This window comes from Vibrio sp. Vb1574, assembly GCF_033338675.1.
On record NZ_JAWOTC010000028.1, the window covers coordinates 1 to 56,099 of the forward strand.

Consider the following 56,099-nt stretch of genomic DNA (forward strand, 5'->3'; position numbering starts at 1 on the left):
TCACCGATGATGAGCACACCAGCGCTGTTGTAATCAGGTAGAATTGGTTTCATTGTTGGTCTCCAAAAATTAAATCGAAGTGAGTTTATCACAGCCCTTATCGAGGCTAAATATATGGTCTTAACTGAACCACTGATTCCAAGCCTGTTTTACCCACTCCCTTTCGGCAACAAACTTATCTTCCACCACATCAGCGTCTAAATTAAGTAGATTTCGGCGGTGTATTTCGTTTCGCATTGTCGTGTAAGCACGTATCAACTGCATTGCTTGGTCTTCGTCCATAACATCTTGCGCAATGAGCGTTTCAAAGATGCGCACATTATCACACCAACGCGTCAATTTCGGCTTATCGTGACTATAGTTGAGCACTAGGTACTGAGCGAGAAATTCGATATCGGTAATCCCACCTACATCTTGCTTGAGCATAAAGCGGCCTGGCTTTTTCCCCCCAAGATGACCGCGCATTTTTTCTCTCATTTCGACAACGTCTTTTTTCAGTTCAGCTTGATCGCGTGCTTTGCACAACACATCATGCCGCGTATTGTGAAATGCAATTGCCAGTGGTTCATCACCATAAATCATGCGCGCGCGGACAAGTGCTTGATGTTCCCATGTCCACGCGTCTTGATGTTGGTAGTCGTCGAACGCGTCTGTTGGGCTAACCAACAAACCCGATGCACCGGACGGACGCAATCGGGTATCGACCTCGTATAAAATACCGGAAGCGGTGCGAGTGGAGAAAATATGAATGATACGCTGTGCTAAACGAAGGTAGAACTGACGACCATCAATCTCTTTCTTGCCGTCAGTGTAGACATTGACGGGGCAGTCATGCATGAAGACAATATCCAAATCGGAGTTATAGCCGAGCTCCCACCCTCCGACTTTACCATAACCAATTACAGCAAAGCCTTTACCTTCACGATCTTTCACATGCGTTGGCTCGCCGTACTTTTCAGACACTTGCAACCAAGCCTGACTGATCACCGCATCAACGATAGCTTCCGCTAAATAAGTTAAATGGTCACTCACTTTCATCACTGGCAATGCGCCAGCAATATCTGCCGCTGCAATACGCAAAATACAAATTTGCTTAAACTGACGCAACGCTTCCATTTGCTGTTCCATATCATCTTCAGGAATACGCGCCAAATAATCACGCAGCTCTGTACGGTAACTGTCTAATGGAATGGGATTGTATAGCTGCGCAGGGTCGATCAACTCATCAAGCAAGATAGGATAACGAGACAGCTGCTCTGAAATCATTGGGCTTGCGGTACACAAACGTACGAGCTGCACCAGAGCCGCTGGATGCTCATCCAATAATTCCAAGTAAGTTGTGCGAGTGCAGATGTTGTGTAGCAAGTGAAGTACACGAGATAAACCAAACTGTGCATCAGGATGGGCAAAGACCGCATCAAACACTTTCGGCATCAAACGATTGAGCACTTCGCGTCCACGTGGGCCTAACGTTTTTTTGGCCAGATCGGTTTTAAAGTTGATGATGGTTTTCGCGCATGAAGCAAAGTCTTCAATCTGAATATCCTGCTGCAAGATATGCTCAAGAACGTCTTGTTTGTCGGCCATATCCCATAGCTCATGAAAATGACGAGCAACGGTAGTCCCCTCGTCTTCTTCATCATCACCAATTAGTGATTCAAAAACTTGGTGAACATTTGCCATATGCTGCTGGGTTTGCTCAATTAATTGCTCCCAACAGCTCATTTTCATCGCAGTGGCGAGCTTTAAGCGTTCGGTTTCGCAATCAGGCATTGTCTGGGTTTGCTTATCCGCCATTGCTTGCAACAAGTTTTCTAATTGACGCAAGTACTTGTATGCAGCTTCTAGATCGCTGACTTCTTTTGGAGTAAGCAATGCCAGTTCTTCAATGCCTTGCAGCGTTTCCAACAGCCCTCGATTACGCAAAGAAGGCTCTCGACCACCTCGAATCAATTGAAAAACTTGAGCGATAAATTCAATTTCTCGGATGCCACCCGCACCTAGCTTAATGTTGTTATTCAACCCTCGGCGGCGAACCTCGCTACTGATCATCGACTTCATTCGACGCAAAGATTGAATCGCACTGAAATCAATATAACGACGAAAAACAAAAGGGCGCAGCATTTGGCGTAGCTCTTGATACTGCGGGTACATCTCACATCCCATCACCCGAGCTTTGATCATCGCGTAACGTTCCCAATCTCGTCCCTGTTCTTGGTAATAATCTTCAAGTGCGGCATAGCTCATAACCAAGGGGCCACTTTCTCCAAATGGGCGAAGCCGCATGTCGACGCGGTAGCAAAAACCATCGAAGGTTTGTTGGTCGAGCGCTTTGATGATGCGTTGACCAAGACGAGTAAAGAACTGGGCATTGGCAATGCTTCGGCGTGCGCCTTGGGTTTCACCATTCTCTGGGTACGTGAAAATTAGATCAATATCGGAAGAAAAGTTTAGCTCGCCACCACCCAGTTTCCCCATGCCGATAATTAACATCGGCTGCACTTCACCGTCCTCACTTGTTGGCGTGCCCCACTCCTGACAACACACTTGATATTGCCATTGATAGGTTTCAAAAATCATCGCTTCTGCCAACTCAGATAAGTGGCTTAAAGACGTCTCTAGAGACCATGCATGCGTGAAATCCTTCCACGCAATGTACACCATTTCTCGGTTGCGAAACTGACGCAACACGCGATGACCAGACATCTCATCAGGACATTGTTCCAACAGTTCAGCAAGACGTGAGCGGTAAGACTCCTGACGACTTGGCTGCGCTAACATACTTGGCAACTCACGGCCTAGGACTTCATCGCGATGAATGGCTTCGGTTATAAATTGGCTTAAGCCCGCCACATAACGAAATTGCTGCGCAACCTCATCGGGCCAAAGGGGAAAATAACCTGCGTCTTGGGCGTTTTGTACGGCAGATTCAGCGATAGAAATCAGTGGCGAAGGCAGCTGCATTTTTCTTCCTTGTTTGAAAAGCACGGTAACTCATTCTTTATACCAGACTGAAAGCAAATAAAAACGCCCACAAAAGGTTTGTGGGCGTTTTATCAAAAGTTCGGGATCGAATATTAAACTTGGAAAGATTTGATCTTCTTGTCTAGCTCACCTGCATTATTTTGCATCATTTCAGAGGTTTCTAGCAGCTCGGTAACGACAACAACTGAGGCTTCCACCAACTCACGTACATTGGTGAGGTTTTGGCTCATCTCTTCTGCAACACTGCTTTGCTGACCAGACGCCGTCGCGATCTGGAAGTTCATGTCATTGATTTGCGTCACTTGCCCAACAATACCATCGAGCTCAGATCCAGCATTAGAAACCAGCTCGTTTCCATCTGCCGCTTCTACAACGCTTTTTTCCATGAGTTCTACCGCAGATTCAGCACTGGTTTGCAGCTGTGCGATCATCTCTTGAATTTCTACCGTCGCTTGTTGTGTACGTTGGGCAAGGTTACGAACTTCATCTGCAACCACAGCAAAACCCCGCCCAGCCTCGCCAGCTCGCGCCGCTTCAATCGCCGCATTCAGTGCAAGCAGGTTGGTTTGTTCAGAAATGCCTTGAATCGTCCCCACAACGCTACCAATAGCTTCAACACGTTCTTCAACTTGGTTAACCGCTTGTGCCGATAAAGCGATATCCGACGAAAGTTCACTCATTTTCGCCATTGTACTTTGCAAGAACTGCTGACCAGAAATTGCTTGCGCGGAAGCTTGCTCTGTTAGAGAAGATGCCGTCTGGGCATGTTCCGCAACCGTTTGGACCGTCGACGACATTTCACTCATCGCCGTAGCAAGTTGATCAATTTCGTTAAACTCTTCTTGCGCCGATTCCTTCGTTTCCGACATGCTCAGTGTCATGACTTCGGTGAGCGTTGATAATTCATCAGACGCATTAATTTGCATTTGAATCACATCGTGCAATTGTCGACGTGTCTTTTCTAATTCACGTGCCACGTCTCCGTATTCATCTTTACAATCCATACCAAATGGAACAGAGAGGTTCTTGCTCGCCATCAGTTTGATCGCGTCGCTCAAATACTGTGTTTGACGCAACATCACTCTAGCCGCCGCTAATAAGAGCACGACAAAAACCACTATCAATAAGGCGGTTTGCCAAGCAACTTGCGTTAAGTATGCTTCATAATGCTGTTGGGCAACTTGCGCGTTTTGTGTCGCCGCTAAAAGTGAGTCGTAAAAAGTGTTTGCGTCCCACAGTTGTTTTGCCACGATCAGGACAGTACTGAAGACCATCAACATGACCATTTTAGGCACCAGTCGAATGTCGGATATGACCCTTTCCCATGGCTTAAATGCCAGCTTTTCCATTGTCAGTTCTCCACCGAGTCTTATATAGTCTTTATCTATAATCTTTATATTACTTATAGTTATGTTCGCGCTTTGCGTGGTTACGCGATTTATTTTGAGCTTCGTATGAAAAACAATGATATCAAAGACAGCACACGACCGATGGGCCTGTTGTCACTAATATTGTCTTTTATGGCACTATTTGTGATCTCTGGCTTGTTGTTTTTCCCGATCGATCACGAAACCCGTCAAGTTCTTATCGGTCTGGATTTCATAATCTGTAGTATTTTTCTACTACAGCTCACCATTGATTTGATCCGGTCCACAGATCGCTGGTTATTCCTTAAACGTCATTGGATAGATTTCGTGGCGAGCATCCCATTGATAGAGCCCCTGCGCTTTGCTCGTATTTTTCATATTATGCGAGTGGTATTAGTACTGCGTTCGTCAAAGTTCATTTTGCATCAGCTCAAAGAAAACCGCCGCGAAACCACGGTCGCCTCTATACTGCTATTGATGGTTATCCTCATAACACTCGGTTCTAGTGCAATGCTGTTTATCGAAGCGAAAAACCCAGAAGCGAATATTCGTACTGGCGCCGATGCTTTGTGGTGGGTATTTGTAACAATCTCAACGGTTGGTTACGGCGATCATTATCCAGTGACCTCCATAGGAAAGTTTTTGGCTGTCATCATCATTGTTTGCGGGGTGGGTATCTTTGGTATGATCTCGGGTCTTATCACCTCTATCCTTACTGCCCCAACGAAACAACAGACGCACAGTTCAATCAATAAAGAACGTATGCTCGAGCAGCTCCTAACCCAACAAGCTCAAATACTAGAACGACTCGATTTCATGGAAAAAGAGCTACAACAACGTAAAACAGAGACAAAAAAATAGGACCATGCGGTCCTATTTTTTTGTTCTTATCACCAGAACGATCATTCACGCCAATAAGGCTGAACTTCCACACTGATCGCTCGGGTTTGATCCATTGCATGCAAAATTGAGCGCTCTTGACGGTGCAACCAGCGTTCTAACTGCTCTTTTTCTGCGTCTTCCAGCATATCAACCAACGGGAGCAAGTGGTTCAGCATTAGCAGATCATCGATACCATGCACTAGATCCGCCCATGGTAAACGGAAGCTGTTACGCTCATCCGAGTTATACAAACTCGCGAAACCAATACCAGTATAGAGGTTACGCAATAAGCGATAACGCTGATCAACGTACTCTTGCGCCGTCAAATCGCGCTCTGCTGGGAAAGCTTCCATTAGCTCAGCCCAAGTGCGATCGAGCTGAGTAACTGAAAACGGCATGATGTTACTTGCCATTTTTTCACGTGCTTTTTCATCAAGAAATGGCTGCCAACCGCGCGCTAAGATCCAGCGGCTTAGATCCAGCAGTAACCCTGTGTAACGCGCGGAATTGAGCAACCCTAGCACTTCTTCACGGCTTGGCAACTCTTGTAACTGCTGAGTCAACTCAGATACTAAGAACTTACGTGCATCCAACTTGCGCAGCACATTGCCTTTGTCATCTAAAAGCTCTTCAAGGTGTGCATGCTCATCCAACCAACTCAGTTCTTCTTCCAACCATTTAAGCTCTTGGCGCAGAATCGCGCTCGCGCGACGAGGGACAATCCCGCCAAAAATAGTCAATGTTTGACGAATGAAACGAATGGCATTACTGATTTCACGCAGTGCTTCCACGCTGTCACGCTCAGCATAAATTTGCTCGTGATAATGCCAATGAGACAAAGCGTGCTCTAAAGAGTTGATCAAGCAAAATTCAACGGTATCCGTCGGACTACTGTCCACAAGTGCCAATGATTTTACTTCATCACCCGCATAACCGCTTGCAAGTCGATAACCTTTCGCCGCTTTGCTCAAGTTACCCAAACGCATACCGCCTTGCTCGCAAAAGCTGCGTGCCAGCGTGAATAAAGCTTCGGTTTGGCCTGACTTAAGTTCCAGTTCAACTTCGCAAATCGGCTCTTGCTTCTCTTCTTCGTCTTCACCTTTGGCTACAACTAAGCCTTGGTCAAAGGCAACTTCAATCTGACTGCCATCGGGCATGCCAATCAGCCATTGTTCACGTGTGAAGTTGGTCGAGAATAATGGCATAAGCTCGGATTGCAGCGTTTCTGCATCTTTACCTGGAGGCCAAATATCTAGAGGATGAAGCGACAGATTAGGCTCGTCGCTAGTGTGCTCAGCATTGTATTCTGGTCTTTGATGTAAGCCTGCGACGACGCGTCCTGCTGTCTTTACGGTTTGGACGAATACATCATCAAAACGGCGAATTCTTAAACCAATGTCGTGCTTTCGAAGCCATTTATCGGCAGTATCAAAATAGGTGTTACCCAAGTCACGACAACTATGCTGAAGTACTTTTGTCTCAGAAATTTTTTCTTTTAAAGTTTCTGAAAATTCAGGAGAAACAAAAAACTTCAGTTCTATTTCGGTTTCCATAGCTATACCTTTCAAAGCAGATAGAAACAGGATATTGCGTAATTTCTCACACGGCAAGAGAGAAATATCGCCGGATTGATGATCTAAAACAGTTTTAATGAGCGATTTAATGCGTTACCATGCGCGCCTTTATAGCCATCGTTCAACATTTCGCCAAGCACTCAGAAATGGTGTATGTTTTTTTAAGGTTATAGTTATTAGGTTGAATGACCATGCCAGTAAATACAATTATGGGGTTATTTGCAAAGTCCCCAATTAAGCCTTTGCAACGCCACGTTGTGTGTGTCAACGAATGTTGTTCACACTTGGTGAAATTCTTTGAAGTATCTTCAAAGGGTGATTGGGAAAAAGCAGCAGAAATCCGTGCACAAATTTCTCACCTAGAGAAAGAAGCGGATGTGCTGAAACGTGAAATCCGTCTAAAACTGCCTCGCGGTTTGTTCATGCCAGTCGACCGTACTGACATGCTTGAGCTTTTGACTCAACAGGACAAACTTGCAAACCTGGCAAAAGACATTGCTGGCCGTGTATATGGTCGTCAACTTGTCATCCCTGAGGCTCTCCAACCAAACTTCCTCGCTTACGTTCAACGTTGTCTTGATGCTGCCGATCAGGCGCAAAAGGTAATCAATGAACTTGATGAATTGCTAGAAACCGGCTTCAAAGGCCGTGAAGTGACGCTCGTCGCTGAAATGATTCATCAATTAGACGTTATCGAAGATGATACCGATGCCATGCAGATTGAACTTCGCCAACAGTTGATGGTGATTGAAGCTGACATGAACCCTATCGATGTCATGTTCCTGTACAAGATTCTTGAATGGGTAGGTGGTATTGCCGACCAAGCGCAGCGCGTAGGTGCTCGTTTGGAAGTCATGCTATCTCGATCTTAAAACATAAAGTTAACGACATAACGAAGAGCATAATTAACACGTGTCATAGGGACGATGACTATTTTCATCGTCTTATGGTTTGGCGCGCGTAAAATTTTGTTCCGCTTGTTATAAAACAACTAGGTATTACGATGGATATCCTTGCGAACTACGGCACTGTCCTGATTATTGTTGCAGCGATTTTTGGTTTCATGATGGCGATTGGTATTGGCGCGAACGACGTTGCTAATGCGATGGGTACATCTGTAGGTTCAAAAGCGCTAACTGTAAAACAAGCTATCATCATTGCGATGATCTTCGAATTTGCAGGTGCTTACCTTGCAGGCGGTGAAGTAACCGACACTATCCGTAAAGGTGTAATCGAAACTTCTTTATTTGCTAGTCAACCAGATGTTCTTGTCTACGGCATGATGTCTGCGCTTTTAGCAGCAGGTACATGGCTGCTTCTTGCTTCTTACATGGGCTGGCCAGTATCAACGACTCACTCAATCATCGGTGCAATCATTGGTTTTGCATGCGTATCAGTAGGTACTGAAGCGGTTGACTGGGGCAGCGTTCAAGGCATTGTTGGTAGCTGGATTATTACGCCAGTGATTTCAGGTTTCTTTGCTTACGTTATCTTTGTCAGCGCACAGCGCCTGATTTTTGATACTGAGAACCCTCTGTTTAACGCGAAACGTTTTGTACCTGTTTACATGTTCATCACAACAATGGTGATTGCACTTGTAACCATCAAAAAAGGTCTAAAACACGTTGGTCTTCACCTGACCAATGGTGAAGCCTGGATGTGGGCAGCAGCAGTTTCAGCACTTGTGATGATTGGCGGCTACGTATACATCCAGAAAAAATTCGCTAATCGCGAAGAGGACCGCAGCTTTTCTGGCGTGGAAGGTATCTTCAGCGTTCTGATGGTTATCACCGCTTGTGCGATGGCATTTGCACACGGTTCAAACGACGTTGCAAACGCCATTGGTCCACTGTCTGCTGTCGTATCGACTGTTGAACACATGGGCGAAATCAGCACGAAAAGCGCCATCGCTTGGTGGATTCTACCTCTTGGTGGTATTGGTATCGTGGTCGGTCTTGCAACACTGGGTCACAAAGTAATGGCAACCGTTGGTACAGGCATCACTGAGCTAACGCCTAGCCGCGGTTTTGCAGCACAGCTAGCAACAGCATGTACGGTAGTTCTAGCGTCTGGTACAGGCCTGCCAATTTCAACCACTCAAACATTGGTTGGTGCGGTTCTCGGTGTTGGCTTTGCTCGTGGTATCGCAGCACTGAACCTAGGCGTAGTTCGTAACATCGTGGCATCATGGATCGTTACACTACCAGCGGGTGCGTTATTGGCCGTAGTATTCTTCTACGGACTTCAAGCGATGTTCGCTTAAGACACTCGTCAATAGAATGTAAGCGCTTTGTCATTATTGACTCAAACGCACAGAAAGGGAGGCTTTGCCTCCCTTCTTTGTTGCACCGAGGTTTGAAACTGCATACTATTCGTCTATTTCCGGCTCCAATCATTCGGTGCCAACGCTGTCTCCAAGAAAAATCGTTAAGGGATTTACTGTGAAAAAACTAATCATCACGGTTTTGTTTACTTTGCTAGCAGCGCCAGCGGCCCTAGCAGCAGACCGTTATATTTCTGATGACCTCTTCACTTTTATGCACTCAGGTCCAAATAACACCTACCGTATTATCGGTAGTGTTAACGCCGGTTCTAAAGTACAACTGATTAAAACCAACCGAGATACTGGCTATACGCAAGTTCGTGATGACCGTGGTCGCACTGGTTGGGTACAAAGCAAGTTTGTGACAAACCAAGAGAGCATGGCAATTCGCCTTCCTCGCATTGAGAAAGAGCTAGCCGAAGTAAAAGAGCAGCTTGCTAATGCTCGTCAAACTTCTGATGCAGAGAAAGCCGGTCTTGTTACCTCTCTCGAAACACGTAACCAACAAATTTCAGATCTAGAAAATAAATACTCTGAGATCAGTGATCAGCTTACTTCTGTTGAAACAGAAAACCGCGAGCTACGCGCAAAACTGGATACACAAAAAGATGACATGCTGCTTAAGTACTTCACTTATGGCGGCGGTGTCGCAGGTTTAGGTTTACTATTTGGTTTGATTCTTCCGCATGTCATGCCTCGTAGAAAGCGCTCTCCTGCGGGTTGGGCATAAACCCTTACGCTTTTATCTTTAAAAAGAACGCAAAAGCCAGTCGATATTGACTGGCTTTTTAGTTTGCTTCGTTTGATAGAAGTGAGTACTACTCCCCCATTGAACTAGAGGCTCGACGACGATCCGTTGCGCCATAAAGCTTGCCATCTTTTAGCTCAATTGCATTCAAACCGCTTACCACTGGAATAACGTGCACTGGGTAGCCAAGCTCCATAAACTCAGGCACCAACATTTCTGCGAACGTTTTCTTTTCCACCAGCAAACCAGTCGGGTCATAAGACTTGGTGCGGTCTATCTTAGTGCCATACTGGATGTTTGGTAAGTCAATAGCCTCTTGCGCTGATAAGTTCCAATCCAGCACCCCAACCACGGTTTTGAGTACATACCCCGGGATTTGTGAACTACCTGGTGACCCAACCACCAAACGCAAATTATCATCACTGTCCATCACCATTAATGGCGTAATAGCCGAACGTGGACGCTTGCCCGCTTCAATTGAGTTTTGCGTAGGTTTGCCGTTAACCGTTGGCAGAGGTGAGAAGTTAGCCATCTGCGCGTTCAAGATAACGCCATCGACCATGACACCCGAGCCCATACCCGTTCCTACCGTACTAGTCATCGCTATTGCATTTCCGTCTCTATCGACGATAGAAATATGCCCTGTATCTTTGCTCTCGAAGCCTTGATATTGCGCATACTGAGTTTGCGTCATCTGTCCTGCTTTTGGATCCTCTTTTGAAGTGCCATTGTCAGGGATTAAATCACGTCTCTGATCTAGATAGGCTTTAGACAACAACTGTTCAACTGGCGCTTCCACATAATCCGGATCTCCGGCATACGCAATACGATCGGCTTTTGCAATTCGCATCGCTTCAGTCATGAGACGCCAAGGTTCCACATCCGTTTTCGCCATATGGGCAATGTCATAGGGTGCAAGCAGTTCAAGACTCTGAGCGACCATCACACCGCCCGAAGCTGGGTAACCAAAAGAGACGATTTTATTCCCACGGTAGTCGCTCTCAATGATGTCACGCTGCTTCACTTGGTAATGTTTAAAATCTTCTAAAGACAACTTCTCGTGTTGGTCGTCAATACGACTATTAACCGTCTCTACGATGTGCTGACCAAGCTCACCACCATAAAGGTAACGATCGCCTTGTTGCGCGATCTTCCTCAGCGTCTCAGCCATCTTAGGGTTCTTCATCAAGGTTCCCGTCGGCTTAATATCGTCCCCTTGCCAATACAAGGCTTTCACTTCCGGATCTTGCTCAAGTCGGCTTTGCTCTCTTACTACGATGTCGTAGGTGTAGCTGTTCATCGCGTACCCATTGCTCGCCAATGTAATTGCCGGCTTAATCAGCTCTGCCCATGGCAACTTGCCGTATTGTTCATGAGTGGTGTAAAGCAACCGCAACGTGCCCGGAACCGCAACAGAACGAGGGCCTAATATTTCGTTGCGACTGAGTACTTCCCCATTCTCAACAAACATTTCAGGGTTCGCGCTAGAGGGCGCTTCATCTCGACCATCAAGGGCCAGAAATTTTTTCTCGTCATGTTGATAAAACAGCGCGAAAGTCCCGCCGCCAATTCCGGTCATATCTGGCTCAACGACAGACATCACCATCTGCATCGCGACCATAGCATCAACAGCGTTACCGCCTTCTTTCAATATTGAGTAACCGGTACTGCTCACGTAAGGATTCGTCGCACTGACCATGAAATCTTGCCCGCGACTATCTGGTGTAACTGGGAATGGGTCTGGCTTTGCTGCATAGCTTGTCGATGCAACAATGCTTAAAGAAAAAATCAGAATACGCATGTGTCTCTGTTTAGACTCCTATTATGTGATGGGGTCTAACGTGGACCAAGTCATTACTCCGAAGTTCGTGAAGATGGTGTCTTTTTACACAACGCTGACTGGAATCGCGCTATCAATAGATGAATGATATTGGTGCTATTTAAACGACTGAGAAAAGCTATATTTTGCTTGTTTGAGTATCTAAAAATCATCACCAGAATAGATGCAAAAGATGCTCTGAAAAATAAAAAGCCAGCGATATGATTTCGCTGGCTTGATGTGTTTCTACAAGAGTTACCCTTTCCACTCATACAACGCTGGTATACGAATTTGCTCACCTTGGAACTCAACAATCACAGCTTGCGGTTGTATTTCTCTTAGAGTGACCTGATCATCAACGACATCCCCTTGATGATACTCAACATTGTTAATTTTCACCCAACGGCGTTTTTCATCACTAGCGTACATATGGGTTTGCAAATTAAGCGCAGGTAGACGCCCTTGCCACTGGTGAGCGTTGCGCTCTAAATCGTTCACGCGTGCCGTTTGTGATGAAGAGTTGTCATCATCTCGGGATAAGGCATTTTCGACCTTCCTAGCTAAATCAGGAGATAATGAGGATAAATCCAGATCATCCAAAGACAACCCGAGGTCCTCTTCAGCAGCAGAAGTCGCTTGGGTTGATGCTGAGTTGCGTGTTTCATCTCTGCTTGGTGTATGGCTCGTGTATTCATCGGGGGTGGTAAATGTACCAAAATCACGCGATAGCTCTGCACTTGGCCACTCTCTTGGCAATTGGGCCAACTGGGTGTTCTCTGGATAGTCTAATACTTTGAAAGGTGATACCACTTCGACCTTTTCTATCGGGGACGTTGTATCTACTTCAGCACTCGGTGCAAAGAGATCTAAGTACCAAGCGACTCCGATAGCAGAAGCAGTGATTGGCAGCAAGAACAGACCTATATGTTTCACAGCTGACATTATGCGTCCTCCTTCTCGATTCTCGCCAGTTGAGGCGCATCTGGCTGAACATTTTGCTGAAGTCGGTCTAGCGTTCGCTTACCTGCAATACCATCGACACCAATTCCTTGCCAACGTTGAAATAACTCGACTCGCTCTTTCATCGCACCATCAAAAATAGACGTTTCAAGCAGTGGCTCACTCACCGCTTCTGCTAATAATCGGTCTAATACTTCAATCGCAGGGCCTTCCATGTCTAAACGTAATGTTTCATTCAGCGGAGCATGCCACAGTTCGATAATATTGCCCTGCCACAACGGCTTTAGCCACGAAACTGGCAGACGGAGACGCTGCTTACCATTGAGCACTTCAGCTTGATCATTACCGACGGCATATAGAATGACATACCCAACATCACCTTGATAATTCAACTCCAAGATCACAGGGCGATTTTGTTGCATCAACAGCGGCCAAGTCGCCATTTTACGCTCACAACGCATAGTCGACTGCGGTTCTGACAAACAAAGATTATCGCGAACCGATGCTTGATACCCCCACAAACGATACAAATCATTTACAGCGAGGTTCGACTGTTTTTGTGTTAACAATAAATCACGCTGCTCATCCGTTAACTGTTGGCTGACGACGGTTGGTGTTGGCTCTACTCTTGGCTCCGTCACTTGTGTCAACACTGACGTCGCTTGAGCTGGCATATAATTCACGACCGCCCACCCCGTACTTAATGCAGCAATAAGGCCTACCGTGACAGAGCCCCAAGCAGGCCAACGGAAAGTCCGGCGCTCTTTTTTATCTTGCTGATAAATATCTGCCTGAAACTGCATCACCTCTTCACAGGCCTGCTGAACGGTTTGCTTATCCACAACCACATTACCCTGGTGATAACTAATGTTGAGGGATTTGTCACAGATAAGGTTGATGAGCCGCGGTATACCGTGACTGTATTTGGCTATAAGTTTACAAGAAGCACGATTAAACAGTTGCTGGTTGCCACCTGCTGTATGTAGTCGAAATGCGATGTAATCTTCTGTCTCTTTTTCATCCAACGGCAACAGGTGATAACGCCCAGTAATACGCTGGGCAAGTTGGCGTAGTTGTGTTGTTTGTAATAACCGCTGCAATTCAGGCTGCCCGACCAACAACACTTTGAGCAGTTTTCTGGTATCGGTTTCCAAGTTGGTCAACAAGCGCAACTGCTCTAGAACGTCGGCAGCAAGGTGTTGAGCCTCATCAATGACCAGCAATGTCTGCCAGCCTGAACGATAATTACGCAGCAAATATTGATGGATAACCTGGTTTAGCTGTTTGAGGTTTGCGTCTGGCGGATAGGTGATTTTGAACTCATCACAAATGGCTTCGAGCAAATCTCTACTCGAAAACGTGGGATTGAGGATAAGACCCGCTTTGGTGTTATCACCCAAATTCGCCAGCATCGCTTTTGCGACAGTCGTTTTGCCTGTACCTACTTCGCCAGTAAGCATAGCAAAGCCACCGCCATCGCCTAGCCCAGCTTGGAGATGTGTGATTGCCTCTTTGTGACGTTGGCTCAAATACAAATAACGTGAGTTTGGAACAATCGAAAATGGTTGTTCGACAAACCCAAAAAAGTCCTTATACATTAGGCTCTCCAGCTAAAAAACCACCTGGGAATAGTCAGACATGGTATAAACGCTCTTCTTCTATTCTTAGGAGTAAAGAAAAGTACCATTGCTTGCTACAATGTCCAACGGCATATCCATAAATTAAGAGGTAATTCGTGCAAGTTTATTTAGTAGGTGGCGCAGTTCGAGATAAATTGCTCGGAATTGATAGTTATGACAACGACTGGGTGGTCGTAGGCGCGACGCCCGAGATGATGCTGTCCCAAGGATACACCGCCGTTGGTAAAGACTTTCCTGTATTTCTGCATCCCAAAAGTAAAGAAGAATATGCCCTTGCACGAACAGAGAGAAAGTCAGGTTCTGGTTACACTGGTTTTGAATGTTTCTTCGATCAAAACGTCACCTTAGAAGAAGATTTGATACGTCGTGATTTAACCATTAACGCGATGGCAATGGAGAGTGATGGCACGATCCATGACCCATATGGTGGCCAGCAAGATCTCAACGATAAACTGCTACGCCATGTATCAGACGCCTTTATTGAAGACCCTCTACGCGTTTTACGTGTCGCTCGCTTCGCAGCGAAGCTTGCTGATCTAAACTTTACGGTTGCCGACGAAACCATGCGGTTAATGCGTCACATGGCAGAGTCCGGAGAGCTGAGCACACTGACTCCCGAGCGTGTTTGGCAAGAATGGCATAAATCTCTCTCTACTCCTCGCCCTGATATTTTCTTATCGGTTCTACGAGACTGTGGTGCATTAACCGTGGTGTTACCTGAAATTGATGCACTATTTGGCGTACCTCAACCTGAGAAGTGGCATCCAGAAATCGATACTGGCATCCATACTTTGATGGTGGCAGAGCAAGCCGCAAAATTGAGTAAATCACTCCCCGTCAGGTTTGCCGCCCAAGTGCATGACTTGGGTAAGGGCGTGACGCCAGAGAGCGAATGGCCAAGCCACAAAATGCATTGCCATACAGGATTAAAACTGATCAAAAAGCTGTGCGAACGTGTCCGGGTACCAAATGAGTTTCGTGATTTAGCCTTGATGGTGTGCGAACAGCACTCCAATATTCATCGCGCGGCTGAACTTAAACCACAAACCATAATTAAAATACTCAATAAACTTGATGTGTGGCGTAAGTCCGAACGTCTGCAAGATATCTTGCTTTGCTGCCAAGCGGATCACGCTGGTCGTAAAGGACTGGAAACGCAACCATATCCACAGGCGGATATTTTTAGGCAAGCCTACCAAGCAGCAGCGGCAGTTGACGTTCAAGCCATTATCAAAGAGGGCTTTAAAGGCCCTGCGATTCGTGACGAGCAAGAAAAACGACGTATTGAAGCAGTGAAAGCAGCACTTAAGAAGTAACGAACAAACAAAAACGCCCGCGGATTTCGCGGGCGTTTTTCGTTAACATCAATTATGCACTTAATAGAAAAGCGAACAAACCGACGCCCAAAATGAGACGGTAAATCACAAACGGTGTCATGCCCATTCGTGAAATCATCTTCAAGAAGAAGTGGATACAGATGTACGCACTGATAAACGATGTGATAATGCCAGTCATTAAGAAACCAACATGGACAGGTTCACCACTGGTCACTAACTTCATGCCTAAGTAGCTACCAGCTAATGTAATGATTGGGATCGACATTAAAAACGAAAATCGGGCAGCCGCTTCTCGAGTAAAGCCAAGGTAAAGCGCTGCTGTGATGGTCGCCCCTGAACGTGAAGTTCCAGGAATCATCGCTAAGGCTTGAGCAATACCGATAAATACAGCTTTCTTCCAACCCGTTTGGTATTCATCGGCAACGAGTTTAGCGTTTTTGTCTACCCACCATAGCAACAGGCCAAATACGATCGTAGTAGTCGCGATGACGTAAGCGCTACGTAGATACACTTCAATGATGTCTTTCATCAATAAGCCGAACACACAAGCTGGAATCGTCGCAATCACGATCATCCAAGCCAATTTAGCTTCTTTACTGCGATCTCCTTTAAAGATCGAAGCAAATAACGCTTGAAACAAAGTGATTACTTCATGACGAAAATAGATCACGACAGCCATTAATGTACCGACGTGAACAGCAACATCAAAGGCTAGACCTTGGTCTTCCCATCCTAAAATAGCGGAAGGCAGGATCAAATGGGCAGAGCTTGAAATAGGCAAAAACTCTGTCAGCCCCTGAATCAGAGCCAAAATAAAGGCTTCAAAATAACTCATGTAAACAACTCAAATTAAAAATGAAAGGAAACGGGTTTGAGCGAATCGACTGGCTGCATAGCATGCCAAATGTCTGCGACTGTGCGTCCATCGCCTGGGATCACTAATTGCGGTTCGAGATCATACAGCGGCTTTGTGACAAAAGGATATTTGTAGATATCACTGCGAGGTAGCTCAGGTTTTTTCTTGGAGACGCGCTCACCGAACAACACTATATCGAGATCCAGTGTTCGATCCTGATACTTTTGCGCGTTTTCTTCGCGTCCCCACTTAAATTCAATCTCGCGTAGTTGATGGCTCAACTCTTCTAATGACAACTCGGTACGCATTGCAACGACAAAGTTGTAGAAATTCTTGCTGCTAAAACCAATAGGTTCGCATTCATATATCGGTGATACGAGGAGATTTTCTCCAAGCCGTTGCAGCTCCTGATACGCAGCAAGCACATGTTGCTCTCTTTCTACGTTCGTCCCAACACCGATATAGGTGGTGATCATGCTCGGCCTCGCTCAATCACCACACCAACAGCACGTGCTTGCGGCACGGCGCCAGGCTTCGCTAGGCGGATTTTCACCCAAGGCACAGAGAAACGCTGCATGATAAGCTCTGCTACTTCTTCAGCCACGCGCTCGACCAGTAAGAAACGACCATTTTCAATGTGGTTAAGTACCGCCTCACTCACCTGCGAATAATCCAGTGCATCTTGCACATCATCACTTTTGCCCGCAGGTTTATTATCGTGTGCCATTTCAATATCTAGAACCAACTTTTGTTTGATTTGTTGTTCCCAGTCGTACACGCCAATGGTGGTGATTACTTCTAACTGTTCAATAAAAACTTTATCCAGAGCCATCTTATGTCCTTCTATTACAGAGGTCGGATACCCGTGAGGGGTAATTTGATCGTAGTATTCTATACCTAAGTAACATTTACTTTGGTCATCACAATGTTACTTAGGTATAAACTGCGAAAGCATCTTTATATACAAGAAATCACATAATGCAAGCTCTATCACAGTGAGGATTTCTGCATTATGTAAATTCGGGGTATGATAGCAACTACGCGGGAACCGAGCATTAAATTCCAATCCATCAAGGACTTCTATGGACGCACTGGCACTGATAATGACAATGGCCGCCTATTTATTAGGTTCGGTTTCCAGTGCGGTTTTGATCTGTCGACTCTTAAAACTGCCAGACCCACGCAGTGTGGGATCTAACAATCCTGGAGCAACGAACGTATTGCGTATTGGCGGACGAGGAGCCGCTGTTTCAGTCTTGTTGTGCGATATGCTCAAAGGCACTATCCCCGTGTGGGGCGGATACTTTCTTGGTATCGACCCTATCATTCTTGGTGTCATCGCCATTGCTGCCTGTCTTGGCCACATGTACCCCATCTTTTTCCACTTTAAAGGCGGAAAAGGTGTCGCGACCGCGCTTGGCGCTATCGCTCCGATTGGTTTGGACTTAACAGGATTGGTAATGTTAACTTGGCTGTCAGTAGCCGCGCTATTCCGCTATTCATCCTTAGCGGCTCTCGTCACGGTTTTGGTCACTCCGTTTTATACTTGGATGTTTAAACCGCAATACACGTTACCTGTTGCTATGCTGTGCTGCTTAATCGTATTTAAGCATCATCAAAATATTCGTCGGCTTTTGTCTGGCGACGAGCCAAAAATCGGCGAGAAGAAACTGACACAAAAAAACTCGGCTTAATGCCGAGTTTTTCGTTTAAAGAGGGATGCATTGGTTACGCATGAACTCGATTCAGGAAGTTCAACAACATTTGGTTGACGAACTCCGGCTGTTCTAAACAACTGATGTGTCCCGCTTGCGGAATTTCTACCAACTCACTGCCCGTGATACAGTCTTTCATTAAATACGATTCGAAAACCGGGCGAGGCTTATCTTCACAGCCCACCGCAATTAACGTCGGCAGAGCGAATTTTTCCGAATCTTCAATCACATCACGGCGACCAAACACCATGCGCCCCATGCGAGCTACTTCCACCGCACGCTCACCGTTCAGCTCTTCTAAACTGCGTTTGAATGAAGCGACAAGTTTAGGGTTATCCTGATTGACGTTGTTGGCAAAGAACAGCGGCACAACGGCTTCAATAATTGGCGCAGGCACTGCTTGGACTTGGCTGATGGTATCAAGCATTGCAAAATACTTTTTATACGTAACTTCTGGCTCCCAGCCAATGAAGGTATCCATCAATACCAGTGACTTAACACGTTGCGGCGCTTGAGCCGTTAGCTCAGCTCCCCACATGCCGCCAACAGATAAGCCCACTATCGAGAACTCTTCGATATCTAAATGATCCATCAATGCCAACATATGTTGTGTATAGTCGGCCAATGACTGTGTCGATGCAGGTGCAGCGTCCGATTCACCATGTGCCCAAAGATCTGGCACAATACAACGGAATGACTGGCTTAAAACCTCAACTTGTGGCGCCCACATTTGGCTATCCCAAAGGTAACTATGACCAAATAGAAGCACAGGGCCCTCACCTTTATCTAGATAAGCAAGTTGCTGACCTTCAATTTCAAACTTATTCATTGTTATATCCATTTCTTATTCTTCCACGTCATCCTAGCACTGAAACAATAGCGAACTGCTCGCATCAGTCAGAATGTAAAACGAGGCGGTTCATTGAATAATTAAAAATAAAGGCCTCTGAGGAGCAGAGACCTTTATTACACAGAACCGGTTTCAAACCTACCGCATAAATTTGACTAAGCGACAGGTGTTAGTTGATCAATTGGCCAACGTGGACGAGCCTCTACTGACATGTCAGCCACTTCGCCATTCTTCAAGCGCTGCATGCCTGCGTAAGCGATCATCGCACCGTTATCTGTACAGAACTCAGTACGTGGGTAGTAAACTTCGCCGCCAACTTTCTTCGCTAACTTCTCTAACTCAGCTCGCAAACGACGGTTAGCACTCACACCACCAGCAATAACAATGCGTTTCATGCCTGTTTGCTCAAGCGCGCGCTTACATTTAATAGCCAACGTAGCACACACAGCCTCTTCAAATGCCAATGCGATGTCCGCGCGGGTTTGCTCGTCATCACCGTTTGCAGCAATCGTGTTAGCCGTAAAGGTTTTTAGACCAGAGAAACTCATGTCCAAACCTGGCACATTCGTCATTGGGCGCGGGAACTTAAAGCGGCCCGGTGTACCTTTTTCCGCCAGTTTAGATAATAGTGGACCGCCTGGGTAATCCAAACCCATTAGCTTCGCTGTTTTATCAAACGCTTCGCCCGCCGCATCATCAATCGACTCACCTAGAATTTTGTACTCACCGATGCCTCTCACCTCCACCATCATAGAGTGACCGCCCGATACTAATACCGCCACAAACGGGAACGGTGGAGGGTTATCTTCCAACATTGGGGCCAATAGGTGACCTTCCATATGATGAACAGGTACCGCTGGCACTCCCCAAGCATAAGCAATACTGCGACCGATAGTCGCACCCACTAATAGCGCCCCAACAAGACCAGGCCCCGCGGTATACGCGACACCATCGATGTCTTTTGAAGTTAAGTTCGCTTCTCTTAGTGCCTCTTTAATAAGAGGAATGGTTTTCTTTACGTGGTCACGTGAAGCCAACTCAGGCACCACACCGCCGTAATCTGCGTGCAGTTTTACTTGGCTGTATAGCTTGTGTGACAAGAGACCGTTTTCATCGTCATAAATTGCGATGCCAGTCTCGTCACAAGAGGTTTCAATACCAATAATGCGCATGGTTTTCTCAGTATGCTTTCTGTATAGAGGAAATTTGGGCGTCATATTACCTCGCCTTGGTGCTGCAAACAAATTTTGTACAGACAATAATCGACAAAAGGCTTTACAAAGTAGTTGTGATCGGATTAAAATTCCGCACCATTTTTGATCAAGCTGGTAAGAGACCTAACAATTGTGATTTGGTCTGTTGAATACCAGCGTTAACGAATAACCCCTGAGGTGAAAGGCATATGCCAGTAGTTAAAGTACGTGAAAACGAACCGTTCGACGTTGCTCTACGTCGTTTTAAGCGCTCTTGCGAAAAAGCAGGTATCCTTTCTGAAGTGCGTCGTCGTGAGCACTACGAAAAACCAACTACAGTTCGCAAACGCGCTAAAGCAGCAGCTCAAAAGCGTCACGCTAAGAAGCTAGCTCGCGAAAACGCTCGTCGCGTTCGCCTGTACTAATAACTGAGCTCCAAAAGGAATTTAGTTATGGCTCTGATTGATCAACTCAAAGAAGAGCAAAAATTAGCGATGAAAGCCAAGGACAAATTGCGCCTTGGTACTATTCGTTTAGCCCTATCAGCAATCAAGCAACGTGAAGTTGACGAACAGATTACTCTGAACGATGACGACATTCTTGCAGTATTGACCAAGATGGTTAAACAACGTCGCGACTCTGTAGCGCAGTTTGAAGCAGCGGGTCGTCAAGATCTTGCTGATGCGGAACAAGCAGAAATTACCGTTCTTGAGGACTTTATGCCTCAACCACTGACAGACGAAGAAGTAGCGGCTCTCATCGAGAACGCGATTGCTGAATCTGGCGCAGCTGGCATGCAAGACATGGGCAAAGTAATGGGCGTTCTGAAACCGCAAATTCAAGGGCGTGCAGATATGGGTAAAGTAAGCGGTTTAGTTCGCGCTAAATTGGCTTAAGGTACCCCACCCAATTGCAGCAAGCCGTGCTATCCTTTGGAGCGCACGGCTTGTTTGTATCTGGATGGATGGAATGAAATCAATGGGCAATACGCTCATTCTTTTAAGGCATTCACTCCACTCATCATCTTCTTTTTTTGTTAGGTTTTATGGCTGGACACATCCCTCGCAGTTTTATCGATGACCTTCTAGCTCGACTTGATATTGTCGATATCATCGACGCACGTGTGAAACTTAAGAAAAAAGGCAAAAACTACGGCGCATGCTGCCCGTTCCACAACGAAAAGACACCCTCATTCAGTGTCAGTCAAGAAAAGCAGTTCTACCATTGTTTTGGTTGTGGCGCGCATGGAAATGCCATCGATTTTTTGATGGAATTCGACCGACTAGAATTCGTCGAAGCCATTGAAGAACTCGCTTCATACTTGGGTTTAGATGTTCCTCGCGAACAACGTAGCGGCGGTAATGGTTCGTTTCAGTCAGGCCCACAAGCAAGCAGCAGTGAAAAACGTAACCTATACGACTTAATGGGCAGCATTGCTCAATTTTATCGTAACCAACTCAAACAGCCAGCAAGTAAGGTGGCGATTGAGTATCTAAAAGATCGCGGCCTGTCTGGTGAAATCGTCCAGAAGTTTGGCATCGGCTATGTGGCTGATGAATGGGATTTAGTTCGTAAGAACTTTGGCCAGAATAAAGAAAACCAAGACATGCTCGTCACTGGCGGCATGTTGATTGAAAACGATAAAGGCAACCGCTACGACCGATTCCGTGGTCGAGTGATGTTTCCTATTCGAGACAGACGCGGTCGAGTAATAGGCTTTGGTGGTCGAGTATTAGGTGATGGGACACCAAAATATCTCAACTCACCCGAAACCCCGATATTTCATAAAGGTAAAGAGTTGTATGGCCTTTATGAAGTACTACAAGCGTACCGTGAGCCACCACAAATTTTAGTGGTTGAAGGCTATATGGATGTTGTCGCGCTTGCTCAATATGGCGTAGATTATTCCGTTGCCTCATTGGGAACCTCGACAACGGGCGATCACTTGCAAGTGTTATTCAGGCAAACAAGCACCGTCGTGTGTTGTTATGACGGTGACCGCGCAGGCCGTGAAGCCGCGTGGCGTGCCATGGAAAATGCATTGCCTTACCTAACGGATGGTCGCCAGTTAAAATTCATGTTTTTGCCGGATGGAGAAGATCCCGACTCTTATATCCGACAAAACGGAAAACAAGCATTTGAGCAGCAAGTGTCTAATGCGATGCCCTTGTCTGAATTCATGTTCAGCTCATTGACTCAGCAGGTCGATATGAGCACGAAAGAAGGCATGGCAAAACTGAGTACTCTTGCGGTTCCTCTCATTGATAAAGTCCCTGGCGGCACTTTAAGACTATACTTGAGAGAATTGCTTGGCCGCCGTTTGGGTTTGGTTGATGAACGCCAACTACAGCAGCTAATTTCAAAACAAGGTAAAGAGGATAAAAGGCCTCAACCTCATAAAGAAATCAAGCGAACGCCGATGCGAGAAGTGATCGCGTTACTGATTCAAAACCCACAATACGTAAGTATGGTGCCAGATCTAACTAGCGTTAGAGATTTGCCCATTCCTGGTCTAAGTTTATTTGTTGATGTACTTGATAAATGCCAAGCGCATCCCCATATCAACACAGGCCAATTATTAGAGCATTGGCGAAACAGCCAAAATGAGACCCTTCTGTCTCGTCTCGCGAGTTGGGACATTCCACTCGATGAGGACAACCAAGAAGAAATCTTTTTAGACTCACTGGATAAAATTATTGCCCAGTGCGTAGAAAAACAAATTGAAAACCTGCAGGCCAAAGCAAGAAGTGTCGGTTTATCAGCCGAAGAGAAAAGGGAGCTGCTAGCACTTATGCTAGATTTAAAAGCGTAACCCTGTTTAATTAGTCAGCAACGATTTAATTTGTTATAGTAAGTGGTTTGCATTTCGCATACTGATTCCTTCACCAGATTACGAAGTTGGATACCGTCTATGGATCACAATCCGCAGTCACAGCTAAAGTCACTTGTTATTAAAGGCAAGGAACAAGGCTATCTGACCTACGCCGAAGTAAATGACCACCTACCTGCTGAAATCGTAGATTCAGAACAGGTAGAAGACATCATTCAGATGATCAACGACATGGGCATTAAGGTAGTAGAAACTGCTCCTGATGCTGATGATTTAGCACTGAACGATGACACAAATATTACCGATGAAGATGCAGCCGAAGCTGCAGCCGCTGCACTTTCTAGCGTAGAGAGTGAGATTGGTCGTACAACAGACCCAGTACGTATGTACATGCGTGAGATGGGTACTGTCGAACTTCTAACTCGCGAAGGCGAAATCGACATCGCAAAACGTATTGAAGAAGGTATTAACCAAGTTCAATCGTCTGTTGCTGAATACCCAGGCACAATTCCGTACATTCTTGAGCAATTTGACAAAGTTCAAGCTGAAGAACTACGTCTTACAGACCTAATTTCAGGTTTTGTAGATCCAGATGCTGACGACACCGCTGCACCAACGGCAACACACATCGGTTCTGAACTGACTGAATCTCAGTTAGAAGAAGAAGACGATGAAGACGTTGATGACGACGAAGATAGCGATGACGATTCAGATGATTCTGAAGAAGATGTAGGTATCGATCCTGAATTAGCGCTAGAGAAATTCAACCAACTACGCAGCACCTATCAAAATCTTCAATTAGCAATCAACGAGTACGGCTATAACAGCCCGAAAGCAACCGTTGCTAATGAAATGATGCTAGACGTATTCCGCGAGTTTCGTCTAACGCCTAAACAGTTTGATCACCTAGTGAATGAACTGCGTACTGCTATGGATCGCGTTCGTACTCAAGAGCGTCTGATCATGAAGTCTGTGGTTGAATACGGCAAAATGCCGAAGAAATCATTCATCGCGCTGTTCACTGGTAATGAATCAAGTGAAGCTTGGCTGGATGAAGTTCTTGCTTCAGACAAGCCATACGCTGAAAAGATCAAACGTAACGAAGAAGAAATCCGTCGTTCAATCGCTAAACTAAAAATGATTGAAGAAGAGACTTCTCTAAACGTACAGAACATTAAAGACATCAGCCGTCGTATGTCTATCGGTGAAGCAAAAGCTCGCCGTGCGAAGAAAGAGATGGTTGAAGCGAACTTGCGTCTTGTAATTTCTATCGCGAAGAAATACACCAACCGTGGCCTACAGTTCTTGGATCTGATCCAAGAAGGTAACATCGGTCTGATGAAAGCGGTAGATAAGTTCGAATATCGTCGTGGTTACAAGTTCTCGACTTACGCAACGTGGTGGATCCGTCAGGCAATCACTCGTTCAATCGCGGACCAAGCACGTACGATTCGTATCCCGGTACACATGATCGAAACGATCAACAAGCTAAACCGTATTTCTCGTCAAATGTTGCAAGAGATGGGTCGCGAGCCACTACCGGAAGAACTGGCAGAGCGCATGCAAATGCCAGAAGACAAGATTCGTAAAGTTCTAAAAATCGCTAAAGAGCCTATCTCAATGGAGACACCAATCGGTGACGACGAAGATTCGCATCTAGGTGATTTTATCGAAGATACAACGCTAGAACTTCCGCTAGATTCTGCAACTGCAACTAGCCTTAAGGTGGCAACAAAAGACGTGCTTGCAGGTCTAACGCCACGTGAAGCGAAAGTACTTCGTATGCGTTTTGGTATTGACATGAACACTGACCATACTCTAGAAGAAGTTGGTAAGCAGTTCGACGTTACTCGTGAGCGTATCCGTCAGATCGAAGCAAAAGCACTACGTAAACTTCGCCACCCAAGCCGCTCAGAGACTCTGCGCAGCTTCCTAGACGAATAATCGCAGCGCATACAAGCTTTTAGAAATCAAAAAAGGTGACTTTAGGTCACCTTTTTTATTATCTACTGTTCTAAGTGGATAAAAACTAAGCGCAATTGCCCTAGTTGGTATCTAGACACCTTGCAACGCTTCCCCTATAATCGTTGTCCTATTAAGGCCCCTTAGCTCAGTGGTTAGAGCAGTCGACTCATAATCGATTGGTCCGCAGTTCAAGTCTGCGAGGGGCCACCATATTCTATAAGGGTTAGAGCCGTAGTGGTTACTAACCCTTTTTTGTTTCTATCAAAATTTAGTCAAGTAATTAGTCAAGTAACGACTAACTAGCCCTCAATTCTGACATTAGAAAAAATCACCCTGCCAAACTCCCGCCACTTCGTAATAGCACTCAACCATGTTATGAGTTTTTGGAGTCCATAAAAAGAGCACTCCTTTTGATACGTTGTTTGGAAAAACGCGAAGAAAGTCCCTTTAACGTTGATATGAAACATGTATGGTAATTACACTGTATCGTTAACTGTTAGGTGTTTTATGGAAGATTTGGGATTCATTCAACTTATAGCTCTACTCGCACTTTACTTACTACCCACTTGGATTTCAGCAGGACGCAAACATCACAACTCGACCCCTATTTTTATCATCAACTTACTTCTTGGCTGGACAGTAGTCGTTTGGATTGGGTGTTTTGCTTGGTCATTTAGCCATGTAAAAAAGTAGACTCTTAACGTGTCCAAAAACCATCAATAGCACTGACAAATTATTTCGCGCGTTAATGCGTCCAAAAACTCGAAAAAGTGGACAAATCTCAACAAGCGGCCCTCACTGGTTTAAGTATAAATGTCAGGTTTTGTCAGGTTTTCGAACTGCCGATAACCTAAAACAATGCTTAGAACCCGTAAACAACCCGTATTCATGTTATTAAGGGGCACGTGACTTCCGAAAATTGATTATTGACGCTTTAAAGCTCTCTCTTTCCGTTTTTATTCCGTAAACGGCTTGTACCATAGTCTTTAGCCTGTTTAGCTCTATAGCCCTTACCACGTGCTTTTGCTTGATAGGAAAGTCGATAGATAGCCTGTTGCTTGGCTTGAAAGTCATTGTCTTTAATGTGGTAGTAACAGTTCTCAGGTGTGTATAAGTGAGCACCGCCAATTTTTAGCCATGCGTCCGACAAAAGGCCTAGTATTTTATGAGGGTATCTAATTCGCTTTCCATCCAGAAAAAGCGCGACGTGATAGTGCTGCTGCTTTGCTGTCTCCATTTCCCTAGCCCAGCAATAGCCAAATCGGGTCATTTGGTATCTGTCGCTTTGAGTAATTGCTCTCACTTCACGAATAAAATCCGACATCAATTTGTTATCGTCCGTATAGCTCGATACTTTCAAATCAAAAAATACCACCATGACGCGCTTATGATGTGAACACATAGCAGCTAACTGCCTAATGATCTGCTTCATGTGTTTAGGGCAAATTTTGTATTGCTGCCTGTTCCCCGTGTTTACTTCCCAGATTTCCCCATCCACTTGGACAAATCGATTCGTCGTTAAGTATTTCATACAAGCCTATAGATATTATTAAATACCCCCTTTCTAGGCATGAATTGAGTTAGTAATTGCTCACACTGTAAAAACCGCGCAGTAAAGGCACATTTATAAGCCTCTCGCTCTGTCTATTGCTAAAAACACAAAACAAAACCTAGAAATGAGTTCTCATTTAAAGACAAATAAAAAGCCACCGTTTTGCTGGGTGGCTTTTCCTCTATGAATGGCTTATCCTTTGGTTGCTGGTGGTCTGTCGCCAAACTCACCACTAGCACACTCAGGACGGCCCTTTACTTTCTCCTATAGGTTTGGGCCCTCTTCCTTTGCGAGGCTATCCCAATAATCAAGAGCCTCCTCTAGCTCCTTGCTCGCTTTTCCAAGCCGTTTAGTTTCGTTTTTTGCTTGCTGTAAACTTTTCATCTTGAGCTCCTTTCTGCGTTCAGCTCTAACCGCCTGATCTTGCTTTTGCCCTTCAAAGTGACGTCTATCTAGCATTACATGAGTAATCCTTCGCGAGCCGTTCTCGTACAAGCGGATAATACGCCAGTATCCGAAACGTTCATTACCCAATTCTTGAAGATATCTTCTGAAGGTATCATCAATAGCGACCAATGATTGACGGTCCACTTTCTCAACAGACCATAACAAATCGAGAATTTCCCTCTGTACAGTGCCCGAATCTGGAATGGTATTACTAGGGGCATATAGATAAATATTCATTACTTATCCCCCTCAAGACTCGCTAAGATACGCTCTAGAGTGCTAGCCCTATAGCCAATAGCTCGCCCGTTAACCATACAAGCTGGTGGCAAAATTTTATCTTTAACTCGCCATTTCCAGATCGTTTTCAGACTTCTATTAAGAATTGTTGCGACCTCAGCCATTGGGACAATGCGGTCAAATTGTTGTGGTTGGTTTGGTGTGTTGTTCATATGTCCTCCCGTTAGGTAATTTGAACTAACGAGAAGTAGTTTAGGTTTAGATGAGAGGACAAACAGAGCGTATGTCCTAACTTATTTTGGCTTTTTTATAAATCTTTTGGCTACATGAGAGATGCTATAGGCCTCACCATTTTCTTTAAGTGGTAACTTATCTAGTATCTTTTTTGCCACCCGCTCTTTAGTGAAGTGTGGGGACTTACTCCAAACTTCATCTGCTAGTAGTTGAGCGATCTCTTTAGCATTATTAGCACTTTTGGCTTTAATTTGGTTTGCAGATCTTGTTCCATTGCTAATTGCGACACCTTTAACGATATGATCTTCGTAGCGTCCTACGCCAAGGAAATAAGCAATATTCACTAGCTTAGCTATATACAACAACTCTGTTCTAGTGCTATCAAGTCCAGACATATAATCCACTGAATGAATTCCATTAAGCATCGCCTTGGCAAAAGAACAAACTTTAGGGTCATCATCTGTAAATTTTAGTTTTAATATATCTGTGAGATCGCCCTGCTTTGCTCTCTGACACTGCTCATCATCAAGCTTGTCATAATACATCAGCATATCTGCTGCCATTTCTCTAAAATCATTTAGCTCTTCATACAGAGTCCATTCTGATACTCCATTTTTTAATGGTTCGAACTCAGTAGTAATAAACCCCCCATCCAAACCATTTTTACGCTTGCTTACTTTAGCTTTACTCATCTTCCTACCTCCAATGATATAACGTTACTTCCATGTTGTGAGTTAAGCTTCTGCTCCCACGATTCCAACGCTATGCGCTTCTCTGGTAAATATTCGTATCGGTCATAGTGTTTGCTTGATACATCATTCAGCGCATGGTTTTGTAAGCGGTCACGTAATGATTTGGAGATACCTATCTCACCCATAAGCGTTTTACAGGTTCTTCGTAAGTCTCTGGGCGTGAATGGTTTTATATGTGGGCTAGCCTCTCGGTAACGTGCTATGCCTTGTGAGAGCGAATCTAGGCGTATGTGATCGGTGGTATTGAATCGATGAGGGAATATAAATTCGCTGTCATTGTTGAGTCGCTGCCTCTCCAGTACCACCAGCGCACTATCAGTAAGCGGTATCAGGTGAGGCCGTTTGTTTTTCGATATATCCGATGTTATCAATAGTGTCTTTTGCTGCCAGTCGATAGCCTCCCAACGTGACGCTGCCAACTCATACGGACGCTGCCCACCCGTGTACAGACACAACAAAATAAGATTGCGGATAGCATCGCCCATTTTAAAACGCTCATACTCATTGTTGAGATCATCAATTAGGCCAATAACCTCACCCATTTTTAGATAGTGCTCCCCCACTCGTTCAGCGTCTTTTTGTTTTGGGATAGCCGCTACAGGGTTAAGCAGTAGGCCAAATTTAGCCTCATCAATAAAATTCGCTGGGTCATTATCGTGCTTTAGCCCATAGTTAAACGCTGCCATCAAATAGCTGCGTACTCGGTTTGATTGTGTTTTCGCATCTCGCTTTATCATGGCTGCGAGCACTAGCATTAAATCGTGAGTGGTTACTTCTTTCGCTTTGGTGGCTGGTGGAATGACTGGATAGACTTCTTTTTCTAGTGAAGCGAGTACGGCTTTATGGGTGCGCTTACCGTCTTTTTCCATCTGTGACACGTAAGCCTCAAACAATTGCTTTATGCTGCCTTTGCGCGCTTCTTCACGCTTGGCTAGCTGTTGCGCTTTATGCTGGCTTTCTAACTGCTCTTTAGGGTCGATACCCTGTAGTAGCAGTTCTCCCATTTCCTTTTGTTTACCGCGCGCATCATTGAGTGATAACTCAGGAAACCGCCCTAGCCTGATAAACTTTGTTTTCCCTTCAACAAAATAGCGAAACACAAACGTTTTACTTCCTTTCGGTGTCACCTGTACGCCTAGTTTTCCGCGCCCTCGCTGGCTGTTTGTATCCCATTCATAGTAAGGCTTATCTTTTGGCTTTAAGCCTCTTATGGCACTCACTGTTAGCATATTTCACCCTTAGCCCTATCCGTTGCGCAACTTGACTATATAAAATTTAGTCAAGTAATTAGTCAAGTAAGAGTGTACCTGAATGAGAATAGATGAGAAAAGATGAAATCGAGAATTGAATATAAACTACTGAATATAAATAAAAATAAACTAATTTGAGAACGTATGAGAATTGATAGAAAACAGACTTATTACGACTCATAATCGATTGGTCCGCAGTTCAAGTCTGCGAGGGGCCACCATATTTCGAAAGGCGTAGCAGGTTAATACCTACTACGCCTTTTTTGTATCTTATATCTTTGGGTACAGTTTCGGTTGCGGTAACTCGTCACTAACCTCGTAATAGCTTTTCTTCTTCCCCTCTTCTTTAACTATTATCTGGCTTTCTATACGAGCAATAGAAACAAAATGTCTGCTCGTGATTTAAACCATTGACCCTCAGACAACTTCTGATAGTATGGACATATAAACGTATGGACGTCTAAAGCAAAAATGGAGCTACAATGAAAAGTATTGGTCACTTAAAGAAACTAGCTTTGATTCTCACGGCAGTAGTCGGCTTAAGCGCTTGTGGAGAAAAAGATGACTCTGTCATTAAAGTGGGCGCGACAGTTGGACCACATGCACAAGTAGTCGAGGCGGTAGCGAAGGAGGCAGCGAAGCAAGGTTTGAATGTCGAAGTCATTGAGTTTTCTGACTACGTGACACCTAATGCCGCTCTTAGCGATGGTAGCATCGATATTAATAGCTATCAGCACCAGCCATTTTTAGACAACTTCAACAGTAGCCATAACGCCCAATTAGTATCAATTGGTCAGTCCATTCTTATGCGTATGGGGCTTTATTCCAATAAGTATCGCTCACTGCAAGAGCTTCCAAACAATGCACGTATAGCGCTTCCAAATGACCCTACCAACGGTGGTCGTGGTCTGTTGCTACTCGCCGATGCAGGTTTAATTGAGCTGAAACAGGGTGTTGGCCATAAAGCCGCCCTAACTGATATCACAAAAAACGCAAAATCATTTGAATTTGTCGAGGTAGATGCCGCTCAGCTACCAAGAACATTAGATGATGTGGACGCGGCTGCGATTACAATGAACTACGTAATGTCTTCTGGTTTAGATCCGAAGAAACAAAGTATCTATCTTGAAGCAAAAGACGCCCCATTAGCAGTCATGGTCATCGCCACTCGTGACGCAGACAAAAATAATGAAGCGTATAAAAAGTTCGTTTCTATTTATCAATCTCAAGCGATTCGTGATTATCTCGATCGCACTTTCAAAGGCACAATCGAAGCAGCTTTTTAATCAATAAAGCAGCGACTACTTTGCCCCACGAATCAGATAGAAAAGAGGCTAATGTTTTCTCATAGCCTCTTCTTTTCATTACTCACTAAATCGACTCATTGTCGACTTTCAGCCTCTAACTTCATTGCCAAATAAGCTTGATCAGCAGAAACCAATTCAGGGCGGTTAATCAACTTCCAGAGGAAGTATGGTGGGATTAAAAATACGATGAAGTAGAGAGATTCATGGAAAAAAACATCGGCTATCGTTTGCTGATGCTCCCAAAGTGCCGTCAGTGCGAAGAGCTCTAACATCACGCCTAATACGCCAAAGACGACAGAGACAACAATCGCTAAACCCAGTAGTTCTCTAACAAAGTGCTTGTATGCCATGATACTAATTCCTTCTAGCAATAAGTCATACTAACTTACGCTCATAAGAAACAAGTGAGCTTGATTATTATCAAACTCACCTCATCACTGTTAAGAACTTAGTTTTATAAAAAAGTACTTGTATATAGCGTCAGCGAAGACTGATTTCCCTATCACAGAGCATAGATACCTCTGCAAATAGAAGGTGATGGAACGACCAACTATTGACTATATGAGCGCAACTTTAATCAGATAAGTAATATTGAACCGTCGATACCACTCGTACTTTCTTAATGTAAGGCGTGTTGCTGTCTCGGTCATAAATCGAGAACTGCCCTTGAGTTGCACGTTTGATCTTACCCAGTGAACTCTGTGAGTCTTTCGCAAATTTCTCAGCCACTTCACGCGCATTCTTAGTCGCTTCTTCGATCATGTCTGGCTTCACATCATTCAGCTTAGTAAAGCTGTACTCAACACGATTTGCATAAGGATCTTGGTTAAGCAAAACGCCTTGCTTTCCTAGCTCACCTATTTCATTGATTGCCGCTCGAACAACATCAACACTCTGGCTATAAACCGTAACGGTTCGCGAGGCCAAATAACGATACTCAATGTCTTGCTCGCTCCCATATTGCTGTGCTTTTCTGTCAATGACCGCTGGGGAAGAAAGGGAAACGCTGGTTTCAGGAAGCCCTTTGGCACTTAGAAAGTCCAAAATCAAACGGGTTTGCTGGTCAATTTCATCAAACATGGCTCCCATATCATTACTCGCTAGAGTAAATTGAATCGGCCAAATCACCGTATCAGCAGGATACTCACGCTCCGACAAACCTTTTACTGTCACGACTCTTTCATAGGCTCGGTATTTCACCGCCGTCTGCTGCATAAAATAGCCAAGGATGCCAAGACCAAGTATCAAACTTAGTCCAATCCAAAGTGCTGCTTTATTGGAAACTCGTTCCATTATTTCCCCCTGATAAATATCAACTTAGCTTAATCTTTGTTCTAGATAAGATAGCCTATCTATTGTTTTAAGAGGGAGACATAACGCGAGTTTTGATTCATAGCACAGTGATATACCGTTTTCTTTAGTCAATAAAGCTTCATTGGTTTGTCACCAAAGGCTCATGCTTTTGCCTCTTAACTGTCATCTGTAATTTCTACTATCCAATCAGCAACTTGTACGCTGAGGTAAATATGGATAGTTCAACCCCTTTTCGTCTCCCTCGTAAAACGCCGTTTGGCATTGGTGAAAACGTTGCTGAATGGGCAACCGGTTTAAACCAACTTGATAAGTTCTACGCCCAACGCCCCGTTAATGCCGATACCAAAACTTTTCTCCGCTTCACGCTGGATATCTTAGGTATCGATTATCGCATTGCTCATGGTTCACTCGACTCAGTACCTAAGCAAGGTGCTACCGTCATTGTGGCGAACCATCCGCTTGGTTGTGTGGAAGGCGTCATCTTGGCCGAACTCTTGTTGATGGTACGAGACGATATCCAAATTCTAGCCAATCAATACCTGAAAACCGTACCAGAGTTAGATCAGCTCTTCATTGGTGTCGATGTGTTTGAAGGCAAAGACGCCGTCAAATCGAATATGAAGGCCCTGAGAGCGGCCAATAAACACCTAGCAAGTGGCGGCTTATTGCTTGTCTTTCCTGCCGGTGAGGTTTCCCAGTTAGTCGATGCCAAACAGCAACGCTTGGAAGATAAAGCGTGGAGTCGAAGCGTAAGTAGCCTAATCCGCAAAAACAAAGCAACGACAGTTCCAGTATTCATCAGTGGTCAGAACTCGAAACGCTTCTATATGGCAGGGAAAATCCATCCACTTTTGCGCACCCTACTGCTTGGGCGAGAACTGCTGAACAAACAGGCGCAAACCATCAACTTATCCTTTGGCCAAGCGATAAAATTTAAAGAGCTGAACACACTTAGCGATGATCAAGTGGTGAACTATTTGCGGCTCAACACTTACTTACTCAATCGTGAAATCCAATCGGTGAAGCCCTCTTCCTCATCAGAACGGCTCTCACCAATAGCGGCAGGGTTACCCGTAGGCGAATTGCTTGAAGAACTGAACAACTTACCAAAAGAGTCCAAGCTGCTAACAAGTGGTGAGTTCGATGTCTACTGCACGGAGTCGCAGAATATCCCTTCCCTACTGCATGAAATTGGTCGCCTACGTGAGCTCAATTTCCGACAAGTTGGCGAAGGGACGGGACTAGCAATAGACATTGACCATTTCGATCATGATTACCTGCATCTGTTTGTGTGGGACAGAGAGAACCAATGCTTGGTGGGCGCGTATCGTTTAGGTCTGGTTGATCAACTGATTGAAAAGCGCGGCGTAGCAGGTCTGTATTCACGAACGTTGTTTAACTATGACCAACGCTTTATCGACCAAATGGGTAAATCCATTGAGATGGGGCGCTCTGTGATTGCACAGCAATATCAAAAGAGCATGAGCGCGCTACTGCTGCTGTGGAAAGGCATCGCAACGTTCGTTCATCAAAACCCAGATTACACTCACCTATTTGGTCCGGTAAGCATTAGCAACGATTATAGCGATACTGCACGTCAATTACTGGCTCAATCAATGACACTGCACCACTACGACAACAACTGTGCAGAATACGTCACGCCTTCTAACCCACTTCCTGAGCACCACCGTGACTGGAATACCAGCATGCTCACCGCTCTGGGTGATTTACAGCTATTGTCACGTGTCATTGCCAGAATCGATGAAGGGAAAGGAGTGCCCGTTTTGCTGCGTCAGTACTTAAGCCTCAATGGCAAGCTGGTATGCTTCAACATCGACCCTGCATTCAATAACGCTCTAGATGGATTGATTATGGTGGATTTGCGCGATGTTCAAGAAAAGACGTTGGCAAGGTATATGGGACGCGAGCAAGCTCATGACTACCTCGTCTATCATACTAATAGCAACGATGATTAAGAACAGTGATTAAGTAGAGAGTTGGGAATCACAAGAAGAACCGTGTGGCGACTCTCTTTATTTACCCTTTCATCAACTAATTAGGCGTGCTCCGTGAAGTGCGCCGAAAAGACTCTCATAGATACAATCTATCGAAAGATCTAGATAGCATTTATCTCACCAATTCCGTCACAAACTTTCACAAAAAACAAAAACAAATCCAGGTCACACTTTAAATCCACCACAACTCAACACAAAACGTGACATTGATCATTACAAGTATTTAATTCGAATTTCAAAAAAAATCAAAAGTGATCAAAGTCACAAAGTATTTTAATTTTAAATTTGTCAGAAGATCGGATTGATCACTAAGATTTTTATTGACAGATTTGAAAGTGGCTTTTTGTTATTAAGTTACAAGTTAATAAGTTGAACTTGGTCACTTAAAAACCGTTTCTCAGCCTAAGAAATGCGGGCGTAGATCACGAAAAACCCGTTGTCAGTTCCAATTGGAAAATGTGTGGTAAATTGATTGGGTACTAAGCAATCAAACAAACGGTTTTGGCGAACCGTTTACTACAACAAGATTCATCAGAACATCGAACGGGGAATTGTTATGATATCACCAGATGCCAAGATCAAGATACAAAATTTTGGTCGTTTTCTGTCAAACATGGTAATGCCAAACATCGGCGCGTTTATCGCGTGGGGCTTTATCACTGCTCTATTTATCCCAACTGGATGGCTACCAAACGAAACGTTAGCCTCTATGGTTGGCCCAATGATTACCTACTTGCTGCCACTACTTATCGGTTACACCGGTGGTAAATTAGTTGGCGGCGATCGTGGTGCGGTAGTCGGTGCAATCACAACAATGGGTGTGATTGTCGGCACAGACATCCCAATGTTTATGGGGGCAATGATGGTCGGCCCAATGGGCGGCTGGGCTATCAAGAAATTCGATAACTACATCGATGGTAAAGTAAAAAGTGGCTTCGAGATGTTGGTTAACAACTTCTCTGCGGGCATCATCGGCATGCTATGTGCGATCCTTGCCTTCATCTTTATCGGTCCATTCGTAAAAATTCTTTCTGGTGGCTTGGCGGCTGGCGTTAACTTCCTAGTTTCTGCTCACCTACTACCACTGACTTCAATCTTCGTTGAACCTGCGAAGATCCTGTTCCTAAATAACGCGATCAACCACGGTATCTTCTCTCCACTGGGTATCCAACAAGCGTCTGAGACAGGTCAATCGATCTTCTTCCTAATCGAAGCAAACCCTGGTCCTGGTCTAGGTATCCTGCTAGCTTACATGGTGTTTGGTAAAGGTACGGCTCGTCAAACTGCAGGTGGTGCATCAATCATCCACTTCTTCGGCGGTATCCACGAGATTTACTTCCCATACATCCTAATGAACCCTCGCCTAATCCTTGCGGCTATCGCAGGTGGTATGACTGGCGTATTCGTTCTAACTATCTTTAACGCAGGTATCGTTTCTCCAGCATCACCAGGTTCAATCTTTGCAATCTTGTTGATGACTCAGAAAGGCTCAATCGTTGGTGTTCTAGCGTCTATCGCAGCAGCAACAGGCGTGTCATTCGCCGTAGCAGCACTGCTAATGAAGACACAAACGTCAACAGAAGAAGACGGTGATGAAGCAGCCTTAGAAAAAGCGACATCACAAATGAAAGACATGAAATCTGCATCTAAAAACGATGCGGTGGTAAACAGCCAAAGCAAAGGTGACGTAGACCTAGCGACAGTACAAAGCATCATTGTCGCTTGTGATGCGGGCATGGGATCGAGTGCAATGGGCGCGAGCATGCTACGAAAAAAGGTTCAAGACGCAGGTCTGAACATCCACGTAACCAACCTTGCCATTAACAGCTTACCAGAGAGTGCAGATATCGTGATTACTCATAAAGACTTAACGGATCGTGCACGTAAGCATGCTCCAAACGCACACCACATTTCATTGACTAACTTCCTAGATAGCGAGATGTACAACCAGCTAGTCACCAAACTACTAGCAGCGCAAAACCAATCCGCAGCCAATGACGACCAAATGGTAAAAGTGTCAGTCATGGCAGCAAACGACGACAACTTCGAGCCACAGCAAACGTCGGTGTTCCAAATCCAGCGTGAAAACATTCACCTAGGTTTGAAAGCTGCCAACAAAGAAGAAGCGATTCGCTTCGCGGGCAACAAGTTGGTCGAACTTGGCTACGCAGAACCAGAATACGTAGACGCGATGTTTGAGCGTGAAGCATTGGTTCCAACTTACCTAGGCGAATCTATCGCAGTGCCTCACGGCACGGTAGAAGCGAAAGACCGCGTGAAGAAAACCGGCATTGTAATCTGCCAATACCCATCGGGTATCCAATTTACTGAAGACGACGATGATGTAGCGAAACTGGTTATCGGCATTGCCGCTAAGAACGATGAGCACATCCAGGTGATTACCACCATTACGAACGCGCTCGATGAGCCGGAGGCAATTGAGAAGCTAACCAGCACCAACGATGTGGAAGAGATTCTAAACATCCTTGGCGGTCAACAAGCGGCTTAATTACCCCTTTAATTTGCTCCTGAGGCAAATGAGGTCAGCTGTCACCCCCTATGCGGTTGGCCTCCCCCTAGTTTCGTAAGTCAACATTTTAGACATTGGTAGGTAAGAATTATGAAAAACGCAGTTCATTTTGGCGCAGGTAACATTGGTCGTGGCTTCATCGGTAAACTATTAGCAGACGCAGAAGTCGAGGTGACATTCGCAGACGTTGACGCTCCACTCGTCGACCAACTGAGTCACAAGCAAGAATACAAAGTAAAAGTGGTCGGTACTGAGTGCCAAATCGATACAGTAACTCACGTCACCGCGGTTAACTCAGCCAGTGAAGATGTCATCGACCGCATTGTAAAAACCGACTTGGTAACAACAGCGGTTGGCCCTAACGTACTGGACATCATTGCAAAAACCATCGCTACCGGCATTGCTAAACGCTTTGCAGCAGGTAACGATAAACCATTGAACATCATCGCGTGTGAAAACATGGTTCGTGGTACCACACACCTAAAAGGTGAAGTGTACAAACATTTGGATGAATCATTACACGCGAAAGCAGACGAGCTAGTTGGCTTCGTCGACTCCGCAGTGGACCGCATCGTACCACCAGCAGAAGCAGCGAACGATGACCCACTAGAAGTGACGGTAGAAAGCTTTAGCGAATGGATTGTGGATGAGCAGCAATTCAAGGGCGAAATCCCTGACATCGCAGGCATGGAAAGAACCAACAACCTAATGGCATTTGTAGAACGCAAGCTGTTCACTCTCAATACAGGCCATTGCATTACCGCTTACCTAGGTTGCTTGAAAGGCCATCGTACCATTCGTGAAGCAATTGAAGACCCAAGCATTCACGCTGAAGTAAAACAGGCGATGCAAGAGAGTGGTGAAGTGCTGATCAAACGTTACGGCTTCGACCGTGACATGCACAACGCCTACATCGAGAAGATTTTAGGACGCTTTGCCAACCCATACTTAGTGGATGAGGTGGATCGCGTAGGTCGTCAACCAATTCGAAAATTGGGTGCAAACGATAGATTAGTGAAGCCTTTACTCGGTACAATTGAGTATGGCACTGAAAATCAAACACTTTTGAAAGGCATTGCCGCTGCGTTGAAGTACACTAACGACACCGACCCACAAGCAGTAGAACTGCAAACCTCATTAAAAGAAGTGGGTGTGAAGAAGACGCTAGCGACATACACAGGTCTTGCAGAAGACAGTGATGAAGTGGCTCAAATCGAGACACTTTACAACCAACTTTGATTTACCTAGGGGAGCTTGGCTCCCCTTCTATGTCCTTCTCTGCTTGAAGAGTTGGGATAGCTAATAATTAGAAATGTATTCAGTATATGGCAGATAACATCAACGAAACCGAGATCATTGAGCGATTAAACAGCGCACCATCGGTACGAGGCTTTTTCATTGCAGCAGTCGACGTTTTTAACGATTCGATCGACGGGTTGGTGCAAAGAATCTTTCGTAAAGATAACTTCGCTGTTCAATCGGTTGTCGGTCCGCTGCTACAAGACTCTGGACCGCTGGGCGATCTATCTGTTCGTTTGAAGTTATTGTTTGGCTTGGGAGTGCTCCCCGATGACATTTACCACGACATCGAAGACATCATCAAACTCAAAAACCAACTCAATAGTGACGCTTCAGATTACGAATTCACTGACCCGAATATTCTAGAACCAATTAAGAAACTGCACTTGGTGAAGAAAATGGGCATGGTGCAACTGGAAGTCAGCGAACCAGATGACGACATCGACCTTGAGTTTTATCAGCTACAGCTGCAACGTCAACAACAAATCATTAAGTCAGGGCTCTCACTTGCCATTGTCGAGATTTGCAATGAGCTCGGCAAAGACAGCCCTTTTTAATCGAAAAACTGGCAAGGAAGCCTCCTCAACTCGCCCCTCTTTTTGCACATTCTTCTATACAACGTGCGTGAAAGCCATCACAGTCCATATTCCGATGTCTCTGTAACATCAGACCAATCTATCGCTAGTATTGAAACGGGATCGCATGCTTTCAATCGAAGACACTAAAACTAAGTGGGAGTTTTTCCAGAAACACCACTGGGTATCTCCAGAATTTTCCCGCACTCCCGTCCTCGAGTCGTGGGAGCGTTGCATAAAGCAATGCAGCCCTTACACCTGGTCAAAACCACATATTGCCTCTGGATTTACCTTCTCATCTCTAATGAAGCGCAACGAACATCTCATCGAATGCGCCACGACCGTACTTGAAGATACATACGATATGCTTGGTGACGAAGACCTGGTATTGATGGTAACCGATGGCAACGGCTGTATTCTCTCTACCGTCGGGCACGACTCTATGCGACAAGAGATGCAAGCGCTCGGCATAAAACAAGGCTGTTTTCTCTCCGAAGGAAAGATAGGCACAAATGCAGTCAATCTCTGTATCAACACTCATATCCCGTGTGACGTTTTTGCTGCCGAACATTTCAATCGCCACTTGCACTCTTATGCCTCTGTAGCGGCGCCTGTTTTCGACCAATTTGGCAAATTACGCGGTACAACATGCCTTTTCAGAAAAGCGGAAAGCTATAAGAAAGAAGACTTAGTCATCATCGCGTCGAGCGCGAAAGAAGTCAGCTTGCAAATCCATATTCAGTCGGAACAAGAAAATATGAACCGCCTCACTTGTGCGCACAACGCAACGTTAGAGTGCATGGATGACGGCCTTCTGGCCTGGGATGAAGAAAGCCGTATAACCATGGTAAATCACCAGTCCGAGCGCTTGTTAAACATTGAAGCCAGTCAGGTCTTGGATAAAGAAGTCTTTTCTGTTTTGCGCTTCCCACCGAATGTCCTTACTAGCATTGAGTCAGGTGCGAGCATAAACCGTAAACTCACAACGGTAGAGGTTCGTGGCGAGTTTGTTGAAGCGATCATCACCTTGCGTCCACTCAACGACGGCACACACTTATTGTTCTTGCACCCTATCGATAAAATTCGCGAACTTGCTCAACAACAAATAGGTGGCAGTGCGCGCTATACGTTCAGCACTTTGCCCGTCATTTCACGAAAAATGAAGCATGTCATAACCGTGGCAAAACGGGCCATAAAGTCCAAATCACCGATTCTAATTACGGGTGAAGAAGGTGTAGGAAAAGCCACTCTCGCCATGGCGATTCATAACGAAAGCACCTACAAAGAAGGGCCGTTCATTACGCTCAACTGCCGCTCCATCAATACAGAGCAACTGGTCAAAGAAACCCTGGGGTATGACGAAGGGCAAGGCATGCCTTCAAAGTTTGAGCTCGCCCATGGCGGTACGCTCTTTTTAGAAAAGGTGGAATATCTGTCGCCCGATTTACAAGCCGTGCTACTTAAGTTGTTAAAAACTGGGCTCGTCAGCCGCAGCGACAGTTTGCGATTGATCCCCGTAGATTTTCAACTTATTACCAGCACCGCTTCAGAGATCAGCGAGTATGTCACTCAGCGCTCATTTGGTCGGCAACTTTATTATGAAATCTCCTCGAACGAGCTGCATATTCCACCACTACGAAAGCGTAAAGAAGACATTGAATTTCTCGTCCAGCAGCTTATCAGCCATTACGAACGCCGCCACAATGTGACGATCTCGATAGAGCCAGTCGCACTGGAAGCGTTGATGAATTTTCGTTGGTCAGGCAATAACTCCGAATTAAGAAATCGAACTGAGCGAATTTTGCTTAACCGCAGTTCCAACTTAATCAAGCTGAACGATATTCCTGAAGACATTAAACTGAATTCTCGCCATACCGCAGAAAATACGCCAGTAATCACGTTAGAAGAAGCCGAGAGAAGAGCGATTGTTCAGGCTTGGAATCAGTGTGATGGCAAAATGCATGATATGGCGAAAGCATTGCAAATTGGCCGCACGACCTTATGGAGAAAAATTAATAAGTTTGGGCTGCTGGAGCAAATGAAGCTGTATTAAGTCGTGAATTGGCGTTCCTATAACAAAAGTAAAACCGGCGTAAGCACGCCGGTACAGGTGTACTAACGATAAGGTATCGATTAAACATCGACAGACAACTGACGAATCTGCGCTTTTAGTCCCGGTAGCATGCTCGAACTGGCGCTGAATTTTCGCAACCCCACGCGAAGCAATGTTTCTGTGGCATTTGGATCGCCAGCCATCTCACCACACATACTAACCGGTATGCCCGCGCGATCGCCTGCTGCACACGTGAGCTCAATGGCTTTTAGTACCGATGGTTCAAAGTAGTTCACCAATTCAGCAACGGCGGCGTTACCTCGATCGGCGGCCATAACATATTGAGTCAAATCATTGGTGCCGATAGAGAAAAAGTCGACTTCTTGGGCTAACGCATCAGCACTTAATACCGCGGCTGGCACCTCAATCATAATACCAACGGGCAAATGAGTCGCATCCAAGCCGAGTTGGTTTGCTTGATGCGCCAACAGCGCTTTTACTTTTCTCACTTCTTCAACCTGAGCCACCATCGGTATCATCAATTGAATATTCGGTTGCTCGTGAAAGGCTCTCAGAATGGCTCGAAGTTGAGCGGTAAACAATGACTCATGTTGAAGGCACAACCGCACCCCTCTCAAACCTAAAAATGGATTATCTTCTGCTGGCATAGGATAAGCGGCTAAAGGCTTGTCACCGCCAACATCTAGACTACGAATCGTAAGTGGCTTATCACCAAGTGCGGCAGCAATATCACGATACACTTGGTATTGCACTTCCTCAGTCGGCAACTCATCACTGTTTTGAAATAGAAACTCAGTCCGGAATAGACCAACGCCCTCAGCTCCTGATGTTAGTGCATCATCAATATCTTTCGGTCCACCAATATTGGCGAATACTGGAATATGGACACCATCACAGGTGACTGCGGCTTGCTGAGCACTCGCTAGTGCACTTTGTCGGGTGCTTTGCCACTCAATTTGTTGCGCTTCTAATTCCTGCTGTACGGCATCTGAAGGAGAGAACCATAAATACCCTCGGAAGCCATCAATAGTCACCACTTGACCAGCACGCACAGCATCAAGGCAGCCCTGAGCTTTAACGATGGCAGGAATACCCATCGCACGGGCAAGAATCGCACTGTGAGAGGTTTTTCCTCCTTCACTCAAACAGATACCAAGCACTTTCGATTTATCAAGCCCGGCCACATCAGAAGGCATCAGGTCGCGGGCCAACAAAATACTCGGTTCCTGAATGTCGATGGCATTAGGCGTTACGCCTGTCATTTCAACCATAACTTGGCGTGCGATATCATGCACATCAGCTTCGCGTTCCCGCATGTACTGACTTTCTGCCTGGCGAAACTCTTCGGCCAACCTTTGCAGTGATTCTACCCAAGCTTGCTCGGCTATCATGCCCGTTTGAATTCGCGACTCGACCGATGCCCATAATTCTGGGTCACTGAGCATCATGCTATGAGCAGCAAATATTTCCCCTTTCGGCTGCTTCGCTTGCTCCTGCAAATGTTGAACAACCACGCCTATCGCACGCTTAACCCGTTCAATTTCATCTTGTTCACTTTGGAAATCACGTTCAGGCACAGCTGGCATTTCATGAGTAAAAAGGACAGCAGGAGCAGTAGCGATACCGTCATTAACTCGAATACCAACAACAGCACCTTCAATCTGACTTGAGGCCATGCCATCGAGCAGAGTATCCGAGCTTTCTTCAGGTTCGACAATGCCTTGCTCAACCGCCTCTTTTTCTCCGAAGTGCTCACTAGCTAAGGCTTCAAATGCCTTGATTGCTTCACTGGATTGAGGTCCAAGTGCGCATAAGGTGATCGTCTCTTGACTACGAACGCCAAGTTTCGCAATGCTGTTTAAGCTTTTCGCGTTCACACGGCGCTCGCCTTTTTTCAACCATAATTGGCAGTCGAAAGGCGCGAGTGCACCAACAATGGCCGCAGTGGGGCGAGCATGTAATCCATGCGGATTTTGCACTACCCAATCAAGTGTCCGTTCTTGCTCAAAGTTCTCTGATACTAGCGCTATCTCAGCGGATGTTAGTGGCTGATCACCAAGATGCTCTTGTTTTACGCTTAACGCATTCTGTGCCTCTTCGACTACCGTCGATAAAGGTAGTCCGGCAGCAGCAGCCACCGACGCCGCCATGGTTCCTTCAACAATAGGTGCCGAGATAAGGGTGACATTTTCCCTCACATGATCATCAATCAGGTCCAGAGCCATTTCCGTGCTAAGCAACGCGCTGCCAAGATCCATCAACACAACAACCCCTTGTTGATCTTGTACCTGCTCAATCGCTTCCATCACGGCAATGGCATCGGTTCCGATCGGGTTCTCTGGATCATCAATCCCAGCAGCAATCGCAAGCTTGGCTTTGCCTTGCGTCATTTGGGTGGCAAGTTCTGCCACCCCTTCGGCAAGTCGACGACTATGAGATACAACTACAATTCCCACCATCTTAATTACCTGCTATTGCCTGCTGTAGTGCTTTAATCATTAACAAAGAAGAGGTTGCACCGGGATCTTGGTGACCAATACTGCGTTCACCTAAATAGCTTGCTCGCCCTTTTTTCGCCAACATTTCAATCGTGGCAACCGCGCTCGTTTCTGCTAGCTCAACCATTTCATTCAGTAAGTGATCGGCGCTCATGCCATTTTCTAACGACGCCTTCACGCTAACTAAAACGGGTAACCAAACATCACACATGGTTTTATCACCCAGCTCTGCTTTACCACGAGACACCACGCCATCCACACCGCTTTTTAGTGCATCCACTAACTCTTCAAACGTTAATTGCTCTCGAGTTCCGACAGCGGCAGCCGTACGAATAAACAGCGTGCCATACAGCGGGCCACTTGCCCCACCGACACTAGAAAGCAAGGTCATACCCGTATTCTTGAGAATGCTGCCGATATTTTGGTCCGCAAATTGCGGCAGTTTTTCAGCAACTTTTTTAAAGCCACGGTTCATATTGAGACCGTGGTCGGCGTCACCAATATCACGATCAAGGTCGGTCAGAAAATCTTGATTCTCTTGATACGTTTTTGCACATAACTCTAGCCAGTGAACGATATGTTGTTTTTCAATTTGCATGTTTGCTCTCCCCTGTTACCACTTGATCGCGGCCGTATCGACAGGAGCATCAAACAGCTCCAACATCTCTTTGTCTGCCTTTAGCAACGTAATCGAAACGCCTTCCATATCGAGTGACGTACAGAAGTTACCAACCATATTACGCACGATACGGAACCCTGCTTGCTCGCAGTTATGAGCCAGACGACGGTACACTCCGTAAAGCTCTGAAGTTGGCGTACCACCCATACCATTCACCATCACGATGTAGTCGTGTTCAGCGGCGAAAGGCTCAATGCTGGATTCCACTTCATCCCATTCACCTTCGTCACGATTCCAAATACGCAATGTGCGCTGATAAGGTGTGTTTTCAGCAACTTCAGCAAACATTTCATCCACTAACGTATCGACATCGGTGTATTTCACTCGCTTGATACCTGGTTCACCATGGATACCAACACCAAACTCCACTTCATCATCTTCCAGAACAAAAGATGGTTTACCTGCTGCGGGTACAACACAAGCATTAAGCGCCACGCCAAATGAACGACAGTGATTATTAACGCGACGAGCCAGTGCTTCACATTGCTCCAACGAATAACCTTTGCTCGCGGCAGCCCCAACTAACTTTTCAACCAATACCGTTCCAGCTACGCCACGGCGACCAGCGGTATACAGGCTGTCTTTGACTGCAACATCGTCATCCACCAACACCGACCCAACTTTGATGCCATCGGTATGAAGCAGCTCCACAGCCGTTTCAAAGTTCAACACGTCTCCGGTGTAGTTTTTAATGATAAATAGCACGCCTTCACCAGTATTCACTTGGTTGCCACATTCGTACATTTGATCAGGCGTAGGTGAAGTAAATACCTCTCCAGGGCAGGCGCCTGTCAGCATGCCTTTACCAATAAAACCTGCGTGCAAAGGTTCATGACCACAGCCACCACCAGAAACCAGTGCCACTTGCCCCGGTGTTTCCTCGTGCCACATGTAACGAGGCTCGTAGTTCGCTTTTAGCTCAGGGCGGGACAATGCCAGGCCTTCCATTTGCTGCAATACAACATCATCGACTTGGTTAATTAACTTTTTCATCGTTCTATCTCATTCCATTTATATTTTTATGTAGGGTATGAATTCATCTTAAACAGAGAAAAAGCGTGCTCAAAAAAAATCAATCTGTTTCATATTGAAACATAAACTTCGGCATTATTGTTTCAATATGAAACGAAAAACGACAAATTTTCCTGAATAGTGATCGTCGCCATAAAGCATGCTGATGCTTATTACTTCTGACAGTCGGTTTGACACAGAGGTCATAAAAGCATGGAACAAAACCAGAGATATCCTTCACCACTTACCACACCAAACCTAATATAAACCTTATCCCTACAATGGATATTCATTGCAGTCCAAAGCACACATAAAAAAGGTTAAAGGTTTGAATTATGGACAAAATTATTATCAGCCCAAGCAAATACGTCCAAGGTGAACAAGTACTTACATCTATCGCTCACTATGTGAAAACATTGGGTGAACGTCCGTTAGTAATTGCCGATGAGTTCGTGACTAACCTGGTTGGTGATGACGTCAAACAAAGTTTTGCTGACGAAAAGCTTCCACTCACTATGAACATTTTTGGTGGCGAATGTTCACGCGTTGAGATTGAACGCATCACGGACATTTGTGCCACTCAGAAACACGATGTCATTGTCGGTATTGGTGGTGGTAAAACGTTAGATACAGCAAAGGCTGTTGCGTTTTACACAAAAATTCCTGTCGTGGTGGTTCCTACGATTGCCTCGACTGATGCGCCAACCTCAGCGCTTGCGGTGATATACACACCTGAAGGTGAATTTGCAGAATATTTGATGATCCCTAAAAACCCAGACATGGTCATCATGGATACGTCAGTCATCGCCAAAGCCCCTGTTCGCTTACTTGTATCGGGGATGGGCGACGCGCTTTCCACCTACTTTGAAGCTCGTGCCAACATGACTTCTGGTAAGGCAACAATGGCTGGTGGGTTAGCGACGCGTTCAGCACAAGCGCTTGCGAAACTTTGCTATGAAACCTTGCTTGAAGATGGTGTAAAAGCAAAAGCTGCGGTAGAAAATGGTGTGAGCACCAAAGCGGTAGAAAACATTATTGAAGCCAATACATACCTAAGCGGTATCGGTTTTGAAAGCAGTGGTCTAGCGGGTGCTCACGCTATTCATAACGGCCTAACTAAGCTTGAAGAGTGTCATCATCTCTATCATGGTGAGAAAGTCGCGTTCGGCACACTTGTTCAGCTGGTACTAGAAAACGCAGCGATGGAAGAGATTAATACGGTTCTTGCATTCTGCCGCTCTGTAGGTCTACCAACCAACTTATTTGATATGGGCGTTAAAGAGCTTAACCACGCTAAGTTGCGCGAGGTCGCCGAAGCCTCAACGGCCGAGGGAGAAACCATCCACAATATGCCATTCCCAGTGACGGCAGAAAATGTCTACTCTGCAATTCTAACCGCTCACCAGTTGGGTCAATAACTCCCCCCCTTAAAGTGGGCTTAAATAAAAAAGCGGCACATACTCTCGCATGTGCCGCTTGGATTTTTGCTGTTAAGCGTAATTACTCAACCGTTACCGCTTTCGCCAGGTTACGTGGTTGGTCTACGTCCGTACCTTTGATCAGTGCTACGTAGTAAGACAGCAATTGCATTGGGATGGTGTAGTAGATCGCCGCCGTGATTTCACTAACGTGAGGCATCGTGATGATCTTCATTGTTTCATCGCCTTCGAAGCCTGCGTCTGCATCTGCGAATACATACAGAAGACCGCCACGCGCACGTACTTCCTCAACGTTTGATTTTAGCTTTTCAAGTAGGTCGTTGCTTGGTGCAACCACAACAACAGGCATGTCAGCATCAATCAGCGCAAGAGGACCGTGTTTTAGTTCACCCGCCGCGTACGCTTCTGCGTGGATGTAAGAGATCTCTTTCAGTTTTAGAGACGCTTCCATCGCGATTGGGTAGAACTCGCCACGGCCTAGGAACAATGTGTGGTGCTTGTCTGCAAAATCCGTTGCTAGTGCTTCAATTTCTTTCTCGAAAGAAAGTGCCGCGTTGATTTGCTTAGGAAGTGCATGCAGCGCTTCAACAATCTCTTTTTCTTTCTCTTTGCTGATGCGGCCTTGCTCTTTACCTAGTGCCGTTACCAACATAAGTAGTGCAGAAAGTTGAGTCGTGAACGCTTTGGTTGAAGCCACACCGATTTCAACACCAGCGCGAGTCATGAACGCAAAATCTGATTCACGAACCAGAGAAGAGCCTGCTACGTTACAAATGGTCATCGCCGCCATATAACCTTTCTCTTTTGCTAGGCGAAGTGCTGCTAGCGTATCAGCGGTTTCACCAGACTGAGACAACGTAATCAATAGGCTGTTTGGACGAGTAACAAACTTGCGGTAACGGAATTCAGACGCAATTTCTACATCACAGCTAACGCCTGCAATGTCTTCAAACCAGTAACGTGCCGTCATACCTGCGTTGTAAGACGTACCACACGCCACGATTTGTACGTGTTCTACTTTGCTTAGAATGTCTGCCGCGTGCACACCGATCGCGTCTGTCACAACAGAGTCTGCCGTGATACGACCTTCCATTGTGTTGATCAACGCTTTAGGTTGCTCATAGATTTCTTTTTGCATGAAGTGACGGTATTGGCCTTTATCACCTGCATCATGCTCTGCGTTAGATTCAACAATTTCACGCTCAACTGGCTCACCCGTTGCATCAAACACAGTGACTTCACGGCGAGTAATTTCTGCTACGTCACCTTCTTCTAGGTACATGAAACGGCGCGTAACGTTAAGTAATGCAAGTTGGTCAGACGCTAGGAAGTTTTCACCTACACCAAAACCGATCACGATCGGGCTGCCTGAACGCGCTACTACGATGCGTGAAGGATCTTTGCGATCCAACGCTACCGTGCCGTATGCGCCTTCAAGTTGTTTTGCTGTTTTTTGTACCGCTTCTAATAGCGTTTCTGAAGTACGAAGTTCCCACTCAACCATATGTGCGATAACTTCTGTATCCGTTTGCGATTCAAACACGTAGCCACGAGATTGAAGCAGCTCACGCAGCTCTTCATGGTTTTCGATGATGCCGTTATGTACCACTGCGATATCACCAGACATGTGTGGGTGAGCATTGATTTCAGAAGGTTCACCGTGCGTCGCCCAACGAGTGTGCGCAATACCAGTTCCGCCGATCACTTTTGCTTCTTCTACTGCATCAGCCAATTCTTGTACTTTACCCAAGCGACGAACGCGCGTTAGGTTTGATTCGCCATCAACAACCGCAACGCCAGCAGAGTCGTAACCGCGGTACTCTAAGCGGCGTAGACCTTCAACCAAAATTTCTGCAACATCTCGTTGTGCTACTGCACCTACGATTCCACACATGTGTTTATCTCCGTTTGTAGTTTTGTTCTTCCCTAGCCATGATTTCAAATAGAGGCAGCAAGCAAAGGCCTTTATCCAGAGGGAAGTGAAATATGAAACTGATTACATTATTAGGCGCAAATGACTTTCACGCCATGTTGTTCAATCTGTACTTTATGTTCTGCTTGGATATCTGCATCGGTCACCAACACATCAACTTGATGCCAAGCGAGCTCTAAGTTTGGGATCTTACGGCCGATTTTTTCGGACTCGATCATTACGATCACTTCACGTGACGCTTCTGCCATTACCTTACTTAAGCCAACCAACTCATTAAATGTCGTGGTTCCACGCTCGAGATCGATGCCATCCGCACCGATGAATAGTTGGTCAAAGTCGTAAGCTCGTAATACAGATTCGGCCACTTTGCCTTGAAAGGACTCTGAGTGCGTATCCCAAGTACCGCCAGTCATCAGCAGTGTCGGTTCGCTCTCTAATTCATTAAGAGCGTTAGCAACATGCAACGAGTTGGTCATGACCACTAAGCCACGTTTGTCATTCAACTGTTGAATCAGCGCGGCAGTCGTGCTGCCACTGTCGATCACGATGCGATTATGATCGCGAATCAATGATGCAGCTGCTTTTGCTAAGCTTAACTTTCGAGTCGAAACATTAGCGCCCAATTCTTCGTGAATGACTTCCTTTGGGATAGCAATCGCACCGCCATAGCGGCGTAGAAGTTGGCCGTTTTTCTCTAAAGAAGCTAAATCCTTTCTAATCGTGACCTCTGAGGTTTCGAATTTCTGAGCAAGTTCATCAACGCTGACTTCTCCTAGTTCAGAAACCAAGTTAGAAATGGCGTGTCTTCTTAATTGAGTATTTCGTTTCGACATTTAAGTTTTGATTTTAAGTTTCGATGTGAAACTTATTATAGTCAAACCGAAACTTTTAAGTCCATTTATTTCGATCCAAAAAATTAATATTTCTCGATAAAACCTTGTCCTAAGACAATTCTTAAACAGTGATATTGGATTCATTCAGTGGTAGAATTCGCCACCGAAAAGAAAAAAAATTACAGAATTGAAGGCTATTTTTTTGCAACTTTCTGCATATAAAGTGGGATTAGTCACAAAAAGGTAACCAAAATCGCCGATCTTTTAGTCATAAAATGACTAAACTTGGTGAAAGACTTTCAGAATCTGAAGTTCTAATAATGAGACGAAAAATCGGTGGGTGACAGGTACTAAATGTCATCAAAAACGTCCTGACTTCAGAGTAAATAACCGACTTTCAAATTGTAACTATACTTACCGGAGAGTATCTTCCATGAAAAAGACCAAAATCGTATGTACGATTGGCCCTAAAACAGAATCTGTAGAGAAGCTAACTGAACTAGTTAACGCAGGCATGAACGTAATGCGCCTTAACTTCTCTCACGGTGACTACGAAGAACACGGCACTCGTATCGCGAACTTCCGTAAAGTAATGGAAGCTACTGGCAAACCACTAGCAATTCTTCTAGATACTAAAGGTCCAGAAATCCGCACTATCAAGCTAGAAGGCGGTAACGATGTTGATCTAGTAGCAGGTCAAGAATTCACTTTCACAACTGACACTTCAGTTGTAGGTAACAAAGATAAAGTTGCAGTAACTTACGCTGGTTTCGCAGCCGACCTAAACGTAGGTAACACTATCCTAGTAGACGACGGTCTAATCGAGATGGAAGTTATCTCTAAGACTGAAACTGAAGTTAAATGTAAAGTTCTTAACAACGGTGCACTAGGCGAAAACAAAGGTGTTAACCTTCCTGGCGTTTCTGTCAACCTACCTGCACTATCTGAAAAAGATAAGAACGACCTTAAGTTTGGTTGTGAGCAAGGCGTTGACTTCGTAGCAGCTTCTTTCATCCGTAAAGCGTCTGACGTTCAAGAAATCCGTGAAGTACTTGCTGCAAACGGCGGCGAGAACATCCACATCATCTCTAAGATCGAAAACCAAGAAGGTGTTGATAACTTCGACGAGATCCTAGAGCTTTCTGACGGCATCATGGTTGCACGTGGTGACCTAGGTGTTGAAATCCCAGCTGAAGAAGTAATCTTCGCTCAGAAAATGATGATCGAGAAGTGTAACCGTGCACGTAAGATGGTTATCACAGCAACTCAAATGCTTGATTCTATGATCAACAACCCACGTCCTACTCGTGCGGAAGCAGGCGACGTTGCTAACGCGGTAATGGACGGTACTGACGCAGTAATGCTTTCTGGTGAAACGGCGAAAGGTAAATACCCTGTTGAAGCGGTAACTATCATGGCTCAAATCGCGAACCGTACTGACTCAGCGCTAAAAGCTGAACTAGGTTCTCGTCTAGACAGCCCACGTCTTCGCATCACTGAAGCAGTATGTAAAGGCGCTGTAGACACAGCTGAGAAACTAGCAGCTCCACTTATCGTTGTTGCAACTGAAGGCGGTAAGTCTGCACGTTCAGTACGTAAGTACTTCCCAACTGCAAACATCCTAGCGCTAACAACTAACAAGAAAACTGCTGCACAGCTAGTTCTAACTAAAGGTGTTACTCCAGTAGTTGTTGATTCAATCGAAAGCACTGACGCATTCTACGTAGCGGGTAAAGAACTTGCTCTAGAATCAGGTCTAGGTAACAAAGGCGATATCGTTGTTATGGTTTCTGGCGCTCTAGTTGCTTCAGGTACTACGAACACAGCTTCTGTACACGTACTATAAGACTGAACTTTTAACACTTCAGTTTCTTGAGAAGGAGGGCTTATGCCCTCCTTTTTTATATGGCTTTCTTGCTCTCATAATAGGCTAATTGTATTATTCACCTCTATCAGAATTTCGTACTGTTTAATTTTATCGTCACGATTAAAGTTTCTATGAGGTGTATGTGTCTAGTCCCACTCTTACCGACAAAGTATTAAGAATGATCCGTCAGGATATTCTCGATGGCGAGCTTAAACCAGGTCAAAAACTCGTGGCTGCCGAACTCAAAGAGAAGTACAACGTAGGAGCGTCACCCATTCGAGAAGCATTGGTGCAATTATCTTGGAGCAAATACGTCAAACTCGAGCCGCAAAAAGGCTGCTGGGTTGCACCTGTATGTAAAGATGAGTTACATGACTTGTACGAAAGCCTGCAAATGGTCTCCGCATGCTTACTCAGTAAGGCAATTATGATTGGCGATGAAAAATGGGAACTGGATGTACTAACTGCTTATCACAAGTTATCCCGAGTAAAACCTGGCGAAAGCTTTTGTTGGAGGGAATGGGAAGAGCGCCAAAATCAGTTTCTTACTGCGCTGTTTGAAGGTGCTGGCTCTGTCAATATGTTTGGGTTTTTCCGCGATCTACTCACGCAAATTAAACGCTACCAATACTTCGCGATGCAGATTTTAGGCACAGGGAACCCTGGGCACTGTAATCTCGATGAGCAAGAAATACTGATGAAGGCATCGCTAGACAAAAAGAGTCAGGATGCTTTAGGTTATCTAGAGCGTTATTTGAGACAGTCAATACAGTGTATCGAAGCCGCCATCGACAACCAATGTCGCATACTGGCTAGCGAATAACGCTCAGACTGAAAAAGCGGGGGCTATCCCCGTTTATTCATTTTTGCAAAAGCGCTAAGCAATATCATCATAACTATGACACAGCGATACGCAGTTACGCCCTGCACTTTTTGACTCATACAAAGCAATATCAGCACATTTATACGTTCTTGTACGATCAGAGGTTAAATCACTATATCCAGCACTGACAGTAATGCCTCTATCACTACGCATTTGAACCGCGACACGTAGCCTGTTCAATACAATTTCAGCCTCTTCTAGTGTTGTATGCGGCATAATCACTGCAAATTCCTCACCACCGACACGAGATACAAAGTCTGTGCTGCGGACTTCTTCTAGGAGGGTTTCTGCGACACTACAAATCACCTTGTCTCCTTCGTCGTGGCCAAGCTCGTCATTAATACGTTTAAAGTGGTCAATATCAAACAACGCCAAACAAGCAGGAGGGCTATCAGGATAGCGTTCAATAATCCCCGCATATTGCGCCAATTGCTCTTCAAATTTTCGGCGGTTCCACAACCCCGTCAAGCCATCTTTTTCGCTTAGGTTTCGTAATTTTTCTTCTAACTCTTTTTGCCCAGAGATATCCACCAGCGACGTAATGTAATAACTCACTTTACCTGATTTGGTTAAATTCGCCTGAATACGCATTATTGCGGTAAAGACTTGATTAAACTTAGTTCGACAACGAATCTCCCCTTCCCATACGTGTTCACTCTTCAGTGTTTTCCAGATACTCAGGTTTGCTTCGAGATCTTCAGGTAAGAGAATTAAATGATGTGCACTCCAACCTTGGGCATGCTTGGTTGAGTAACCCATCATGTTTTCAAACTCTTGATTAACCATGATGATTCTATGTGAAGCATCCGAGATCATCACCGCAGTCATACCATCAAGAGCAGCTCGAGCCAACTTCGATTCCATACTATGACGCCGATAATGCAGAGCAAGGGCTGCCGTCGGCAAAGTGAAGCCGAGCACCAAACTTAGAACAAAAAACGCTTCTTGGATTAAGTCATCAATATCCCTCTGAGCTCGGGATAATAACTGCTCATTGGTAAGATCAATAACCAGATGAATAGGTTCGCTAGAAACAAACTGGATGGTGCGATACGCGACCAAATTCGAACCATTGTAAGCATAGCCCGAATCTTTTGAATTTAAACTACGCCAAATGTTTGGGTACATCCGGCCAAAATTAAATTGAGAGCGAGCGGGAATTATATGGCCATATAAACGAGCTGATTTAGGGCTATCAATGTAAAATCCGTCACTTTTAATCAGCTCAATATGGAAATCAAGCACTGACGAATAGTTGAGTCGAGAGGATAAATAGTCAATATCAACATTAAGCACAAGATACCCTTCGCGCTTTCCGTTAAGCGAAATAGGCATCAAAATACGCAGTGACGGGCTATAGGGATAGACTAACTCGCCATACTCTCGTTCTAAACCTATCCCCCACGAAGCGATTTCACCATCGTCTAAGTTCTTAGCGAATTGAAAGTAATCTCGCTCTGACTTATTTTGCAATTTGATCGCGGGCAACGCAGCGCCTGTTTCAATCTCATAATTAATCCTCACTTTTTCTCGACCAGAAACATCAAGAAAGCGAATTTGCTTATACAACTTTTGATTGATTGCGACCGAGATCCACATGTCTTCTAAGATGGAACGGTTCACCCGGTTAGGTTGGCGCAGATATTCATACAGACTTTGGCTGTGACCAAGTAGGTCACTGATCGTTTCGATTTGATCCTGAATATTGCTGTATTCACGGCCAGTATAGGCCAATTGATGTAACGCTTCTTGAGCGGTGTTCTCAACATTGTTTTCTAACAACGTCAGATATTTCTGATAGTAGTAAGCGGCAGTGAGTGCACTAAAAAATAGTGCTGTCGCCAATAAGGTGCCGACTCGCTTAGGTACTTTCACACGTCTAATGCCTATCATGCTTACTAAAACGACAATTATATCATTAATTGTTATTTTCTAAACAAAAAAGCCACTTAGATTAAGTGGCTTTTCTATATGCAATCAGAGAGTTAAGGTTTGAGAGCTCGCTCTCCTCGCGCAATGCCAACGACACCACTACGAGCAACTTCGACAACTTCGGTCACTTCGGATATCGCTTGAATGAAGGCATCTAGCTTTTCACTCGTACCCGCAAGTTGTACGGTGTATTGGGAAGCCGTGACATCCACGATCTGGCCACGAAAGATGTCTGCCGTCCGCTTCACTTCTGCTCGCGCAAAACCACTGGCTTTCACTTTCACCATCATCAGTTCACGCTCAATGTGCTCATACTCGGTGACTTCTTGCACTTTCAGCACATCGATCAATTTGTGTAACTGCTTCTGAATTTGTTCCAACTGCATCTCATCAGATGTCGTGGTAATGTTCATTCGCGACAGGGTTTCATCATCAGTCGGTGATACCGTCAAAGATTCAATGTTGTAACCACGTTGAGAGAACAAACCAACAACACGAGACAACGCACCCGGTTGGTTTTCCAATAGCAATGAAATAATGTGTCTCATATTAAGTTCTCTCCGTTTTGCTTAGCCACATTTTATCCATACCCTCACCTTTGATTTGCATCGGGTATACGTGTTCGGTTTCGTCTACGTTGATGTCCACAAACACCAGACGATCTTTCATATCCAACGCTTTTTGTAGCCCTTCTTCGAGCTGATCAGGCGTTTCGATACGAATACCGACGTGACCATAAGCTTCTGCAATCGCTGCAAAGTCAGGAACAGAACTCATGTAAGAATTAGAGTGACGACCTTGATAAATAATGTCTTGCCACTGTTTTACCATGCCTAAGAATCGGTTGTTCAGGTTGATGATCTTCACTGGAATGTCGTATTGCATGGCTGTCGACAATTCTTGAATATTCATCTGAATACTGCCGTCACCAGTCACAACCACGACCTCTTCTTGTGGCATGGCAAACTTCACGCCCATGCCAGCCGGAAGACCAAATCCCATGGTGCCAAGACCACCAGAATTTATCCAGCGGCGCGGCTTATTGAATGGGTAGTACAGCGCCGCAAACATCTGATGCTGGCCCACATCAGACGCCACATATGCGTCACCATTAGTTAGCTTGTGCAGCGTTTCAATTACTTGCTGTGGCTTGATTCGTTCTGGAGACGTTTCATAAGACAAGCAGTTGCGGTCACGCCATACTTGAATGTCATCCCACCATGCAGTGATAGCATCTTGATCATTTCCACTACCTTGCTCTGCAAGCAGCCCGAGCATGGTTGTCAGCACTTTTTCCGCAGAACCTACGATCGGCAAATCCACTTTCACGTTTTTCGAGATCGATGACGGATCGATATCAATATGCATCACTTTTGCGTTTGGGCAGTACTTTTCAAGGTTGTTGGTTGTACGGTCATCAAAACGCACACCGATACCAAAAATAAGATCCGCTTCATGCATTGCCATATTAGCTTCGTAAGTGCCGTGCATACCCAACATGCCCAGTGAGTTTTTATGTGTACCCGGGAATGCCCCCAAGCCCATCAAAGTACTCACAACGGGTAGGTTCAGTTTGTCGGAAAGCTCTAAAATATGTTCATGAGCGCCAGAAATCACCGCACCACCACCGATATAAAGCACTGGTTTTTTCGCTTCTAATAGCGATTTAAGCGCTTTTTTAATCTGGCCTTTATGGCCCGAAGTTGTCGGCTTGTAAGAACGCATTGAAAGCGTTTCTGGATATTGATAAGGCAGTTTGATTTGCGGGTTCATCACATCTTTTGGCAAATCAATCACAACTGGACCAGGTCGACCTGTAGTCGCGATATAAAACGCTTTTTTGATTGTTTCAGGAATATCTTCCGCTTTTTTTACTAAAAAGCTGTGTTTGACCACTGGGCGGGAGACACCGACGATGTCACACTCTTGGAAAGCATCATTACCAATTAGGCTATTCGGTACGTTACCCGAGATAACGATCATTGGGATAGAGTCCATATACGCTGTTGCAATACCCGTAATGGTATTGGTCGCGCCCGGCCCCGAGCACACAAGTACGACACCCGGTTTACCGGTAGCTCGAGCGTAACCATCTGCCATATGAGTGGCGGCTTGCTCATGCCTTACAAGTACGTGTTTGATTTGATCGGTTTTGGCATGCAGTGCATCGTAGATATCCAAAACAGAGCCACCTGGGTAGCCAAAGATCTGCTCTACGTGCTCTTCTATCAGAGATTGAACCACCATCTCTGCGCCTGACAACATTGCTGTCATAATTGCTCTCCTTAGCCAGTTTCCTCACCGTAAGGTCAACGGATTGGTCTGGTTTTACATAGTCTAGGTCTTATTCGTAGCCTAATCGAAATACTTCCACGTTTTCGGCTATGTCTTGCG

General features: G+C 45.3%; 46 protein-coding genes and 1 tRNA gene. 21 read left to right on the plus strand and 26 right to left on the minus strand.

Features of this window, described 5'->3' with window-relative positions:
* Window positions 1-120: 120 nt before the first annotated feature.
* Entirely contained in the window at window positions 121-2,964 is a 2,844-nt protein-coding gene (gene glnE, locus R7O12_RS16220; RefSeq protein ID WP_213971583.1) for a bifunctional [glutamate--ammonia ligase]-adenylyl-L-tyrosine phosphorylase/[glutamate--ammonia-ligase] adenylyltransferase, read from the minus strand.
* 113 nt (window positions 2,965-3,077) lie between these two features.
* On the minus strand, window positions 3,078-4,334 hold the full coding sequence (locus R7O12_RS16225) for a methyl-accepting chemotaxis protein (RefSeq protein ID WP_318100775.1): 1,257 nt from the start codon (window positions 4,332-4,334) through the stop codon (window positions 3,078-3,080).
* 105 nt (window positions 4,335-4,439) lie between these two features.
* On the opposite strand from R7O12_RS16225, the gene R7O12_RS16230 reads away from it, so the two are divergent.
* Window positions 4,440-5,213, plus strand: coding sequence for a potassium channel family protein (locus R7O12_RS16230; RefSeq protein WP_025768395.1), 774 nt, complete (start codon window positions 4,440-4,442; stop codon window positions 5,211-5,213).
* A gap of 41 nt (window positions 5,214-5,254) precedes the next feature.
* On the opposite strand, the gene R7O12_RS16235 is transcribed toward R7O12_RS16230, so the two are convergent.
* Window positions 5,255-6,787 (minus strand): inorganic triphosphatase, encoded by a 1,533-nt coding sequence (locus R7O12_RS16235; RefSeq protein WP_005379894.1) that lies wholly within the window; start codon window positions 6,785-6,787, stop codon window positions 5,255-5,257.
* 212 nt (window positions 6,788-6,999) lie between these two features.
* On the opposite strand from R7O12_RS16235, the gene R7O12_RS16240 reads away from it, so the two are divergent.
* From R7O12_RS16240 to R7O12_RS16250, 3 genes are all read left to right on the plus strand, one after another.
* Entirely contained in the window at window positions 7,000-7,680 is a 681-nt protein-coding gene (locus tag R7O12_RS16240; RefSeq protein WP_005379896.1) for a TIGR00153 family protein, read from the plus strand.
* A 131-nt stretch (window positions 7,681-7,811) separates the two neighbouring features.
* The gene (locus tag R7O12_RS16245; protein WP_017820251.1) at window positions 7,812-9,071 is read left to right on the plus strand and encodes an inorganic phosphate transporter; all 1,260 of its coding nucleotides are present in this window, start codon (window positions 7,812-7,814) and stop codon (window positions 9,069-9,071) included.
* A 178-nt stretch (window positions 9,072-9,249) separates the two neighbouring features.
* Window positions 9,250-9,861, plus strand: a complete 612-nt coding sequence (locus tag R7O12_RS16250) for a TIGR04211 family SH3 domain-containing protein (RefSeq protein ID WP_005379900.1) — start codon at window positions 9,250-9,252, stop codon at window positions 9,859-9,861.
* Between the two features lie 88 nt (window positions 9,862-9,949).
* On the opposite strand, the gene ggt is transcribed toward R7O12_RS16250, so the two are convergent.
* The 3 genes from ggt to R7O12_RS16265 all read right to left on the minus strand — a co-directional run bounded on the left by ggt (window position 9,950) and on the right by R7O12_RS16265 (window position 14,256).
* Entirely contained in the window at window positions 9,950-11,680 is a 1,731-nt protein-coding gene (ggt, locus tag R7O12_RS16255; RefSeq protein ID WP_318100778.1) for a gamma-glutamyltransferase, read from the minus strand.
* Window positions 11,681-11,953: 273 nt separating this feature from the next.
* Window positions 11,954-12,640 (minus strand): general secretion pathway protein GspB, encoded by a 687-nt coding sequence (locus tag R7O12_RS16260; RefSeq protein WP_318100782.1) that lies wholly within the window; start codon window positions 12,638-12,640, stop codon window positions 11,954-11,956.
* Window positions 12,640-14,256 carry an ExeA family protein gene (locus R7O12_RS16265; protein ID WP_193837544.1) on the minus strand — a complete coding sequence of 539 codons (1,617 nt, stop codon included), beginning with the start codon at window positions 14,254-14,256 and terminating at the stop codon, window positions 12,640-12,642. Before R7O12_RS16265 ends, R7O12_RS16260 begins: the two co-directional genes overlap by 1 nt.
* 137 nt (window positions 14,257-14,393) lie before the next feature.
* Here R7O12_RS16265 and R7O12_RS16270 point away from each other — a divergent pair, with 137 nt between their 5' ends.
* On the plus strand, window positions 14,394-15,614 hold the full coding sequence (locus R7O12_RS16270) for a multifunctional CCA addition/repair protein (protein ID WP_318100786.1): 1,221 nt from the start codon (window positions 14,394-14,396) through the stop codon (window positions 15,612-15,614).
* 52 nt (window positions 15,615-15,666) lie between these two features.
* On the opposite strand, the gene R7O12_RS16275 is transcribed toward R7O12_RS16270, so the two are convergent.
* From R7O12_RS16275 to folB, 3 genes are read right to left on the minus strand one after another with little or no spacing between them, the layout of a single operon-like run.
* A complete protein-coding gene (locus tag R7O12_RS16275) occupies window positions 15,667-16,470 on the minus strand; it encodes an undecaprenyl-diphosphate phosphatase (RefSeq protein ID WP_017820255.1) in 804 nt (267 codons plus the stop codon).
* A 14-nt stretch (window positions 16,471-16,484) separates the two neighbouring features.
* A complete protein-coding gene (gene folK / locus R7O12_RS16280) occupies window positions 16,485-16,967 on the minus strand; it encodes a 2-amino-4-hydroxy-6-hydroxymethyldihydropteridine diphosphokinase (protein ID WP_005387457.1) in 483 nt (160 codons plus the stop codon).
* Window positions 16,964-17,323 (minus strand): bifunctional dihydroneopterin aldolase/7,8-dihydroneopterin epimerase, encoded by a 360-nt coding sequence (gene folB, locus R7O12_RS16285; RefSeq protein ID WP_005387458.1) that lies wholly within the window; start codon window positions 17,321-17,323, stop codon window positions 16,964-16,966. Before folB ends, folK begins: the two co-directional genes overlap by 4 nt.
* A 250-nt stretch (window positions 17,324-17,573) precedes the next feature.
* Here folB and plsY point away from each other — a divergent pair, with 250 nt between their 5' ends.
* Window positions 17,574-18,185: a glycerol-3-phosphate 1-O-acyltransferase PlsY gene (plsY, locus tag R7O12_RS16290; protein ID WP_005379857.1), complete on the plus strand. Its 612-nt coding sequence runs from the start codon at window positions 17,574-17,576 to the stop codon at window positions 18,183-18,185.
* A 34-nt stretch (window positions 18,186-18,219) separates the two neighbouring features.
* On the opposite strand, the gene R7O12_RS16295 is transcribed toward plsY, so the two are convergent.
* Both R7O12_RS16295 and tsaD read right to left on the minus strand, forming a co-directional pair.
* A complete protein-coding gene (locus R7O12_RS16295) occupies window positions 18,220-19,035 on the minus strand; it encodes an alpha/beta fold hydrolase (protein WP_318100790.1) in 816 nt (271 codons plus the stop codon).
* A 176-nt stretch (window positions 19,036-19,211) separates the two neighbouring features.
* Window positions 19,212-20,228, minus strand: a complete 1,017-nt coding sequence (gene tsaD / locus R7O12_RS16300; protein ID WP_206971394.1) for a tRNA (adenosine(37)-N6)-threonylcarbamoyltransferase complex transferase subunit TsaD — start codon at window positions 20,226-20,228, stop codon at window positions 19,212-19,214.
* A gap of 230 nt (window positions 20,229-20,458) precedes the next feature.
* Here tsaD and rpsU point away from each other — a divergent pair, with 230 nt between their 5' ends.
* From rpsU to R7O12_RS27300, 6 genes are all read left to right on the plus strand, one after another.
* On the plus strand, window positions 20,459-20,674 hold the full coding sequence (gene rpsU, locus R7O12_RS16305; protein WP_001145625.1) for a 30S ribosomal protein S21: 216 nt from the start codon (window positions 20,459-20,461) through the stop codon (window positions 20,672-20,674).
* A 27-nt stretch (window positions 20,675-20,701) separates the two neighbouring features.
* Complete coding sequence (locus tag R7O12_RS16310) at window positions 20,702-21,145, plus strand: GatB/YqeY domain-containing protein (RefSeq protein ID WP_005379720.1); 444 nt, start codon at window positions 20,702-20,704, stop codon at window positions 21,143-21,145.
* 149 nt (window positions 21,146-21,294) lie between these two features.
* The gene (dnaG, locus tag R7O12_RS16315; protein WP_005379719.1) at window positions 21,295-23,061 is read left to right on the plus strand and encodes a DNA primase; all 1,767 of its coding nucleotides are present in this window, start codon (window positions 21,295-21,297) and stop codon (window positions 23,059-23,061) included.
* A 99-nt stretch (window positions 23,062-23,160) separates the two neighbouring features.
* Window positions 23,161-25,023 carry an RNA polymerase sigma factor RpoD gene (gene rpoD / locus R7O12_RS16320; protein ID WP_005395986.1) on the plus strand — a complete coding sequence of 621 codons (1,863 nt, stop codon included), beginning with the start codon at window positions 23,161-23,163 and terminating at the stop codon, window positions 25,021-25,023.
* Window positions 25,024-25,178: 155 nt separating this feature from the next.
* A tRNA-Ile gene (locus R7O12_RS16325) sits at window positions 25,179-25,254 on the plus strand.
* 297 nt (window positions 25,255-25,551) lie between these two features.
* Window positions 25,552-25,737: a superinfection immunity protein gene (locus R7O12_RS27300; RefSeq protein WP_029812041.1), complete on the plus strand. Its 186-nt coding sequence runs from the start codon at window positions 25,552-25,554 to the stop codon at window positions 25,735-25,737.
* A gap of 241 nt (window positions 25,738-25,978) precedes the next feature.
* Here R7O12_RS27300 and R7O12_RS16330 read toward each other — a convergent pair whose 3' ends face one another.
* From R7O12_RS16330 to R7O12_RS16350, 5 genes are all read right to left on the minus strand, one after another.
* Complete coding sequence (locus tag R7O12_RS16330) at window positions 25,979-26,575, minus strand: inovirus-type Gp2 protein (RefSeq protein ID WP_213883614.1); 597 nt, start codon at window positions 26,573-26,575, stop codon at window positions 25,979-25,981.
* 285 nt (window positions 26,576-26,860) lie between these two features.
* A complete protein-coding gene (locus tag R7O12_RS16335; protein WP_213869485.1) occupies window positions 26,861-27,280 on the minus strand; it encodes a hypothetical protein in 420 nt (139 codons plus the stop codon).
* Entirely contained in the window at window positions 27,280-27,492 is a 213-nt protein-coding gene (locus tag R7O12_RS16340; RefSeq protein WP_198107311.1) for a helix-turn-helix transcriptional regulator, read from the minus strand. Before R7O12_RS16340 ends, R7O12_RS16335 begins: the two co-directional genes overlap by 1 nt.
* An 81-nt stretch (window positions 27,493-27,573) precedes the next feature.
* Window positions 27,574-28,206: a hypothetical protein gene (locus R7O12_RS16345; protein ID WP_213883616.1), complete on the minus strand. Its 633-nt coding sequence runs from the start codon at window positions 28,204-28,206 to the stop codon at window positions 27,574-27,576.
* Entirely contained in the window at window positions 28,203-29,495 is a 1,293-nt protein-coding gene (locus tag R7O12_RS16350) for a tyrosine-type recombinase/integrase (protein WP_213883618.1), read from the minus strand. Before R7O12_RS16350 ends, R7O12_RS16345 begins: the two co-directional genes overlap by 4 nt.
* A gap of 503 nt (window positions 29,496-29,998) precedes the next feature.
* Between R7O12_RS16350 and R7O12_RS16355 the strand changes: the two genes are divergently transcribed.
* Window positions 29,999-30,802: a MetQ/NlpA family ABC transporter substrate-binding protein gene (locus tag R7O12_RS16355; protein ID WP_017633488.1), complete on the plus strand. Its 804-nt coding sequence runs from the start codon at window positions 29,999-30,001 to the stop codon at window positions 30,800-30,802.
* Window positions 30,803-30,897: 95 nt separating this feature from the next.
* Here R7O12_RS16355 and R7O12_RS16360 read toward each other — a convergent pair whose 3' ends face one another.
* On the minus strand, window positions 30,898-31,173 hold the full coding sequence (locus R7O12_RS16360; RefSeq protein ID WP_005379716.1) for a hypothetical protein: 276 nt from the start codon (window positions 31,171-31,173) through the stop codon (window positions 30,898-30,900).
* A 223-nt stretch (window positions 31,174-31,396) separates the two neighbouring features.
* The gene (locus tag R7O12_RS16365; RefSeq protein WP_005379714.1) at window positions 31,397-32,116 is read right to left on the minus strand and encodes an SIMPL domain-containing protein; all 720 of its coding nucleotides are present in this window, start codon (window positions 32,114-32,116) and stop codon (window positions 31,397-31,399) included.
* Window positions 32,117-32,349: 233 nt separating this feature from the next.
* Between R7O12_RS16365 and R7O12_RS16370 the strand changes: the two genes are divergently transcribed.
* The 5 genes from R7O12_RS16370 (at window position 32,350) to dhaR (ending at window position 40,609) form a co-directional block, all read left to right on the plus strand.
* The gene (locus tag R7O12_RS16370; RefSeq protein ID WP_318100793.1) at window positions 32,350-34,113 is read left to right on the plus strand and encodes a lysophospholipid acyltransferase family protein; all 1,764 of its coding nucleotides are present in this window, start codon (window positions 32,350-32,352) and stop codon (window positions 34,111-34,113) included.
* A gap of 595 nt (window positions 34,114-34,708) precedes the next feature.
* Window positions 34,709-36,661, plus strand: coding sequence for a PTS mannitol transporter subunit IICBA (locus tag R7O12_RS16375; RefSeq protein ID WP_318100796.1), 1,953 nt, complete (start codon window positions 34,709-34,711; stop codon window positions 36,659-36,661).
* A 111-nt stretch (window positions 36,662-36,772) separates the two neighbouring features.
* Window positions 36,773-37,921: a mannitol-1-phosphate 5-dehydrogenase gene (locus R7O12_RS16380; protein ID WP_318100800.1), complete on the plus strand. Its 1,149-nt coding sequence runs from the start codon at window positions 36,773-36,775 to the stop codon at window positions 37,919-37,921.
* An 86-nt stretch (window positions 37,922-38,007) separates the two neighbouring features.
* Window positions 38,008-38,538 (plus strand): MltR family transcriptional regulator, encoded by a 531-nt coding sequence (locus tag R7O12_RS16385; RefSeq protein ID WP_005379708.1) that lies wholly within the window; start codon window positions 38,008-38,010, stop codon window positions 38,536-38,538.
* A gap of 145 nt (window positions 38,539-38,683) precedes the next feature.
* Entirely contained in the window at window positions 38,684-40,609 is a 1,926-nt protein-coding gene (dhaR, locus tag R7O12_RS16390) for a dihydroxyacetone kinase operon transcriptional regulator DhaR (protein ID WP_318100802.1), read from the plus strand.
* A gap of 80 nt (window positions 40,610-40,689) precedes the next feature.
* Here dhaR and ptsP read toward each other — a convergent pair whose 3' ends face one another.
* From ptsP to dhaK, 3 genes are read right to left on the minus strand one after another with little or no spacing between them, the layout of a single operon-like run.
* Complete coding sequence (gene ptsP / locus R7O12_RS16395; protein WP_318126133.1) at window positions 40,690-43,089, minus strand: phosphoenolpyruvate--protein phosphotransferase; 2,400 nt, start codon at window positions 43,087-43,089, stop codon at window positions 40,690-40,692.
* A gap of 1 nt (window position 43,090) precedes the next feature.
* Window positions 43,091-43,726: a dihydroxyacetone kinase subunit DhaL gene (gene dhaL, locus R7O12_RS16400; protein ID WP_053304323.1), complete on the minus strand. Its 636-nt coding sequence runs from the start codon at window positions 43,724-43,726 to the stop codon at window positions 43,091-43,093.
* Between the two features lie 15 nt (window positions 43,727-43,741).
* Window positions 43,742-44,800 (minus strand): dihydroxyacetone kinase subunit DhaK, encoded by a 1,059-nt coding sequence (gene dhaK, locus R7O12_RS16405; RefSeq protein ID WP_005379704.1) that lies wholly within the window; start codon window positions 44,798-44,800, stop codon window positions 43,742-43,744.
* Between the two features lie 353 nt (window positions 44,801-45,153).
* On the opposite strand from dhaK, the gene R7O12_RS16410 reads away from it, so the two are divergent.
* A complete protein-coding gene (locus tag R7O12_RS16410) occupies window positions 45,154-46,236 on the plus strand; it encodes a glycerol dehydrogenase (protein ID WP_005379703.1) in 1,083 nt (360 codons plus the stop codon).
* Window positions 46,237-46,318: 82 nt separating this feature from the next.
* On the opposite strand, the gene glmS is transcribed toward R7O12_RS16410, so the two are convergent.
* Window positions 46,319-48,151 carry a glutamine--fructose-6-phosphate transaminase (isomerizing) gene (glmS, locus tag R7O12_RS16415; RefSeq protein ID WP_033906046.1) on the minus strand — a complete coding sequence of 611 codons (1,833 nt, stop codon included), beginning with the start codon at window positions 48,149-48,151 and terminating at the stop codon, window positions 46,319-46,321.
* 110 nt (window positions 48,152-48,261) lie between these two features.
* Window positions 48,262-49,023, minus strand: coding sequence for a DeoR/GlpR family DNA-binding transcription regulator (locus R7O12_RS16420; RefSeq protein WP_005379701.1), 762 nt, complete (start codon window positions 49,021-49,023; stop codon window positions 48,262-48,264).
* 433 nt (window positions 49,024-49,456) lie between these two features.
* On the opposite strand from R7O12_RS16420, the gene pykF reads away from it, so the two are divergent.
* Window positions 49,457-50,869, plus strand: a complete 1,413-nt coding sequence (gene pykF / locus R7O12_RS16425) for a pyruvate kinase PykF (RefSeq protein WP_005392243.1) — start codon at window positions 49,457-49,459, stop codon at window positions 50,867-50,869.
* A 157-nt stretch (window positions 50,870-51,026) separates the two neighbouring features.
* Window positions 51,027-51,713, plus strand: coding sequence for a GntR family transcriptional regulator (locus tag R7O12_RS16430; protein ID WP_318100808.1), 687 nt, complete (start codon window positions 51,027-51,029; stop codon window positions 51,711-51,713).
* Window positions 51,714-51,767: 54 nt separating this feature from the next.
* Here the strand turns inward: R7O12_RS16430 and R7O12_RS16435 are convergent, their stop codons facing one another.
* The 3 genes from R7O12_RS16435 to R7O12_RS16445 all read right to left on the minus strand — a co-directional run bounded on the left by R7O12_RS16435 (window position 51,768) and on the right by R7O12_RS16445 (window position 55,979).
* Window positions 51,768-53,648: a GGDEF domain-containing protein gene (locus R7O12_RS16435; protein WP_064368966.1), complete on the minus strand. Its 1,881-nt coding sequence runs from the start codon at window positions 53,646-53,648 to the stop codon at window positions 51,768-51,770.
* A gap of 110 nt (window positions 53,649-53,758) precedes the next feature.
* The gene (ilvN, locus tag R7O12_RS16440) at window positions 53,759-54,253 is read right to left on the minus strand and encodes an acetolactate synthase small subunit (protein WP_005379697.1); all 495 of its coding nucleotides are present in this window, start codon (window positions 54,251-54,253) and stop codon (window positions 53,759-53,761) included.
* Window position 54,254: 1 nt separating this feature from the next.
* Window positions 54,255-55,979 (minus strand): acetolactate synthase 3 large subunit, encoded by a 1,725-nt coding sequence (locus R7O12_RS16445; protein WP_005379695.1) that lies wholly within the window; start codon window positions 55,977-55,979, stop codon window positions 54,255-54,257.
* Window positions 55,980-56,099: the final 120 nt, after the last annotated feature.

What these genes read in the sequence shown, in the direction of transcription:
- R7O12_RS16340 (WP_198107311.1), bottom strand. Translation starts at nt 27,492, where the DNA reads ATGAACAACACACCAAACCAACCACAACAATTTGACCGCATTGTCCCA.
- R7O12_RS16225 (WP_318100775.1), bottom strand. Translation starts at nt 4,334, where the DNA reads ATGGAAAAGCTGGCATTTAAGCCATGGGAAAGGGTCATATCCGACATT.
- R7O12_RS16375 (WP_318100796.1), top strand. Translation starts at nt 34,709, where the DNA reads ATGATATCACCAGATGCCAAGATCAAGATACAAAATTTTGGTCGTTTT.
- folB (WP_005387458.1), bottom strand. Translation starts at nt 17,323, where the DNA reads ATGGCTCTGGATAAAGTTTTTATTGAACAGTTAGAAGTAATCACCACC.
- glnE (WP_213971583.1), bottom strand. Translation starts at nt 2,964, where the DNA reads ATGCAGCTGCCTTCGCCACTGATTTCTATCGCTGAATCTGCCGTACAA.
- ilvN (WP_005379697.1), bottom strand. Translation starts at nt 54,253, where the DNA reads ATGAGACACATTATTTCATTGCTATTGGAAAACCAACCGGGTGCGTTG.
- rpsU (WP_001145625.1), top strand. Translation starts at nt 20,459, where the DNA reads ATGCCAGTAGTTAAAGTACGTGAAAACGAACCGTTCGACGTTGCTCTA.
- R7O12_RS16350 (WP_213883618.1), bottom strand. Translation starts at nt 29,495, where the DNA reads ATGCTAACAGTGAGTGCCATAAGAGGCTTAAAGCCAAAAGATAAGCCT.
- plsY (WP_005379857.1), top strand. Translation starts at nt 17,574, where the DNA reads ATGGACGCACTGGCACTGATAATGACAATGGCCGCCTATTTATTAGGT.
- R7O12_RS16235 (WP_005379894.1), bottom strand. Translation starts at nt 6,787, where the DNA reads ATGGAAACCGAAATAGAACTGAAGTTTTTTGTTTCTCCTGAATTTTCA.
- ptsP (WP_318126133.1), bottom strand. Translation starts at nt 43,089, where the DNA reads ATGGTGGGAATTGTAGTTGTATCTCATAGTCGTCGACTTGCCGAAGGG.
- tsaD (WP_206971394.1), bottom strand. Translation starts at nt 20,228, where the DNA reads ATGCGCATTATTGGTATTGAAACCTCTTGTGACGAGACTGGCATCGCA.
- R7O12_RS16370 (WP_318100793.1), top strand. Translation starts at nt 32,350, where the DNA reads ATGGATAGTTCAACCCCTTTTCGTCTCCCTCGTAAAACGCCGTTTGGC.
- R7O12_RS16410 (WP_005379703.1), top strand. Translation starts at nt 45,154, where the DNA reads ATGGACAAAATTATTATCAGCCCAAGCAAATACGTCCAAGGTGAACAA.
- R7O12_RS16245 (WP_017820251.1), top strand. Translation starts at nt 7,812, where the DNA reads ATGGATATCCTTGCGAACTACGGCACTGTCCTGATTATTGTTGCAGCG.
- dhaL (WP_053304323.1), bottom strand. Translation starts at nt 43,726, where the DNA reads ATGCAAATTGAAAAACAACATATCGTTCACTGGCTAGAGTTATGTGCA.
- R7O12_RS16355 (WP_017633488.1), top strand. Translation starts at nt 29,999, where the DNA reads ATGAAAAGTATTGGTCACTTAAAGAAACTAGCTTTGATTCTCACGGCA.
- R7O12_RS16420 (WP_005379701.1), bottom strand. Translation starts at nt 49,023, where the DNA reads ATGTCGAAACGAAATACTCAATTAAGAAGACACGCCATTTCTAACTTG.
- dhaR (WP_318100802.1), top strand. Translation starts at nt 38,684, where the DNA reads ATGCTTTCAATCGAAGACACTAAAACTAAGTGGGAGTTTTTCCAGAAA.
- ggt (WP_318100778.1), bottom strand. Translation starts at nt 11,680, where the DNA reads ATGCGTATTCTGATTTTTTCTTTAAGCATTGTTGCATCGACAAGCTAT.
- R7O12_RS16360 (WP_005379716.1), bottom strand. Translation starts at nt 31,173, where the DNA reads ATGGCATACAAGCACTTTGTTAGAGAACTACTGGGTTTAGCGATTGTT.
- pykF (WP_005392243.1), top strand. Translation starts at nt 49,457, where the DNA reads ATGAAAAAGACCAAAATCGTATGTACGATTGGCCCTAAAACAGAATCT.
- rpoD (WP_005395986.1), top strand. Translation starts at nt 23,161, where the DNA reads ATGGATCACAATCCGCAGTCACAGCTAAAGTCACTTGTTATTAAAGGC.
- R7O12_RS16295 (WP_318100790.1), bottom strand. Translation starts at nt 19,035, where the DNA reads ATGAATAAGTTTGAAATTGAAGGTCAGCAACTTGCTTATCTAGATAAA.
- R7O12_RS16365 (WP_005379714.1), bottom strand. Translation starts at nt 32,116, where the DNA reads ATGGAACGAGTTTCCAATAAAGCAGCACTTTGGATTGGACTAAGTTTG.
- R7O12_RS16265 (WP_193837544.1), bottom strand. Translation starts at nt 14,256, where the DNA reads ATGTATAAGGACTTTTTTGGGTTTGTCGAACAACCATTTTCGATTGTT.
- R7O12_RS16335 (WP_213869485.1), bottom strand. Translation starts at nt 27,280, where the DNA reads ATGAATATTTATCTATATGCCCCTAGTAATACCATTCCAGATTCGGGC.
- dnaG (WP_005379719.1), top strand. Translation starts at nt 21,295, where the DNA reads ATGGCTGGACACATCCCTCGCAGTTTTATCGATGACCTTCTAGCTCGA.
- R7O12_RS16380 (WP_318100800.1), top strand. Translation starts at nt 36,773, where the DNA reads ATGAAAAACGCAGTTCATTTTGGCGCAGGTAACATTGGTCGTGGCTTC.
- R7O12_RS16230 (WP_025768395.1), top strand. Translation starts at nt 4,440, where the DNA reads ATGAAAAACAATGATATCAAAGACAGCACACGACCGATGGGCCTGTTG.
- R7O12_RS16275 (WP_017820255.1), bottom strand. Translation starts at nt 16,470, where the DNA reads ATGAGTTATTTTGAAGCCTTTATTTTGGCTCTGATTCAGGGGCTGACA.
- R7O12_RS16260 (WP_318100782.1), bottom strand. Translation starts at nt 12,640, where the DNA reads ATGTCAGCTGTGAAACATATAGGTCTGTTCTTGCTGCCAATCACTGCT.
- glmS (WP_033906046.1), bottom strand. Translation starts at nt 48,151, where the DNA reads ATGTGTGGAATCGTAGGTGCAGTAGCACAACGAGATGTTGCAGAAATT.
- R7O12_RS16385 (WP_005379708.1), top strand. Translation starts at nt 38,008, where the DNA reads ATGGCAGATAACATCAACGAAACCGAGATCATTGAGCGATTAAACAGC.
- R7O12_RS16330 (WP_213883614.1), bottom strand. Translation starts at nt 26,575, where the DNA reads ATGAAATACTTAACGACGAATCGATTTGTCCAAGTGGATGGGGAAATC.
- dhaK (WP_005379704.1), bottom strand. Translation starts at nt 44,800, where the DNA reads ATGAAAAAGTTAATTAACCAAGTCGATGATGTTGTATTGCAGCAAATG.
- R7O12_RS16345 (WP_213883616.1), bottom strand. Translation starts at nt 28,206, where the DNA reads ATGAGTAAAGCTAAAGTAAGCAAGCGTAAAAATGGTTTGGATGGGGGG.
- R7O12_RS16240 (WP_005379896.1), top strand. Translation starts at nt 7,000, where the DNA reads ATGCCAGTAAATACAATTATGGGGTTATTTGCAAAGTCCCCAATTAAG.
- folK (WP_005387457.1), bottom strand. Translation starts at nt 16,967, where the DNA reads ATGATCACCACCTATATCGGTGTTGGGACGAACGTAGAAAGAGAGCAA.
- R7O12_RS16310 (WP_005379720.1), top strand. Translation starts at nt 20,702, where the DNA reads ATGGCTCTGATTGATCAACTCAAAGAAGAGCAAAAATTAGCGATGAAA.
- R7O12_RS16445 (WP_005379695.1), bottom strand. Translation starts at nt 55,979, where the DNA reads ATGACAGCAATGTTGTCAGGCGCAGAGATGGTGGTTCAATCTCTGATA.
- R7O12_RS27300 (WP_029812041.1), top strand. Translation starts at nt 25,552, where the DNA reads ATGGAAGATTTGGGATTCATTCAACTTATAGCTCTACTCGCACTTTAC.